Here is a 54485-nt window from a genome sequence, read left to right as displayed (position 1 = left end):
TCCACGCCCACGGCGACCGGGGACAGCTGCGGCGCGCCGTCCTCGCGGTAGGTGTGCAGCACGGCACGGTGGTGGTCGCGCAGGAAGTCGCGCGCCTCGTCGAGCTCCATCAGCGGCCCTCGCGGTCGGGCGGCCAACGCTAGTCACGGTGGCGTGCGCGGGTGGACGTGCCGAGGGACGGACGTCCCACCTCGGAGCCCGTGACGGTTCCTCGGTGCCGTCCGGTCCCCGCCACCCGGTCGTGGCGGCCGGCGGCGCGACGGCGGTCGCGGCGTAGCGTCGAGGGGTCGTCGGCACGCGGAGGACCGACATGCGGCATGCGTACGACATCGCGCTGGATCTCGAGGAGAACGCCAAGCTCGACCGGGCCGTGGACACGCTGGACAAGGCCCTGCCCCAGGCGCTGCAGAAGCAGCCGACCCGTGGCCTGCTGGAAGGGACGTGGCTCGGCCACGCCCTGCACCCGCTGCTGACCGACGTGCCGCTGGGCTGCTGGATGAGCGCCACGCTGCTGCGGCTGTTCGGGCCGGCGCGCTGGTCCGGGGCGGCCACCACGCTGACCGGGATCGGGGTCGTGGCCGCGGTGCCAACGGTGGCGACCGGGGTGGCGGAGTGGCAGCGTGCCACGCCGGCGGCCAAGCGCGTCGGTGTGGTCCACGCGGTCGCCAACAGCATCGGGCTCGGCTTCTACACGGCGTCGTTCGTGGCCGGGCTGCGCGGCAAGCGCGGCAAGGCGACGGTCACGGCGCTGCTGGGCGGTGTGGTGGCGTCGGTCGGTGGCTACCTCGGCGGTCACCTGTCGTTCGCGCAGGCGACCGGGGTCGACCATGCCCGCATCGAGCCGCACCTCAGCGAGCGGCTGTCCACGCCCCTGCAAGCCGTCGACCAGCCGCTGGACACGCCGTCGGTGCTGCCCTAGCGCCCGGTCCGTCGTCTGCGGACGGCTCGGGCCCGGAACGCGCTGTCGACGCGTCCCGGGCCGGGGCCGGTGCGGGCGACCCGTCAGGTCACTCGACCGTGAACTCGGCGGCCATGCCGGCCATGGCGTGCGGCTCGCCGTCGCCGAGGTCCGGCGGGGCGTCCTCGCCCTCGGCCCCGTGCATCGCCTCGTGGACCACGTCCGGGTCGGCGCCGATCGGGATGAAGCAGGTCGCGACGTAGCGGCCCGGTTGGTCGAGGGTCAGGTCACCGGCGACGACCTCGCCCTCCTCGCCCGGGGGCGCGACCGCCACTCCGACGAACTCGAGGGCCTGGCCGGCCTCCTCGGGCGGCAGCGCGAGCAGTTCGTCGAGGCTGCGGGTCTCCTCGTCGGGGACCCGCATCACCACGACCTCGTGGTACTCGACCTCGGAGGCGTTGCGGAACGTCAGGGTGCTGCCGGCATCGATCGGCCCGTCGAGCCCTTCGAAGCCGTAGTCGACGCCGACCACCTCGACCGCACCGCCGGCCGCGTCGGTGTCGGTCGCGGACTCGGTGGCGGTCTCGGTGGCGGTCTCGTCGGCCTGGGCCGTCGAACAGGCGGTCAGCAGGACGCCGGCGACGACGGCGCCGGCCAGGCTGCGGGTGCGGTTGCGGACGTGCATGGCTGGACCTCGCTTCCAGTGGTCTGGAGGTGGTGGGCGGGACCGGCGCCGTCGGCGCCGGGCGACGGTCACGCCGGCGGGTAGCCGGCCGTGACCAGCGCGTCGACGACGGCGGCCGCCGTCACGCGTCCTTCGTCGAACACGACCGTGGCGATGCGACGTCGTAGGTCGACGTCCGCCGACACGACCCCCGGGTGACGCTGCAGGGCCGCGACGATCGCCGCGCGACAGGCACCGCAGTGGGCGTCCGGGACGTCCAGCAGCAGGGTTCGCACGGGCAGGCCTTCGATCGGTCCGACGAAACGCAGCCTGCGACGGGGGCCTTGGGGCTACGTTGCCGCGGCCTTGGTCGCGCGCTGACCGGGGTGCGCCGCTGGCCGGCGGGGAGCCGGTGGCAGGGGACTGAGGTATGGACTTCCGCCTGCTCGGACCGCTGGAGGTCCGTCGTTCCGGGACGCGCGTGGCGTTGGGCGCGCCCAAGCTGCGCTCGCTGCTGATCCTGCTGCTGCTGGACGTCGGACGCGCGGTGCCGTCCGAGCGGCTGGTCGCCGACCTGTGGGGCGAGGAGCCGCCGCCCCAGCCGATGGTGTCGCTGCGCTCGTACGTGTCGAACCTGCGCCGCCTGCTCCAGCAGCCCGGTCGACCGCAGCTGATCGTGACCAGCGGCCGCGGGTACGCCCTCGACGTCGAACCGGAACGGATCGACGTCCACCGCTTCGAGCGGCTCGCGAAGCAGGGCCGCGAGGCCGTCGCGGCCGCCGAGCCCGCCACGGGCGTCGAGGTACTGGACGCCGCACTGGCGCTGTGGCGCGGCGACGCGCTGGTCGACGTGGCCGCCGAGGCCTACGCCCAGCCGGTGGTCGCCAAGCTCGACGAGCTGCGCCTGACCGTCGAGGAGGACCGTTTCGACGCGTTGCTGGCGCTCGGGCGCCACCTCGAGGTGGTCCCGGAGCTGGAGGCGCACGTCGGCCGGCACCGGTTGCGCGAGCGCCCGCGCCGGCAGCTGATGCTGGCGCTGCACCGCGCAGGGCGCACACCGGACGCCCTCCGCACGCACACGGCTTTTCGGGCCGAGCTCGTCGAGGAGCTGGGCCTCGACCCGAGTCCGGAGATCGCCGGGCTGGCCGACCGGATCCTGCGGCAGGACCCGTCGTTGGACGCACCCGCACAGGCCGGCTGGGCGGGCGGGACCGCCGTGACCGCGGCGGCCGGCGGGGCCGGCGGGGGCGGCGGGGGCGGCGAGATCGGGACCGCGGTGCCGGTCGAGCCCGCGGGCACCTCGGATGGACGCCGGCCGTCGGCGCTGTTGCCGGGCGTCGTCGGTCGCGACGCCGAGCGCCGGCAGCTGGTCGCCGCGGTCGAGCGACTGGCGACCGGGGAGGGCGGGCTCGTGCTCCTGGCGGGCGAACCCGGCATCGGCAAGACCGCGCTGCTGCGCGAGGTCACCGCCGCCGCGTCCGCGACCGGCGTGCCCCACGCCTGGGGCCGCTGCCTCGACGCGGACGGCGTGCCGGCGTTCTGGCCGTGGATCGAGGTGCTGCGCCACCTGGCCGCCGACCTCGACACGCGGGCGTTGCGGTCGGCGCTGGCGGGCGCGGCCGCGCCGGTGACCCAGCTGGTCCCGGAGCTGGCGGCCCGGATCGGCACGGAGCCGGTCGCGCTGGGCGGTGACCCGGGGGCCGCACGGTTCGCGCTGTACGACGCGGTCGCGACCTTCCTCGGCCGGCTCGCGGCAACGGCCGGCGGAGCCTCGGACGACGCCTCGGCGGAGGTGGCCGCCGGCGGGCCGGACGGTGCCGCGTCCGACGGCGTCTCGGACGGCGGCGCCTCGGGCAGCGGCGTCTCGGGCGGCGGGGTGCTGGTGGTCCTCGACGACCTGCACTGGGCCGACCCGCCGACGCTGCAGTTGGTCGAGTTCCTCGCCGCGCGGGCCCCGGCGGCGGGGGTGCTGGTGGCCGGCTCGTACCGCAGTGCCGCGGCCGAGCGCACGCCGGCGCTGGACGCCGCGCTGGCCGGCGTGGCGCGCGAGCCGGCCACGCTGACGTTGGAGCTGGGCGCCCTGGGCGCCGACGACGTGGCCGCCATCGCGACCGAGGTGGCCGGCACCCCGCCGTCGGACGCGGTACTGGCCGACCTCGTGCACCGTTCGGGCGGCAACCCGTTCTTCACACGTCAACTGGCGGCGCTGGCGGTCGAGCGCGGCGGGGTGACCGACGGGCGCGGCGGCGTGCCGGTCGGCGTCCGTCACGTGCTGCTGCGCCGCATCCAGCTGCTGCCCGAGGAGGTTCGCCGCACCCTGGAGCTGGCGGCCGTGCTGGGGCAGGAGTTCGACGCGCGCACCGTCGCGGCGGCGGGTGGCGTCGACGTGCTGACGGTGCTCGACCACCTCGACGTCGCCATCCAGCACGCACTGGTGGAGGTCGGCCAGCAGCACGCCTCGGCCTACCGGTTCGTGCACGCGCTGGTGCGCGAGACCCTCGACGGTGAGCTCACCCCCGGCCGTGCCGCCCGCCTGCACGCGGCCGCGGCCGACGCGCTCGAGCAACTGGAGCCGGTGCCCGTGACCGCGGTGGCGCAGCACCTGTGGCAGGCCGCCGACGTGGTCGAGCCGCTGCGGGTCGTGCACCACCTGCGGGCCGCCGCCGACGAGGCGTTGGCGCTGTTCGCCTACGAGCAGGGCGAGCAGCACCTGCGCCGCGCCCTGCACGTGCTCTCACACGCCGCCAGCGACGACCCGGCCACCGAGCTGGCGGTGCGGCTGCGGCTGGTGCAGGTGCTGACCAGCGGTCGCGGCTGGGTCGCGACCGAGATCGACGAGGTCGCCGGCCGGCGGGTGCGCGAGCTGGTCGGGCGGGTCGGCCTCGACGGCGAGCTGGTGTCGCTGTGGTGGTCGCTGTGGACCGGGGCGATGACCCGCGGGCAGCTCGACACGGCCGCCGGCCTGGCCGCCGACATGGCGAAGCAGGCCGCCGGTGACGACGTGCCGCCGGTCGTGCACGTCGCGTCGCACCTCGCCAACGCCTACACGTGCCTGTTCCGCGGCGCCGACCTCGAGGTGGTGCGGGGCCAGCTGGCGGCGGCGCGCGAGGCGGAGTCGCGCACCGACGCGGCCGCGCTGGCGGTCACGCCCGAGCACCTGTCGGTGTCGATCGGCGTGGCGGCCACCATCTTCCACGCCCTTGCGGGTGAGGAGACGGCGACGCTCGGCGCGGTCGAGGAGCTGGTGGCCCGGGCGCGCGCGACCGGGTCGACCTTCTCCCTCGGTTACGCGCTGCTGTTCGCCGGCTGGGGGATGGCGGCGCTGGACCGGCCGGCCGACGCGCGCCGCCACACCGACGAGTGTCTGGCCCTGTGCGAGCAGGCGGGCCTGCAGTATCTCGCGATGCTGACGACCCCACTGCACGGCTGGGCGCGGGCACGCACCGGCGGCGACCCGGCCGTCGAGGCGGCGCGGGTCGCCGAGGCGTGCCGGTACCTCGACGAGGCCGGCCAGCAGCACGCGCTGTCGAACTGGCGGCTGCTGCTGGCCGAGATCCTGCTGCTGGCGGGCGACCGCGAAAGCGCCCGGGACGAACTGGCCCGCGCCGTCGCGGTCGGCGAGGCGATCGGCGAGCAGGTCTACGGCCGCCAGCTCGTCCGCGTCCAGGCGTTGGTCGAGGCAGCCGCATAGGGATGCCGCGCGGCCGGGGAGGACGGACACGCGCGACCCCGTGGCTGCCTGCGCGGTGACCCAGCCCGCGTTGGCGGGCCGCGTCGCCCGTGCCGGGATCACCCGGGGAGGGTCGGCTCCGCGTTGCGGACGACGGTGCCGTCGGCCAGCGTCAGGTCGTAGGTCAGGACGAACCGGGGCTTGCCGTCGGGCTCGTCGGCCGCGTCGCTGAAGGCCGCGCCGGGCCACCAGGCGGTGTAGCGGCCGTCGGCGACGCTGGCCTCCACCGTCATGTCACCGGCGTGGATGGTGACGCCGACGACCTGCGCGCCGACCGCGCCGTCGGTGATCGACGCGCCCTCGAACTGCGACACCGCGCCCTGCGTGTAGCCGCGCGGCGGCGGCCGCAGCGCCGGACCGGAGCTGCCGCCCACGCCGCTGTTGACCTCCAGCACCTCGTCGGTCCCCGGCGGTTGTCGGGCCAGGCACGCACCCGACAGGTCCGGGTCGTCGGTGCGGTACAGCAGCGCGACGTGCTCGCCGCGCCGTTCGGCCAGCACCAGCCGTGCGCGCGACAGGTCGAGCGAGGAGCCCTCCAGCTGTGGCCGGCAGGCGGCGGCGACCCGGGCGACGTCGTCGTCGGCGGCCACCGCGGGCACGGCCGTCCAGGACGCGTACGACGGCGACTCACGCTGCACGAGCTCGACCGCCACCGCTCCCGCCACGAACGTCGCGACCGCGGTCAGCGCGATGCCGGCGCGCCGGCCGTGCCCCGGGCCACGGTTCGGCGCGAACCACCGCTTCCGTGGAAGCGCCTCCGACGACCGCTTCCGGTGCGGCGCTGCGGACGACCGCTTCCGCGGAAGCGTCGCCGGGGCGGCGCCACCGCGGTCCGGGTCTGTCGCGACGATCCGCTCGAGCGTGGCCATCGCGCGCTGCTGCTCGTCGGCCGTCATCGGCCGGTCGGCGGGATCCAGCGTTCGCAGTGCTGCCTCGATGTCCTGCGTCATGGCCGCGTCTCCAGCGTCGGATCCCACGTCGTGGGAGGGAGGTGTCCAGTCGTGGACGCGGGATCCGTGGCCGCGGGGTTGGCGGCCGCGGACTCCGCGGTGGCGTCCAGCTGTCGGCGCAGCGCCCGACGGGCGCGCAGCAGCCGCAGCCGGAAGGCGACCGGCGAGATGCCGAGCACCTCGGCCGCTCGCGGGGAGGTCAGCTCCTCGAACACCGTGAGCGCCAGCGCCTCCTGGTCGGCTGGCCGCAGCCGCCGCCAGGCCGCGGCCAGCTGCAGCCGGTCGGCCACGCCGTCGTCCGCGCCGCTGGTCGTTCCGGTGGGCGCTGCGACGGTGGCGATGCGGACGGCGAGCGCCTGGTGTCGGGCGTGTCCCCGGCGGCTGTTCAGCAGGCAGTGGCGGGCGACCCCGAACAACCAGGCGCGCTGGTCGTCGTGGTGCTGCGGTGCCTCGTCGAGCCGCCGCCACGCCACCAGGTACGCGTCGGCGACGACGTCCTCGGCCTGCGCCGGCTCGACGCGCCGCAGCGCGAAGCGCAGCACCTCGGCGTGGGTGTCGAGGTAGAGGGCGCGGAACCGGGCCGCGCGATCGGGTTCGTCGTCTGCCATGTCGTGGTCCGTCCGGGGACTGTGTCACCCCTACCTGTCCGGCGCGGCAGGGAGTGTTTCATCCGGCACAGATGCGAGCACCTCGGCGCGGGCGCGTCGGGTCGGCGCGGCCGGGACGCGTGCGACCGCGGCTGACGGAGCGGTGCTCAGCCCTGCGGAAGGGCGGCGAGGCGACGGCGGAAGCTGGGCTCACCCGTGCGGGAGGGCGGCGAGCCGGCGGCGGGAGCGGTGCAGCCGGGCGCGCACGCTGGCGGGTGCGAGCGCCAGCTCGTCGGCGATGTCCTCGCACGAACGGTCGTCGAGGTAGTGCGCCACGACCGTGTCCCGGTCGGCGGGCGTGAGGTGTCGCAGCAGGCGGTCGACGTGGTCGCGTTCGGCGGTGTGGTCCTCGGGTCCGGCGACGTCCGTGGGCACGCGGCTGAGGGCCAGCGAGCGGCGTTCGCGGTCGCGCCGGCGGAAGCGGTTGACCACCTCGTTGCGCAGCGCGCGGGCGACGTAGGCGTCGGGGTTGTCGGGCAGGCCGTGGCGTTCCCAGCGTGCCCAGACCCGCAGCAGCACCTCGGAGGCGACGTCCTCGGCGTCGGCCCAGTCGCCGAGCAGGTGGCCGGCCAGGCGGCGGGCGCGTTCCCACCGCTGCGCGTACCAGGCGGCCGAACCCACCTCGACGTCGTCGGGGGTGGCGAGGCTGGCGAGGGCGGACATTGGGGTGACCTCGAGGTGGCTGCGCCGTGACCCGCTGCCCGGCGTCGACGCTTCGCAGCGTCCGCCGGGCCGCTTGCCGGCTGCTTGGCGTGGTCTTGACGGCGGCGCCCGGCGGCGTCCGGCGCGCCGCCCAACGTCGGCTCAACGTCGCCCCAATCGGCCTCACGGAACCTGCCGGCCGTCGGAGTGGCCGCACGGGGCGGTCACCCGTGCGCAAAGGAACGCACGTGATCGAGCACCAACGCCGCCGCCTCCGCCGCGGCACGGCGGCCGGACTGGGCGCCGTCCTGGCATTGTCGATGGCGCTGCCTGCAGGGGCGGACACGGTCGTGACGCCGGTCGTCGAGGACGTCGCCATGCCGCTGGGCCTCGCCATCGGTGAGGACGGCACCATCTACGTCGCCGAGGCCTTCTTCGCGTTGACGACCGTGGATCGCGACAGCAACCGCACGACCCGCTACGAGGGCGCGGTCGGTGGCGTCGACGCCACCGGGAAGGGCAACGTGGCCGTCGTCGGCGGCGGGCCGACGCAGCTGACGGCCCTGCAGCCGAGCGGGCGGACGTCGTTCGTGGCCTCGCTGGAGGACCACGAGACGGCCGTGAACCCGGACGGTGGCGTGCGCTACGGGTTCGTGGATGCCGACGAGGCGTGCCAGGCCGAGTTGGGGGCCATCGCCGACTTCCTGGTGCCCTACGACGGGATCGTGGAGTCCAACCCGTACGCGGTCGCGGTCGCGGGCGGGGAGTGGTTCGTCGCCGACGCGGCTGGCAACACGATCGTGCGGGTCGGCCGCAACGGGCGCGTGTCGACGCACGCGGTGCTGCCGCCGGTGCCGGTGACCTTCACGCAGGAGCTCGTCGACGGGATCGCCGAGCAGTACGGGATCGCGCTGCCGTCGTGTGTGGTGGGGCAGAGGTTCCTGGCCGAGCCGGTGCCGACCGACGTCGAGGTCGGTCCCGACGGCGACCTGTACGTGTCCTCGCTGCCCGGCTTCCCCGAGCTGCCCGGCATGGGTGGCGTGTTCCGGGTGGACCGGCGCTCCGGTGCGGCGTCGTCGGTCGCGACCGGTCTGACCGGTGCCGTCGACCTGGCGGTGGCGGGGGACGGCACGATCTATGTCGCGGAGCTGTTCGCCGGCCGCATCAGCGCCGTGTCCGGCGGTGCGGTGTCCACGTTGGTCGAGGTGGACTCGCCTGCGGCGATCGAGGTCGCGCGCGACGGGACCGTGTACGCCACCACGGGGGCGTTCGGTCCCAGCGGCGCGGTGGTGACCATCACCCCGTGACGTGAGACGCGGGGCCCGCGCACGGGCGGGCTCCGCGTACGTGGTCCCCGTGTCAGGGGCGGGGCCGGCCGGGGGGCCGGCCCCGCCCCTTCGCGTTCGCCGCTCGGGTCGTCGCCGGCCGCTGGCGTTCGCCGCCGTTCGGCCAGCCCCGGCTTGGACGGCGCACGGCACGGTGAGATGGTGCGGCAACGGCGGAGGTTCGAACGATGCCGATCGAGAAGAAGGACGACCTGCCCGGCACGATCCAGCGATCGCCGAAGAAGGCGCAGCGGACGTTCGCGAAGGCCCACGACTCCGCCTTGGAGACCTACGACGGCGACGAGGAGCGCGCACACCGGGTGGGGTACTCGGCGCTGAAGCACAGCTACGAGAAGGTCGACGACCACTGGGAGCCGAAGGACGAGAAGGGCCCGTCGGACGAACGCGCCAAGCGCGGCGGTCCGGGCAAGGAGGGCCGCACCGCCGGAGGCGTGGACGTCGAGGGCCACAGCAAGAAGGAGCTGTACGAGCGGGCGAAGAAGCTCGATGTTCCCGGCCGCTCGTCGATGAGCAAGCAGGAACTCGGCGAGGCGATCGCCCGCAAGCAGGACTGACGATGAGCTTGGTGTCGATGCGGTGAACGGCGTATCAGGTACCGCCATCGTGCGATCCCGCGGCGCGTTCAGCCGGCGAGGAACTGGCCGACCGCGAGCGCAGCGCCCAGGAGCAGGAACGTGACGAACACCGGCACGCTCCAGTAGGTCACCAGCCGCCATCGCCGTGCCGAGCGGTGCCGACGTCGCGCGGTCGCGAGCTGGCCGGCGCGCCAGGCCCGGTCGGCCCGCTTGGCTTCGACGGCCGAGACGGCGGCCAGGACCGGCATCCAGACCATCGGCAGCAGAAACAGGAAGAGGAAGGAGCCGCCGAGGAGCCATGCGGCGTGCCTGGTGCTCCGCTGGAGTTCGGTGGCCTCTTCCTCGAGGTCGTCGATCGCCGCCGGCAGCCCGTCGCGCGCCAACTCCTCCGGCGACCACGTGCGCGACTCGTCCGTCCACACGTCACCGTCGTGGTAGCGCAACTGCACGAGCGCCTCCGGATCGAGGTACCAACCGGGCGCGGTCGACTGTTCGGACACGCGGTTTCTCCTTCGTCGGCCATGCGACGGCGGGTGGGCGTCAGGAGCGACGGTGCCGGCCCTCGGGTGCGGGTGCGGCGCACACGTCGCAGATCTCGTCGTGGAAAGGTGGCGCGTCGAACGGGGGATAGGCGCCCACCAGTTGCAGCGGCGGCGGAGGCTCCTCGCGGTAGGACAGTGGGAGGTCGTCGTCGGGATAGGGCGGTTCCTCACGCTGCAGCGACTCCTGTGCCCACGCCCGCTCTTCGCGCCACTCCTGGGCGCGACGGCAGCCGTCGCACTGGACGTAGGCCGGTTCGCTGCGCTTGGCGGTCTCCACCTCGGTGGGTTTGCGGCAGGTGCGGCACGTGACCGACGTGACGCGTGGGGTGACCAGCCGCTTGAGCTCCGCCGGCGCGATGCCGAACGCGCGGGCGATGTCGTTGACGCGCAGGTCGCGGACCTCCCAGTACAGCCGGTCGACCAGCTCACGCGGCGGGAGGACGTCGGTGTCGCGGTAGGCGGCCGCCGCGTCGATCAGGGCGAGCGCGAGCTGCTCCTTGGCGACCGTGGCGTGGCTGCGCGCCGCGGTGGCCTGCTGTTCGGCTTGCCGGAGTCGGCGGATGGCGGCCGTCAGCAGCTGTTCGTCGAAGTGCGGCTCCGCGGTGACGGTGTCGGTCATGTCGGCCTCTTCGTCGTCGTGGCGAGGAGCAGCATGCGCCGCGTCGGCAGCGCCGGCCGGTTGGGATCGCCGCTGCCTGTGGACGAGCGTTGCCTGGCGTCGCACACCTCGCCGGCTGGGATGGCACCATGTGTGCTACGTCGGTAGAAGGGCTGCCCGTGTCGGAGTTCGTGGCAACCATGGACGACGCAGTGCTCGCCGGGCTGCGCGAGATCGCTGCCCGGGAGGGACGGGCGCTCGAGGACGTCGTCGCGGAGGCCCTGCAGTCCTACGTCGCGGCGCATCGGACGCGGCCACGGTCCGAGGTGCTCGCACACCTCGAGGCCTCGATCGACGAGCACGGCGAGCTCTACCGCCGCCTTGCCGAGTGACGGTCTATCTCACCACCCTCGAGGTCCTGGCGGTGCACGACCGGCTGCTGGACGCCTTCGGCGGTGCGGCCGGGCTCCGCGACGCCGAGGGGCTCGACGCCGCGCTCAACCGTCCGCGGAGCGGCTACTACGAGGACGAGATCGCGGAAGCGGCGGCGCTCCTCGAGAGCCTCCTGGTCAACCATCCCTTCGTCGACGGGAACAAGCGCACGGCGTTCGCCGTCGCGGACATCTTTCTGCGCTTGAACGGCCGCAGCTTGAAGGTCGAGACCGACGAGGCGTACGGCGTCATCGTCGGCGTCCTGGAGGACTCCAAAGATCGCTTCGCTCGTCTCGAAGCGTGGCTGCGTCGCCGCACGGCTACGAAGCCTTGACCTGACGGAACGCGTGAACCAGGGTGGCTGAACCGAGCTGCTCGAGGGGAAGCGCGTGAAGATCCGGTTCCAAGTCGTCGCCATCGATGCGGCGGAGCTGGAGCCCGTGAGCACGTTCTGGGCCGGCGTCCTCGACGGCACGGTCGACGTCGATGACGACTGGCACATGGTCATGGACCGTGACGGGGTGCCGCGCATCGGTGTCCAGCTCGCACCGAACCACGTGCCGCCCGACTGGCCCGACGGCGAGGTGCAGCAGCAGCTGCACCTCGACCTGTGGGTCGACGACCTCGCGGCCGCGCACGAGGAGGTGATGGCGCTCGGGGCGAGGCTGCTCCGCGCGGCGCCGGACCTGGATGCTGAGGAGGGCTGGCAGGTCTACGCCGACCCCGCGGGCCACCCCTTCTGCCTCTGCTGGCACCGCTCGCTCGCCTGACGGGTTGGTCCGTCGGAGTGCGGGTGGTCCGCCGTGGTCCTGGATGTCCGCGATGCTGTGGACGAGCTGCCTCGACGTCGCCGGCGTGGGGGCCCACGACGAACGAAGGACCACCAGGGATGTACGGACTTCACGGACGGATCGACGCAAGCGACGGGCACGGTGAGGAGATGGTCGGCCACCTGCTGGCGGGCGTCGACGAACTGGCCGAGCACGGCTGCCTGCTCTACGTCGTCAGTCGCCCCGACGACGCACCGGACGCCGTCTACGTCTACGAGGTCTGGACCGACGCCGAGGCACACCAGGCGTCGCTGCAGCTGCCGAGCGTGCAGGAGGCGATCGCCAAAGCGCGGCCGATCATCGCCGGGATGTCCGAGCGGGTGGCCTTCACCCCCGTCGGCGGCCTGGGCCTGCCGTCGGTGGGGTAGTGGGTGCGCCCTCCCGGAGTGGTCGACGCGGCTACCTCGAGGTGGTGGTGACGGTGCGGGCAGCGTGTGGCCGGCGCTCGACGACGCCGCGCTGCTCGAGCACGCGCACGTGGTGGAGCACGGTGCTGGCCGAGGCGACCCCGACCTCGGCCGCCAGTTCGCGCAGCGACGGTGCGAACCCGTCGCGCTCGTGCAGGCGCTGGAGCGCGGCCAGCACCTGCCGCTGGCGCCGCGTGAGCTGGAGGTCGGGATCGTTCATCGGCGTGCCTCTCGCTGGAGAGCGCGAACCGTCGCAGGCCGGACGCAGGCTGGCGGATCGGGCACGTCGCCGCTTGTGGAAACGTCCCCGGCGCGGCCCGCGGTGGCGGGACGCGGGTCTGCCGACGGTCAGCTCCAATGGGCCGGACTGGAGGCGGCCCGCGAGGCTGTCCGTGTCGCCCGGTGGTGGTAGAAGCCCCCAGCACCACCGAGTTCGGTGCTGCCCAGAGTCCGTGTCGAAAGGAGACGCGTCCGATGGTCGTCGAGACCGCAGGTCAGCCGCCAGCCGCCTTGCTGGCGTGGCTGGTCGACGTGCTGGGCTCCGGCACCGAGATCGTGGCGACCGTCGACCTCTCGCAAGCCGATTCGCGGGGTCCCTGGCGCGTGCAGGTGCGGCGCGACGGCGATACCCGGGATCTGGTGCTGAAGGCGGCCCGGCCGGACGACGAGGAGCGTCCGAGGTACGCGACGGCCACAGCGGCACTGCAGGTGGCCGAGCAGCACGACGTCCCGGCGCCGCGGCCGGTCGCACACGACATCGCGGGGGAGTGCGGTTGGCTCACGCTGGTGACGACCGCGCTCCCCGGGACCAGCCGGATCCCGAGCCGTGCGACGTCGGAGCGTCTGCGCGGCCTGGGTCGTGCCGCGGCAGGCATTCACGGCGCTGCCGTGTCGGTGAGCGACGTGCTGCCGGTGCGGGCGCGGACGCTCGATGGCTACGACCTCGACGCTGCCGGGACCAGGACGCCGTCGACGCCGCTGCTGTCCCGGGCGCGCGAGTTCCTGGCGTCGACGCCGGCGCCGGCGGACCCGCTGGGGTTCGTCCACGGCGATCTGTGGCAGGGCAACATGCTGTGGGACGGGGACCACTACTGGGGCGCGATCGACTGGGACTTCGCCGGCGTCGGGCCGGCCGGCATCGACCTGGGCTCGCTTCGCGCGGACGTCGCCGTGCTGCACGGCGTGGAGGCGGCCGACGAGGTGTTGCGTGGCTGGGAGGAGGCAGCCGGTCGCCCGGCGAACAACGTCGCGTACTGGGACGTCGTCGCGGGCGTTGCCACGCCGGACGACCTCGGCGGCTGGCTACCCAACTTCCACGCCCAGGGGCGCACCGACCTCGACCTGGCGACCGTCACCACCCGCCGCGACCGCTTCCTCACCGACGCGCTGGCCCGACTGCGCTGACCGAGGATCTGCGTCTCGGAAACACCGGCTGGCATCCCGATTCCCGTTGCTCAGCCCTACTGGGCGGTGATGGGCAGGCTGCGCAACCTGATTCGCTCGGGCGTCAGGCTGGCGACCGCCCCGTCCTCGAGTTCCTGTCCGATCTGCGTCAAGGCGGCGACGACGAGGCGGGCTTGCTCGTCCGGCGTGAGGTGATCCGACGATCGAAGCGTCACGACGGAAGGAGTCGGCGTACCGCGCGCTGCCAGCAACGCACCGAAGTCCGTATCGGCGGTCACGATCACACGGTGTTGTTCGGCAGCGGCAACGAGGATGTCGGCGTCATCGGTGTTGCCGAGGCCGGCGTCGAGGACGTGTACGGCGTCATGGCCAGCCCGCTGCAACGTGGTGATCAGCCGCGGTGACAGATTCTCGTCGACAAGCAGCCTCATCCGGCGGCGGTGAGGCGAATCTCACGCTCGCGAGTGACGGCAGCGGCGTACTCCAAGGCGGCGAGGACGTCGTCACGTTCGAGTTGCGGGTAGTCCTCGAGGAGTTGCTCGATCGTGCGGCCCGCTGCGAGTTGACCGAGGACGGCACTGACGGTGACCCGTGTCCCTCGGATACAAGGCAGGCCCTGCATCCGAGCAGGGTCGATGGAGATCCGCTGAAGGCTCATGCGGTCATCGTAACCGTCGGCGGATCGGTGGGAAGGCCGCTCGCACGCTGGCGATCGGGCTTGCTGGCACCCCCCAAGCCATGAACGAGCATCGGGGGCCTTCGAGAACAGGTCGTCGACGTCATGTTCTGCCACACCTAGGGCGTTGACGGGGTGGCGGTTCGCACGAGCGCGCCGATTGCGTCGGCGGCGGCTTGGTCCATCGCGGGAAGCACGTGGGCGTAGACGTCCAGGGTCAGCGCGACCTTGCTGTGACCGAGCCGTTCGCTGACGACCTTGATCGGCACGCCGGCCTGCAGGAGCAGCGTCGCGTGGGTGTGGCGCAGGTCGTGGAGACGGATGACGGGCAGCTCCAGACCCGGCCACTGGCGGCGCCAGCGATCGCTGACTTCCTCCGGCCGCCACGGGCTGCCGTCGGGACGGGTGAACACCAGTGGGTACGGCGCCGAGGCTCGGCGTGGTTGTCGTGCCAGGAGCTCGGCGGTGTCGGTGTCGAGGTGGAGCGTGCGGACCTTGCGGGTCTTGGTGCGCTTCAGCCGGAGCTGGCCGCCCGCCGACGTGAGCGCCGCGGCCACTCGGAGCTGCGGCACGTCGAGGTCGAGGTCCTCCCAGCGCAGGCCGAGCAGTTCGCCGCGGCGCATGCCGGTCCCGAGTGCGACCCGCCACAGGTCGTGGAGCTCGCGGTCGCGCGGGTATTGCGGAAGTGGGTGACCTGCTGGGCGTCCCACGTGCGAAGACGTCGAGGTGCGTCGTCGAAACGGGGATCGATACGGGGAACGGTCGCCCGGGCCGCAGGGTTGGCGGGCAGCAGCCCGTCCCTAACGGCGTCGCCGAGGGCCTTGTGGAGGACCGCGTGTGCGTACGCGACGGTGCGTCGTGCGAGCGGTCCGCCCTGACGGTTGCCGCGCTCGAGGAGCCGCACGTAGTGCAGGTCGAGGTCGCGGGTCGTCAGCTCGGCGAGGGGGATCGCGCCCAGGCTCGGCCGCAGGTAGATGCGCGCCATCGCGGCGTAGTTGTGCCAGCTGGTCGGCTCGATCCGGGTCCGCTGCAGCTCGAACCAGTCGTCGAGGTAGCCGTCGAGCGTCTGACCGTCGGCCCCGCCGCCGGACGGTGCACTCACCGGCTCACCTGGCAGTGGATCGGTCCGATGTCCATCCCGCGCTCCTCGGTGCTCCTTCGAAGGCACGAGATTGCCGTCGCTGTTCGCGAGGGCCGCCGACGGAATCGCCATGGGCTGTGGATGGGCGAGGCGAACCATCCGGCCTGCCCGGTAACCCCGGTGTTGCATGCACTGCTCATGCTCGTATGCTGAGCGCATGAAGAACCTGCAGATTCGCAACGTCCCTGATGATGTGCACCGACGACTGAAAAGCCGCGCGGCGCTCGAGGGTCGCTCGCTGTCGGAGTACGCACTGCACGAACTGGTTCGCGGACTCGAGCGGCCCACCCGGCGAGAGTTGCTGGATCGTGTCCGCGAGCGTGCGGCGGTCGAGGACGTCGACATCGTCGAGATACTCCGCGACGAGCGCGACCGCCGATGATCGTGGTCGACTCCTCGGCCATCGTGGAGTGGCTGCTGCGACTTCCACGGGCGGAGGCGGTCGAGGCTCGGCTGTCGCGCCAGGACGAGACGCTGCATGCGCCGCATTTCGTCGATGTTGAGGTGGCGCAGGTGCTTCGGCGGCTGACGCCAGCTGGCGCGGTAAGGGAGGAACGCAGCCGTCAGGCGCTCGACGACCTCGCCGACCTGGACCTGGTTCGCCATCCACATGACGTGTTGCTTCCGGTGGTCTGGCGGCTGCGTGACAACCTGACCGCGTACGACGGCGTCTATGTCGCTCTGGCCGAGGTGCTCGACGCGCCGCTGCTGACCCTCGACGCACGCCTCGCAGCAGCACCTGGCCACCGCGCCCGCATCGAGGTCGTGGGTTGACGCTCGTGGTCGGAACAGTTCGATCACGAGCCGGAGCGGACGATCAGCGGGGTCGCCGCCCCCGACCTGAGGCTTCGGGTCGTGCCACCCGAATCACGCTACGTCGCAGCACTCGATGCCATTCGATCGTGTATCGAGTGGGGCCGGTGGCGGCAGCGCCAAGGGTGGCGACTGCGTCACTGATCACGTCTTCTGCGCAGGCGCTGGGGGTACCCCGGCGTCGGACCGCGCGGCGTCGTCGCGAACGAATCCGGTGACTGGGTTGCAGCGATCGCCTAGGTTCGTGGCGCGCGGTGGAGGAGCGTGGACGTGGCGAAGAATCCGCTGTTCTCGACGTACCGGCAGGGCGAGAACCGAGTCACCTCATCGATGCTGGCCGTGTTCGAGCGCATCGACTTGTCGCTGCTCGAAGAGCTGCTCACAGCCGCCACTGGGGAGTCGTCGCTGCAACTCGTCAGCTTCGTCAACCAGCCGCCGGGTCGCGGTGCGTCCGTTCCAGATGGCCGGATCTCCGCTCGGTTCTCGTACTGGTTCGAGGTCAAGACCGTCCCTGACGCCGTCAGCCGGCGGCAGTTGGACCAGCACCTGCACAGCCTGACCGATGACGATCAGGACGAGCGACTCTTCGTGGTCACGCCGGATGCGGTCGAGCCTGCGGTCGTGGCTGAGCTGAATGACACGCGCGTCGTGTGGTTCTCGTTCGCATCGCTTCACGATGCGATTGGGCTGGTCCTCGAGGGATCGGATCAGGTTATCTCCGAGCGCACCGAGTTCTTGCTCCGCGAACTGCAGGCGCTCATCGTCGACGACGGGCTCCTAGACCACGATGACGTCGTCGTGGTTGCCGCTCGTGTCGCCTACGGCGAGTACCTCAACCATGCGGCCTACATATGTCAGCCTGGCCGCAGCTTCCGGGAGGGACTGACATACCTCGGCTTCTACGCGAGCGGCGCGATACAGCGTGAGGTTGCGCGCATCCTGTACCGCGAGGATGGCGTGCCCTTCGGCCCTGATGAGGTTGAGCGTCGGCGCACGTCGGACGACCCGTTCGACCAGCGCATGGCGAGTGTCATCGAGGCCTTCGTCGGTGAGGGCGCACGCCAGGCCAGTGAGTCGTACCAGGTGTTCCTGCTCACGCCGGCGGAGTCTCAGACCACCTTGATACTCGAGCGCCCAATCCTCAACACGAAGCGGGCAGCAAGCGGCCGTCCCTGGGCTTGGACATTGCACCAGAGGTATGTGAACAGCCGGCAGCTAGTCGATCCCGCAGTAGGTACGACGGAGGACCTTGAAGCCGGCTAGGGTCACGGAGCTAGCACGAGGCTGGGCTCCGGCACCGGTGTAGCGACGGTACCTGACCTCGGTTGCTCCGGTGCTGCCGATCCGGCGGCGCTCGTCAGATCACGCCGACCCAGAGGCCGTCGCGTGCGCGGGTCATCGCGACGTACAGCTCTCTGCGTAGACGCTCCCACCGTTCGCGCTCTGCGCCGTCGGCGGGCGGCTGCGCTTCGCCGAGCTGATGGGCCTGCACGTCGGGGAGGAGTACCTGCTTGAACTCGAGCCCCTTCGCGCGCTTGATGGTGCCTACCTTGATGGCATCCACGGGCGCGCCGGTGTATTCCTCGAGCATGACCACCGTCGCGCCGGCGCGACGAAGTTCTTTCGCGGCCCTGAACGCGCCTCTGCGTGTGACGCAGAGCACGCCGAGGTCACCCTGCTTCGTCCCGACCTCGCGCAGCACCGCTCGCGCCCGTTCCACCATCCGTTGGTCGCGGTCCTCGCGGCTGCGGAACGTCTCCACGACGGGTTCGGGCCCTTCCCGTGCGATGACGTGTGGCGCATCACCGCGCGCGACGGCGCCCTCGATGTCGGCGAACTCGTCGCCCGCAACCATCCTGGAGGCGAAGTCAAGGATCTGCGCGGTGTTCCGGTAGTTGACGTCCATGACCACCCCGCGGCCGGCCAGGCTGATGCCGGCCTCGCCGAGCGTGTAGCCGCCCGGGTAGATCGACTGCTGCCCGTCACCGATCAGGGTCAGGCCGTCCGGCGCGTCACCCACGAGCGCGTGCAGCATCCGGATCATCGCGCAGCTGAGATCCTGTGCCTCGTCGACGATCACCGCCGAGTACGGCTGCTCCAGCGGCTGCCGCTGCAGTTCCGCCTCCGCGAGCAGGATCACGTCGGCGAAGTCGTGGATGCGCCGACGACGCAGCTCGGCGTTGTAGGCCGAATACAGCTCCCAGACCGCGCGCCGCTGGTCGACACTCATCCGGCGACGTCGTCCGGTTCGGTCGAGCTCCGCGTAGGTCTCCCAGCGAGAGATGCCGCGTCCCTTGAGGACGTAGTCGATCTCCTCCCGCCAGTACGCGGCCTCTGCGGTAGAGGTCTTGAGTGGACTCGCGTCCGGCACCCGCGTCCAGACCTCATCGAACGCCTCGTCGGCCTGCTTCGGGTTGATGCGGTGGTGGACACCGCGGCTCACGAGAAGGTTCTTCGCGAACCCGTGCACACCGCAGAACTCGACACGGTCGGCGACATCCGGCGCCAGCCGCAGCAGGAGCTGTTGCATCACCGCGGGCAGCGTCTTGACGAACGTCGTGACCAGCACCTTGCCGGGCCGGCTTCGAGCCAGGTACGCGGCGCGGTGCAGACCTACGACCGTCTTCCCGGTTCCCGCGGCCCCACGCACCCGGCAGGGCCCGTTGAAGCTCCGCCGGACCAGCTTGGCCTGGTTGGGGTGCAGGAAGGACATCCAGTCCTCGATCGGGCTGGCGAGGATCCCTTCGAGCAGTGCGGACTGCACCTCGTCGTCGCTCAGCAGCGCGTCCTGCGTGGCCTGCGGCGTCGTCAGCGTCGCCACCGTCGGGGGTGCCGGCGGGCTCAGGATCGGTTCCTCCACTACGGCCGTCACCGGCGCAGGCGCGTTCAGCTGCGGGAAGAACGTCAGCGCCCGCCCGAGGACGACGTCGACCTGCGCAGGCGTGAGCCGGTTGCCGTGAGCGGCGATGTGTCGCAGGACGTCTTTCTCACCGACGACACGGACACGTCCGACCCGCTCGTCGATGCCCTGTCGGCCTGCAAGCACGACGACGGGCCGCACCTCACCTGGCGCGAGGCCGACCTCGACCAGTTCCTCCTCGGTGAGCGCACCCAGGCCTTCCAGTGCCGCGAGGCTGTCGGTCGCGTCTTCCTGGCCACGGAAGATGCGGTCGCCGGTGATCGCCACATCCGCCCAGGCCTTGGTGTCCACGATGAAGACGCCACCTGGTCCCACTACTACGAGGTCGACCTGGGCGCGCTGGCTACCCGGCCAGCGCCGGTCTGCGAGCAGGTGATAGCCGACCCCGGACAGCGGGGCGAGCACGGCTGCGGTCCGGCGCTCGGTCTCCTCGGCGATCCCGAACCGCTTCGCCGCGGCACGAGCCTCGGCAGCGGCGCGGTGGTGCGCATCCGCGAGTGCCAACTGGCGACGAGACTCGGCCCCGGCGGAATGTCCTGCGGTCATCCCCGTACCCCTTTCGGGACAACATCGGCACCAAGGCAGCAGGCCTAAACGGTGACCACGCGAGTACGCGGCGTCGGCCGGACCTTGCCGGGCTCTCCTGATCTACCGACCTAGGGTTGCGGAGGACGCGAGACGGAGGGCTTGGTGGCAAGGATTCAGAGCGAGGCAGCTGACCGCGTGTACGACATGGTCCAGCGCTGGGTCGAGGTCGCCCTGCGCCAGGACAGCTCCTTGTTCACGCCGGAGCGGTCGATCTGGGCTCCGGACGTGATCGACGAGTTCCATCAGCTGCACGTCCAGGCACCGAGCCCGGACGGTGGGTCGTTCGAGTCGAACCTCCTGGACCAGCTCGCTGGCGGTACGGCCGCCTGCTGGCAGTTCGCGGCCGAGCTCGTGTTCGTCCACTTCCTGATCGTGTCCGAACGCGCCGTCGGGAGATCGAAGAAGCTCGAGCTGATCGAGCGCCTGCTTGAGAAGGACGCCGACGGGGCCGAGGTCCCCGACGAACTCCGGGAGGTCATGGCCGACGGGTTCGTGCATCCCGGCCAGGGCTTCAACCAGATGCGACACGCCCAGATCGGGTTCCTCACCGAGTTCGTGCGCGCCTGGAAGGCACTCGCCGCAGAGGCGAGGCAGCGGACCCTCGCGGATCCCTGGGAGTTCAAGCGCTTCGCGCTCTCCGTGGAACCGCACGGCGGCTTGTTGATGCGCAATGCACTGCTCCACCTGGTGCATCCCGACACGTTCGAGCGTGTCATCGTCGGGAAGGCGAAGCGGCAGATCGTCAAGCGGTTCGCTGAGCTGGTCACCACGGAGCAGGACGACGAGGACCGGCAGCTGCTCGACATTCGCGCTGGCCTGGAGCCCGAGTTCGGGCCGGAGCTGGACTTCTACCAGCCGGCGCTCGTCAGCCAGTGGCAGCCGGACACCACGCCATGGGGTCGCACCATCACCTGGGCGGCACGGTTTTACAAGCTGCCGAACTACGACGGGTGGGAGCGCGACTACAAGTTCGAGATCGCCGAGCGGATGAGGCTGGCGGTCGAGTCCGGCCGGGTCGAGGAGTTGAAGGCGGCGCTGCGCTCGAGCAAGAACAACCTGCTGCCGCCCATGAACAAGGTGCACCTGCGCAACTGGATGGAGCGAGCACCGGAAGCAGCGCTGGAAGCTCTCCGGGCCGCGACGGACCCGGACGAACCGCCGCTAGCGCGGGCGCGCGGCTTCCTGGAACTCCTCCCGGACGACATCGTCCCAGGGCTGCACTCGCGGGCACGGGTGCTCGCGTTTGCCGTGTTCACCGGGGATCCAGAGCAATTGCCGCCGTATCAGATGACCCCGTACCACAAGGCGTACGAGCTCACCGACGACGGGCCATCCCCGATCGCGGACGACCCGGTGGGCGTCTACGAGCAGGCGCTCGCCTTCCTCGACCGCTTCGTAGAGGAGGCGGCAGCCCGAGGCCTGGAGCTACGAGACCGCCTCGATGCGCAATCGCTGCTCTACACGCTGGTGAACGACGACCCGCCGCAGGAGTGGGACGACGTCGACCGACGCGCGTTCGCTCGCTGGCGCGGGGAAGCCATCGACGAGGAGGGGGACGAAGAGACGACGACGCCCGTCGACGACCCGCGGCCGCGGGGCGACCTCGCCGCGCTCTCCGAGCGGCTCTACCTCGGTGACCGGTTCCTCCCGCACGTGAGGCAGCTGCTCGGGATGAAGCCGCAGGTCATCTTCTACGGGCCTCCCGGGACGGGAAAGACGTACGTGGCCCAGCGCCTCGCGGAGGCAATGGCCGGCACCGACGGGCACGTCGAGATCGTGCAGTTCCACCCGTCCTACTCGTACGAGGACTTCGTGGAGGGCTATCGGCCTGACCCCGAGCGAGGCGGGTTCCGGCTCGTGGACGGACCGCTAAAGCGGCTGGCGAAACGGGCTATCGAACACGCCGACGTGCCGCACGTGCTCATCATCGACGAACTCAACCGCGGCAACGTGGCCAAGGTGTTCGGAGAGCTGTACTTCCTGCTCGAGTACCGCGGCAGCAAGCTCTCGCTCCAGTACTCCAGCGAACCGTTCCGCCTTCCCGACAACCTCTACGTCATCGGCACCATGAACACCGCCGACCGCTCCATCGCGCTGGTCGACGCGGCGCTGCGGCGGCGGTTCTACTTCGTGCCGTTCATGACCGACGAGGAGCCGGTCAGTGGTCTGCTGCGGCGGTGGATCGCCGACAACGCGTCGCATATGAGTTGGGTGGCCGACCTCGTCGACGAGGCGAACCGGCGACTCGGTGACCGGCATGCCGCCATCGGTCCCAGCCACTTCCTCCGCAAGGAGGGTCTGACCGACGAGTCGGTCCGGATCGCCTGGCGCTACAGCATCCTGCCGTACCTCGAGGAGCAGCTCTTCGGGGAGCCCGAGCGGCTTGACGAATTCGGGCTCGATGAGCTGACGCGGGCGCTCCGGGCGACGGTCGAAGGCGAGGTCGATGCGGCGTCTGACGCTTCGTGAGTACCGGCGCGAGCCGGGCGTCGAGCTGTCCACGACACAGCGTGACGCTCTGTCGACGCTCGGCGGGGTCGACGTCCGGCCCACACCCGGGCAGAGCGGCGCGTACGACCTGACCCCCGGGTCCACCGTGGGCACGCTGGTCGTCGACGGCTTGCAGGTGGATCTGCGTCCGAAGATCCCGCTCGATCGGGTGCTTTTCCTGGTGTCGTATGCGCTCGATCCGGTGCGCTGGCACGAGCAGCGCGTTGGACTCGACGAACGAGCGACCCTGGTCGAGGCCATGGCGCTTCTGTGGCTTTCCGGCGCCCAGCAGGCCCTCCGCCGCGGCCCCCTGCAGGGCTATCAGCGGCGTGAGGAGGCGCTCCCGACTGTCCGTGGCCGGATCCGCATCGGTGACCAAGTTCGGACGCGACACGGCCTCGTGCCTCCCGTCGAGGTGACGTACGACGAGTTCACCACCGACATCGAGGAGAATCGCCTGCTCGATGCCGCCGCTGTCCGCGTTGCTCGACTACCGCTGCGAGGCCGAACGATCCGTGACCGGCTGGCTGGCGTTCTCGCGCACCTCGATGACGTGCCGTTCGCGTCGTACGACGTGCGGCGGCTCCCAGCGATCCGCTTCACACGGCTCAACCGCCACTACCGGACGGCCGTCGAGCTCTCGAAGCTGGTGCTGTCGACGACCAGCGTCGAGTTGGGTGGCGCGCGCCGGGAAGCAGGGTCGTTCCTCGTCGACATGAACGCCGTCTTCGAGCATTTCCTCTTCACCGCGTTGGTCGAGGCCATGCCGCGGACGTCGATCGTCCACGAGCGCCGGATCCACCTCGACCGCGATCGGCGGGTCGCCATGAAGCCAGACCTGACCTGGCTCGAGGGACAGCGTCCCGTCTTCGTCGCCGACGCGAAGTACAAGGCACTGCGCGACCGTGATGGCCGTCATGCCGACCTGTATCAGCTGCTCGCCTACGTCGTCACGCTCGGGCTCGAGAGGGGGCTCCTCGTGTACGCCGCGGGTGAGGGCGAACCCGGACACCATGAGGTCGTGGAGTTGGGGCGCTCGCTCCACGTGGCATGGCTGGACCTGTCGGGGCAGCCTGCGGACATCCTGGCCTCGGTCGCCGACCTGGCGAGTCGCATCCAACAGCTGACCACGGCGGTGCGCTGATGGCCCGCCAACCCAGTTCGCGGCCGCAGGCAACCGACGGGTCACTGGCCTTCGCGGAGAAGCTTCTCTCGCTGCTCGACACGGGCAGCTTCACGACGTCGTACAAGTACGCGCTGTTGATCGCCCTGTTCGATGCGACGGTGGAAGGCACCGCCGCCGATGGCGCCGCACCTCGATCTCTCCATGGCCGTGACCTGGGGCGTCGGGTCTTCGAGCTGTACTGGCGCCAGGCGCGTCCCTACTCCGAGGCGGGACCGTTGCGCCAGTCGCGACAGCGCGACCTGGTGGTCAAGATCGGGGACCTGCGACGTGGGCTGGGGCTGGCGGAGCACGTCTCGCTCGACGCCGCGCGAGCAACTCATCCCCTCGCCGTCGGTCGACTCGAGCGGGAGTTGGTCGCGACCGTCGTCCGCTACCCAATCCCGCTGCTGCAGCGGTTCGGAGCTTCGGGCACGTCGGTGGAGGACCGCTTCATCTACGACGTCCGCTGGGACGACGGCATCTCCGCTGGACGGATCCACCGCGACGACTTCGACGACCGGCTGCACCTCGTCGACGGGGCAGGGCAGCACCTCATCGCCATCGCGGGGCTGGCGCGACCCGTGGTCGAGCGGGAATGGCTGCGCCACGTCGCGCGACGCAATCCCGATCACGTCGACGAGCTGCGACTTGAAGCGTTCCTGTTCGGAAGCGAGCGGGTGTCACTCCACGCGGTCCGTGAGCCGCTGCTCGCCCTCCAGAACGGCACGTGCTTCTACTGCGGCGGTGAGCGAGGGACCTGGGAGGTGGACCACTTCCTGCCCTGGGCTCGGTGGCCCGACGATCGGCTCGACAACCTCGTGGTTGCGCATGCCCGCTGCAACAACGACAAGCGGGCTGCGCTGGCCGCGATCGGTCACGTGGAACGGTGGTGGCAGCGGTTGCTGCCGGGTACGCGGGACGATCAGCAGCTGCAGGAGGCGTCGACCCGGTTGGCATGGCCGCGCCGTCCCGATCGAACTGCGGGCGGCGCGCGTGGCCTTTACCTCCACCAGCCAGCAGGCACGATGTTGTGGGCCGCGCCGGGGCAGGTCGAGCCGCTCGACCCGGACCGGCTGCGTGATCTTCTGCAGCCGGCATCCCTCGCGGCCGAGCAGCGAGGTTCATACGGGGAGGAGTGACCGTGAGGGTCGGACTCGTGGGGTGCGTCAAGTCGAAGCTGAACCGCGCGCCAAGTGCCGCTGATCTCTACACCTCGCCCTTGTTCTCGGGACGCCGTGCCGCGGCCGAACGCCATTGCGACCGCTGGTTCGTCCTCTCGGCGCTGCACGGGCTCGTGCACCCCGACCAAGTGCTGGAGCCGTACGACCACACCTTGAACGACGTGTCGGTCGTGGAGCGCCGCCGGTGGTCCCTGGGGGTCGTCGAGGCGCTTGGCACAGAGGTTGGCGATCTGAGCCGGACCACCTTCGAGGTGCACGCTGGTGCGACGTACACCGACCATGGTCTCGTCGAGGGACTGGAGGCTGCAGGGGCAGAGGTAGAGCTACCGGTGCGCGGCCTGGGCCTCATCGAGCAGCTGGCCTGGTATCGCTTGCCGGTCGTTGGGGAAGAGCGGCGCGCGAGCGCAACGCGCCAGGCTGGACGGACGGGTCCTGGCCGACGAGGTAGGCGCTACGCGGGCCTGCGCACCCATCTCGAGTCGACCGGCGACGGGAGCAGCACCTTGCGCTTCGCAGACATCGAAGAGCTCCTCGGGGCACCCCTCCCGGCGTCCGCCCATCAACACCGGGCGTGGTGGGGGAACAACGGTCGCAGTCCGCAGGCGGCCGCGTGGCTCTCGGCCGGCTACGAGGTCGAGGCGGTCGACCAGCGGGCCAGCTGGGTGCGCTTCCGGAGGGTGCGATGAGCCTTGATCGCCGGGCAGCGCTGGACGAGCTGTACGCCGCGATCGGCGAGCTTCGTACGCGCCTGGACGGCGCCCGCCAGCTGGCAGACGCAACCGGAAGGTCCGGATGGCCCGACCAGGGCGTGTATCTATTCTTCGAGGCGGGGGAGTACCGGGAGGACGGCGTGACGCCGCGTGTGACGCGCGTGGGGACCCACGCACTGACCGCGACGTCGAAGACCCGGCTCTGGACGCGACTGGCACAGCACCGCGGCTCCGTCGGTGGCACGAATCCCGGCGGTGGCAATCATCGCGGTTCCGTCTTCCGGCTCCACGTCGGAACTGCGCTGATCGCCCGTGACGGCTGGCCGGGTGCCGCGCCGACGTGGGGGCGTGGCTCGAATGCCAGCCGCGAAGTCCGCAACCAGGAGGCCGAGCTCGAACGCGCCGTCAGCCGGTTCATCGGAGCAATGCCCGTGCTGTGGCTCGACGTGCCGGAGCGAGCCGATCGTCGGGTGATCGAGGCGGGTCTCATCGCGCTGCTGTCGGATGCCGGGCGAGAATCCCTCGATCCTCCGTCCCAGACGTGGCTCGGCCACCACGCGAACCGCGACGCGATCCGCCGCTCCGGCCTGTGGAACGTGAACCACATATACGAGGCGCCCAACCGCGCGGCCGTCGACGAGTTCTGCCGTCACGTGCTTCGCTGACCCGAAGTGTGGACGACAACGGTGACGTGCCCCGCTGTCGACGAGCTTCGGCTCCCTGGCGACCCTCTCGCGGGGCCATGCATGCGAAGGGTCGCGTCGGAGTGCGCGGTGCGATCATGGGACGGAAGGTGGAGACGTGCTCATCAGAACCCGGGCGAGTCTGGGAGCCCCCCGGCGTGACGACGTACGAGAACGAAGGCGAGCTCCAGGCCCTGGTGGTGGAGTCGCCCGAGCTCGTCGGTGCTCCCGCTTCCGTGGTGGCGTTGCGCGAGTTCGCCCTTCCCAATGCGGGGTACCTCGACGTCTTGTTGATCGACCTCGATGGTGCGATCACGCTCGTGGAGGCCAAGCTCAACCGCAATCCGGAGATCCGTCGCGCCGTCGTGGGCCAGCTGCTCGGCTATGCGGGCGGCCTCTGGGGGATGTCCTACGACATGCTGGACTCGGTCGTGCGAAGCCGGACGGGATCGGCACTGGCCGAGCTCGCGCGTGCCGTAGCCGGCGAAGAGAACTTCGAACCTGACGACTTCCGCGCGCGTCTGGCGACCAACCTGACCGACGGTGTCTTCCGACTGGTCTTCGCCGTGGACGAGATCACCGAGGATCTCAAGCGAGCGGTCGAGTACCTCAATGCCCATACGACGAGCGCGCTCGAAGTCATCGTCCTCGAGTTCCGCTATGCCAAGGTGGAGGGAGTTGAGATCCTCCCACCCAACACCTTCGGCGAGGAGTCGGCGCGCCGCAAGCAATCCGCACGCAGTTCCGTCAATCGGTGGAGCGAGAGCACTTTCTTCGATGCGGTGGAAGAGCGGGCGGCGGCCGAGGAGCGGCGACTCCTCCAGACGCTCTACGACTGGGCGGCGCCCCGGGTGAGCTACTTCTACTGGGGCGAGGGGAACAAGCCGGCCTGCACCTTCGTCTTCGAGGCACCCGAGGGAGCGGTCCAACCATGTCGGATCGTGGTCACAGAGGGCGGCATCGTGGTGCGTGTCGCCTTCGGCTGGGCTCGGAAGCGACCGCGAGTAGCGCTGGAGGCGATGCTCGATCGCCTGACCGAACTGCCTGGCTTCGCCGCAGTTCGGGAGGAGGTTCTGGCCGCGGACTTCCGCAAGCATCCAGGGCTCCCCATTACGGAATACGGCGACGAGGGCATCCAGCGATTGACCCGGGCCCTGGAGGCCTTGCTCGAGCATCCGCCGGAAGCCTGAGATCGCGGTCGGCAGCCGGAGAGATGACCCCTGCTCTGTTCCATTCGGGCCGGATGGCGGATCGGCACGGTTCGCCCATCGCTCGCGCTGCTGCATGGAGCCACCCCGTGACACCAACCTGACTCGGGGCTTCGAGATGGCAGTGCGATGTCGCGTGCTGGTCGAGCAGAGGTCGTTGCTCGCCGTCGTCCGCGCGACGTCTTCCCAGCTGACGCGCTTCGGCGAAGGGGCGGGGATGGCGGGGAGTCAGCACATGCCGAGCACGTGCGCTAACCCAGCGGACTGAAGGCTCGGTGAAGTTGTCGACGCAGCGGCCTCCAATGCTTTGCCGGGCGGGGCCAAGGCCGACGTGGGCGGTAATGCGGATCTGCGTTCGCGGCGCATCAGCCGACCGCGCTCACCGAAACACGGGAGAAACCACATGGGGCGTTCGACAACCTTCCGCTTCGACGGCGGGGCCGGCACCTACCTCGGGACGGGCATCCTCGCCTTCCTCGTAATCGTCTGCACGCTCGGGATCGCGACGCCGTTCGCGATCGTGCTGCAGCAGCGCTGGCGCGCGAAGCACACCTACGTCAACGGCCATCGTCTGATCTTCCTCGGGACCGGGACGGGGCTCTTCGGTCACTGGCTCAAGTGGTTCGCGCTGACCGTGATCACCCTGGGGGTCTACAGCTTCTGGGTGATTCCCCGCGTTCACCGCTGGATCGTCGAGAACACGGACTTCGACCCCGCTTTCACGTCTGGTCCTGCCTTTCAGGGCGGAACCAGCGTGGTCGGACATCTAGGCGGAGCAACACCGGCTCCGCTGCAGGCGAGCGACCGCCCCGCAATTCCGTCGACCGACGTCTGAGCGCGGCGGCGTTCACCGGCTCCAACGGCGATGAGATGCGCCTCCAAAGAGCGACGGGGAGTTCATGCGCAGGGCAGATCCGCGGTCGCCCAAGCGTGCCGGTCGACACGTCCGCCGCATGCTTCGCGAGGAAGCATGGAAAGCGGCCAAGACGAACCGGGGCCGGATAGCTGGGTTCCTCGGCTTCCACGGGTGCCTGACGGCGCTGGCGGGCGTCGGAACCAGTGCGCTCGGTGCCAACGCCAGCGTCGTCGGCTTCAACGTCGGAGTGATGGTCGGCCTGCTTCCCTTCTTCGCCCTGCTGTTCTTCGTTGCTACCGGCGTCGCTCACCGCTCCATGGGTGCCGATGCCGAGGAATGGACCGCGCTTGAGCTGAGGCGTCTGCAACCACGGCGTTGGGCCGTCTACCACCACGTGCCCCTTACCGGGGTCGGTGACGTCGACCACGTCGCGGTGGGCCCCGGTCGCGTGTACGCGATCGAGAGCAAGTGGACCGCGCGCTCCGATGTCGAGCGATTTCTACGTGGCGCGGCTGGGCAGACCGACCGTCAGGCGAAGCGTCTCCGCGACGAACTGGCGTCTCGTGGGGTGGCCCGGGAGGTCATCCCCTTGCTCGTGGTGTGGGGGCCAGGCATCGTGAAGCGCCTCGGTGATCGACCTCAGAAGCGCGGGCGCACACGGATCGTCGCAGGAGCTAACGCAAGGGACTGGTTAGCACGGATGGAGGACGCTGCGAGCCGATTGGAGCTCGACTGGCCGGCGCAGCAGGCGATCGACGCCATTGTCGCGGAGGGCGACAGCGACGCGGCTGCAGAACTGCCGAACGAGCACGCCGAGCTTCCGCCCGCCTCGGAGTCACCTTCTACCCGTGAGCTCCTTGGCCTAGATTCGAAGCGCACGTACCGGAGAAAGAACCGAAGATGCTCGAACTAGGTCGTCTGCAGCAAATCGATCCCCGCGACGTCTGGCAACACGAGGCTCACGATTTCACGCCGTGGCTGCTCGAGAACGCGGATGTGCTAGCCGACGCACTCGGGATCGACATCGAGCTGAGCGCAGCGGAGCATCCGGTCGGCGGCTTCAACCTCGACCTCGTCGGCCGCGACCTGACGAACAACTGCGTGCTCATCGTGGAGAACCAACTGACGGCCACCGATCACGGGCACCTAGGTCAGCTGGTCACGTACGCGGCCGGTACGGACGCACGCACCGTCGTCTGGGTGGCGCCGACGTTCAGAGAGGAGCATCGCCAGGCACTGGATTTCCTCAACAACCTCGGCGGGGAGGACACACGGTTCTTCGGCGTCGAGATCTCGGTGGTCAGGATCGGGTCGTCCGCGCCGGCTCCGCTGATCAAGCTGCGAGCACAACCGAACGATTGGCACGCACAGGTCACGGCAGCAACGAAGTCGACGGCCCAACAGGCTGGGAAGGCGCCCCTGTATCGAGAGTTCTGGACCCGCTTCCTCGATCGTGTCAAGGTCGAGTTCCCAGGTTGGACGAATGCAACCAAGCCTCAGATCGCCAACTGGTTCTCGATGGCGTGTCCCTTCAAGGGTGGCTCCTACTACTCCGCGAGCTTCGCAGCTGGCGGCAAGCTCCGGACGGAGCTCTACATCGATTTCGGCGATGAGGAGCTGAACCGGTCGTTGTTCGAGCAGCTCGCAACGCACCGGACAATGCTCGAGGAGGTCTACGGTGGGTCGCTCTCCTGGGAGGACCTGCCCGGGAAGCGTGCGTGCCGGGTCGCCGATTACGGAGACGGCGATGTGACCAACGGCGACCTGCATGATGAGTACATCGACTGGTTCTTCGACACCGGGAGGCGGCTGCGTGCCGCCGTCGATTCTGTCGCTCCATCGATCAGGCTCGGGTAGGGCTGGCCGAGTGGCGCCGGGACTGCAGTCTTCCTGGATGTCGGGGCCGTCGGGGGCACAACCTCAAGACCCGCTCACCGTCAGCGGCGTGCACGCGGAGAAGGATCCGTCGTGTGGCTGCGGTGCCGACATGGTCGTGCGCACCCGCAGACGCGACGGCGAGCCTTCCTCGGCTGTGTGACCTTCCCGACGTGCCGTCGCACCCGGCCGCTGGCCGAATCGTGACCGGCACTCCTACGGCGGTGGTCGACGAGCATGGCCCGCTACGGCGTCCCGGCACGGTGGCGGTCCTTCAGCGCGTGGATGCCCACACCGGCAAGGCCGAGTGCCAGCACGATCATCGGCGCCGGGTGCCGGCCTGACGTAGCGCCGGCGGGGGCCGAGGCGAGCTCGGTAGCGACGTGGACGTGGTCGTGCTCATCGAACGCGACGTCGGCCACTGGCTCCGTGCCGCCCGCGGACTCGACCGCCGAACCGGCCGCTGAGCCGCCGTCACCCGCGCCGGCACCTCCGTCGCCGCCCGCGCCGGGCCCCGCACCTTCGCCACCGACGGCCGGCGGAGCATCGGCACCCTCGCCCGGCAGCGCGGCGCCGTCCGACGCGACCACCTCGACGTCCGTCACGCGACCGTCGGACCCGAATCCGACCGTCGCGCGGCGGCCGCCATCGATGCAGTAGGTCCAGGCGTCGTGGCCGCGGACCGCCGGCTGCCCCAGTGTCAGCAGCACCTGCTCGGCCGGCTGCCCGCCACGGACGCCTGCCCTGGCACGGTCGTCGAGGCCGGCCACGTCCGCACGGCAGGCGTTCGGTGTGCCCCCCAGCGCCCGCTCCCACGTCTGCAGGTAGGTCTCCGGGCCGCGTTCGAGGTCGGCGACGATGTCCTCGCCGGCTTGGCGGCGTAGGTCCTCGATCCAGTCCGGGTACAGCCCGTAGTGGGCGACGCCGTCCACGTTGACGTCGAACATCCGCTGGCCGCTGATCTGCCGGTCGATGCTGACCCCGCCGAACCCCTCGAACGGGTAGATGACCGGATCCTCGCCGCCGCGCGGGCCGCCCTGGGTGGCGAAGCCGTTGATGTCGCTGCCGTACCCGAGGCCGAACCCGAACCGCGGGTCGGCCCAGCCGCGCAGGTCACGCCACGCGTCCACGAACCCGCTCGAGCCGCCCGCCATCGGCGTTACCACGCCACCCAACGCGAGGATGCGGCGGTAGAAGTCGTCATCGGCCCAGCTGTGGCTCGAAACGACCCCGGAGTAGTCGGCCTCCTCCATGACCAGCATCGCCTCGTGACGAGCGCGAACACTCATGTGATCGGGGTCGAACAGCATCCCGCGTTCCATCATGCGGTGCAGCAGGTGCTCGCCGAGGTCGGTCAGGCCGAGCTCGTTGCAGTGCGGGCCGGGCCCGTAGACCGGTGCGACTCCGCTCGTGCCGGCCGCCTGGAGCAGCGCACCCGCCAGCGCGTCGCGGCCGACCAACTCGTCGGGCACGCCGGCGCCGTCACCGAGGTTGGGCTGGGTGCGGTCGTGGCCGCGGTAGTCGTCGTCGCCGCCGCGCGGGCCCTCGTGTACGTGCTCGTGGTCCGGGCAGGCGCCCATTCGCCAGAAGCTGCCGGTCTCGAGCACGTTGGCGGCGTTGACCAGCAGTCCGGTCTGGCCGCTGTCGCCGGCGACGCCCGAGAAGGCGTTGTCGAACTTGTTGACCAGCTCCATCTGCCGGACGCCCAGGTCGTGGACCTCGGCCAGCCGTGCGTCGATCTCGTCGGTGGTGCACCGCGCCACGCCGCGCACGGTCCCACAGTCGAACAGCCGTGACACCTCGATGCCCATGACGACCGCGAGACGGCCCTCGTTGATCACGCGCCTGGCCTCGAACGGGTCCCTGACGATCCGCAGCCAGCCGCGGCCGGGACCGCCGTGCTGCGCGTCGACGTAGCGCTCGAACTCGCGCAGCCGTTGGGCCTGCAGCCGCACGCCGTCCATCTCGTTGCAGCTGTTGTGCTTGTAGGGGTGCACATTGCACAGCTGGTTGTTGTCGACCAGCAGGTTGACGTACAGCCGCAGCCCGCCGCGCCAGGCCCGCTCCAGCCACCGGTGGTAGGTCTGCTCGTAGGTCAGCGAGTCGTGGGCCGGCCAGTCCACGAACGTCGGCCACCCCGTCGTGTCGTGGCCGGCGACGGGGTCGCGCCCGGACAGGAACGTCTCCAGCACGTGGGTGCGCCCGCCCAGCAGGTCGTGCTCAGGGCAGCCGCGCAGCGCCGCCTCGACGCCGTACGGATGCCACGGACGGCCGCAGCGGGCCCGGCCGCCCAGGAACTCAAACGCCATGCCGTGCAGGTGCGCGTCGAGATGGCCGCGTGTGGCGCCGGTCGGGGTCGGCGCGTGCACGTACGGACCCTCGACGCCGAGCTCCACCTCCGGCCAGCCCGCGCAGCCGTCCACCCGCCGGAACGCGACCGTGTCCGCGCCGTCCGCCGCGGCGGCCTCGGCCAGCCCGACACGACCATCGTTGGCGACCACGAGGTGCAGGTCCGGCAGCGGCACCGACGCGAGGTGGAAGCGGCCCGGGCGGCCGGACGCCTGCAGCTCCCAGTCGGCGAGCACGTCGGCCGAGGCCGCGGCGACGACCGCCCGTCCGCGGCCCGTCAGCGTGCTGAGCGGCCCGGACGCGAGCTCGCGCGCCACCTCGTCGGTGATGCCCAGCGACAGGCCACCGAGCTGGCCGCCGACGGGCGTGTCCGGCAGGTCCGAGGCCAGCTCGCCGACCAGCCCGTCGGCGATGGCCACGAGGTGGGTGTCGCTGCCGTACAGCAGGTAGCGGCCGAGGTCGGTCGCCTGCAGGTGGAACCGCTCGGCGTCGCGGTGCCGACGGGCCGTGGCCGCGTAACCGTCGTCGTCGCGCACGACCCAGCCGCCGGTCGCGACTGACTGCAGCGCGTAGCAGCCGCCCGCCAGCGCGTAGCGGTCGGTGGGCACGCCAGGCGGTTGGTGCGCCGCGGGCGGCGACCACGCCCGGCCGGCGGCGGCCTCGGCGGCGGCACGGGTGCCCGGGGCGAACGGGTCCTCGACAGCCTGCGCCGTCGTGTCCCCGAGCGGCACCAACGCCGTCAGCCCCGCGGTCAGCGCGGCGAGGGCGAGCGTGGGCCGACGGTGGCGCACGGCGGATCTCCCGGTCCGGCAGCAGTTTCCGGCAGGTGATTCCCCGCCGTCGGCCGGTTCTCCTGCCGGCTGCTCACACACGCGTGCGCCGCGGCCGTCGCCCCGAGGCGTGGTCGCGCGAGCCGGTGTGGTCCGTCGACGGACGACACGACCACCCTCGACGCAGCCGCGTGATCTGCGGCCGCGAGTCCGGCCCCGGCCCGGACACGAGGAGTCGGAGCGGCTCGGCGGAACCGACGCCGCCCGGCAGTACCCTGGCGGCGATGGAGCTTCCGGTCGAGCCCGACCGACTGCAGGCAGTCCTGCGGCGCCACGGCATGCGCTTCGCCTTCGTGTTCGGGAGCCGCGCCGAGGGCACGGCGGGGGAGGATTCGGACCTCGACCTGGTCGTGTGGGCCGACGAAGCCATCGATGACTGGGCGCTGCGCGGCGAGCTTCCGGACGACGTCGATCTGGTCGATCTGCGACGCACACCCGAGGGCTTGGCAGGCCGGATCGCGCTGACCGGTCTGGTTATCCTCGACGACGATCCGGCCGCGCGCGTCCGGTGGCAGGCAGACACGCGCAAGCGGCACCTCGACGAGGCCTTTAGGCGCCAGCGTTACCGTGACGACTTCGTGCGTGCCCATGTTGACGCCGACCGACAGCTCGCCGTCCTCGGACGGGTGACGGCGCGGCTGCGTGTGCTCGAGGAGTACGCGCAGCAGGACGCGGACGACCTGCTGACCGACGACGTGCGGCTCGGCCACCTCGAGTACACGTTCCAGACCGCGATCGAGGCCGGTATCGACGCGGCGCAGCATGTGGCGGCCGCCGATGGGCTTGGCGTGCCGGCGTCCAACGCCGACGTGTTCCGTCTCCTGGCCGGCGCCGGCGTCATCGATGACGTCCTCGCCACCTCGATGGCCCGCGCGGTCGGGTTCCGCAACGTGTTGGTGCACGACTACGCCGACGTCGACGACCGCCTCGTCGTCGAGAACCTGGCACGCCTGCCCGACCTTCACCAGTACGTGCGAAGCATGACGCGTTTGCTGGCCGAGACGGACGACGGCTGAGCAAGCGGTGGCGCGGCCCGGCGGGCCGGGGTGCCGATCAGGCCGCCAGCAGGGCCGGCGTGATCACGCGTCCTCGAGGGCCGGTTCGGCCCGCAGCGCCGCGATGAAGGCGAACAGGTTCATCGCCGACCGCGGGTCGACGCCCGTGAGGTCGCGGATACGGCCCAGCCGGTACAAGACCGTGTTGGGATGCACGATCAGCGCCTCGGCCGTGCGGCTGATGGAGAGGTCGCACCGGGCGAACTGCTCGAGGGTCTCGCGAAGTTGTGGGCGGCCCTTCAGCGGGCGCAGGTAGCGCTCCACAAGGGCGGCGGCCGCTTCCCGGTCGGCACCGGCCAACACGTCGATCAGCATGGCCTCGTACGTCACGACGCGTGCCGGCAATCTGGACCGCCGCACGGCTCGCATCGCCGACAGCGCCTGACGGCAGGACGTTCCCGCCTCGCTCAGACTCGCGACGGCCCCGCCCACCGTGAGGTGGGGTGCTAGTGCGCCGTAGTGCTCGAGCGTCCGGGCGAGCTCCTGCATCACGCGGCCGCCCAGCTCACCGGGCACGAGTAGGACGTCGCAGCCGTCCACCGAGCCGGCGACGATCCGGCCCTCCCGGCCGCGGCCGAGCACGGCCAGCACCTCGCGCTGCAGCGCCACGACGTCGGTGACCTCACCCTCCCCGGTGGCGAGCGCCAGGCCGCGGACATCCGTGTGCGACTCCTCCCAGTCGAGACTCGCGGCCAGCTCCTGGACCTGCTGCGTACGGAGCGTCCCGGCCGTCAGCCCGGTCACCAGGTCGCCGGCGAGCCGGTCGTAGTGCGCGGTCACCTCCTCGGTGGTGACCCGGTAGGCCTCGATCGAGGTGGTCGCCAGGTCGTCGAACGCGTCGGCGATGCGGCGCAGCCCGTCGCGGAGCTCGTCGCCGGTCAGGTCCTTGCCCGCGTCTACGAACGCGTCGGTGATCACGCGCTCCGCACATCGGTAGGACAGCACGACCGCGTCCAGCGGCACGCCCTGCAAGGCGCGGCTGACGCCGATGCGGCGGGCCCGCTCACGATCGGCGGGATCGGGCGCCTCGTCGGCCAGCCGTGCGATCACGGACTCGAGGTTGGGTGTCACGGCCTCGGCCAGCTCTTCGGTGCGCATGCGTGGCGGCTGGTAGCCCGGGATGCGCTCCCAGACCAGCTCGACGACGCGTCGGGAGAGCTCGCCGACCGCACCCGACAGCGATGCAGCCACTTGTGGGAGAGTCACAATGTCGACGCCTCCAAGTTCGGGCGATCCAACGCTAGCCGCGCGCCAGCCTCGTCGGCATGATCGTTCCGTCGGGAGACGGGCGACCGTGCTGGGAGCAACGGCGCGGAGAGAGGGCAAGAAAGGTGAGCGAGGACACGGAGATTGTGAGAGGAACACAAGGCGACGGTGATGCGACCGAAGCCTTCCTGCACGACCACGCGCTGGAGGCGGTCCCCATCAGCCAGCGTCGGTCGACCTTCCAACTGGTCGCCGTCGCCTTCGGGTGGGCGATCAGCGTTTCCGGGTTCCTCGTCGGGGGCACCCTCGGCGGTGGCCTGCGGTTCGGCGAAGGCGTCGCCGCCATCCTGCTGGGCAACGGCCTGCTGGTCGTCGTCGCCAGCCTCATCGGCCTCATCGGCTACCGCACCGGCATGACCTCCTACCTGATCGCCCGCAGCGTCTTCGGACGTGTGGGCTCGATCGTCGTGTCGCTCGTGCTGGGCATCCTGGCGATGGGCTTCATCGGCGTACTGCTGGATGCCTTCGGCAACGCCTTCACCGCTCTCGTGCCGGGGATCCCGTGGACGGCGGTCGTGCTGCTGTTCGCCGTGGCCGTCCTGTCGACGGCAATGTTCGGGTTCACGGGGCTGTCCTGGATCAGCCGCTTCGCCGCGCCGGCACTGGTGCTGCTCTCGATCATGGGTCTGGTCACGCTCGCGCGCTCCGAAGGTGGGTTCGGTACGGCGATCAACGCCGTCCCGGAGACCCCGATCAGCTTCGGTGTCGGCATGACCGCCGTCTTCGCAACCTGGATCACGGGTGCCGCACTGACCAGCGACATCGCGCGCTACGCCAAGCGTGGGCGAGACGTCGTCCTGGCCACCTTCTGCGGGTACGTGCTGGGGGCGGGCTTCTTCGAGTTCGTCGCCATGATCAGCTCGAACGAGGCCGGGACGCCGGACTTCGTCGCGGCCATGAGCGCGCTCGGCCTGCTGCTGCCGGCCGTCGTGGTCCTGGTCCTGGCGCTGTGGACCACGACCGACAACAACCTGTACTCGGCCTCCCTGGCCTTCACCCACGCGAGCGAGCTGCTGGGCAAGACCGTCGCCAAGCCGGTGTGGGTGGTGCTGTCGACCGCGATCGCCGTGGGCGTCGCATTCCTCGGCTTCGCGTCCAATTTCCTGTCGTTCCTGCAGATCATCGGCATCGTCACGCCGCCGTTCGCCGGTGTGGTGATCACGCACTTCTGGGTGCTCGGACACATCCGCCGTCCGGCGGCCACCCTCGACGTGCCGCCGCTGCGCTGGGAGGCGATCGTGGCCTGGATCGGGACGTCCGTGTTCGCCTACTTCGTCGACCTGCCCGTCGAGCCGGTCGCCGCTCTGGTGATCGCCGGCGTGGTCTACGCGGTCCTGTCCCTCGTCACGCGCCCGGCGACGCAGCGCAAGCCCGACGCGGCGGTGGAGGCGTGACCCCCCGCTTCGGGCTGGGCGTCCCCACCGGCACCGAGGGGATGATGTATCCCGTCCCCTACGCCGACGTGCAGGAGGCGGTCGAGCTCTCGGTCGCGGCCGAGGAGCTGGGCTTCGACTCCGTGTGGGGCAACGACCACCTCTCGACCCAGGCCTACGTGCGCGAGGAGTTCGCCGACCCGCCACGGTTCTTCGACCCGCTCGGCTACCTCGCCTATGTCGCCGCGAAGACGCAGCGGATTCGGCTGGCCACCTGCATCCTGGTCCTGCCGTTCCGTCACCCGGTCGTGGCCGCCAAGCAACTCGCGACCATCGACCAGCTCAGCGGCGGCCGCCTGGTCGTGGGCGTCGGGATCGGTGCCTACCGCGAGGAGTACGAGGCGCTGCACCCGGACGTGCAGCTGCACCGCGGGCGCTACGCCGAGGAGGCCCTGCGTTCGCTGCAGCTGCTGTTCGACGAGCGCCGGGCCAGCTTCGAGGGCGAGTTCATCCGGTTCGCCGATGTAGAGAGCTACCCGAAGCCACTGCAGCAGCCGTTGCCGCTGCTGTCCGGCGGCAACAGCGCCGGCTCGAAGGACCGGGCCGGACGGCTGGTCGACGGGTGGCTGCCCGCCTGCCTCACACCCGCAGAGATGGCGGCCGGGCTCGCGTCGATCCGGGAATCGGCGGCGAGCGTCGGGCGGGAGCTGCCCGAGCACTTCGAGGTCGCCCTCCAACTCGGCGTGTCGGTCGCGGCCACGCAGGAGGAGGCCGAGTCACGGTTCCGGTCGTCGCAGGTCTACAAGCACATGGAGTCGTTGTCGGCCTCGACCCTCAAGGACCAGCAGGACGGCGACCTGCTGGCGCGCAACCTCGTCGGCACGCCCGACCAGGTCGCCGACCGGATCCAGGAGTACCTCGACGCGGGCGTGCAGACCTTCGCCGGACTGCTGTTCGCCTGCGACACGGTCGGCGAGACGCTCAAGGCCATGGAGACGTTCCGAAGCGACGTGATGGAGCGCTTCCTGTAACCGCGGTGTCGCTGTGACCTGCCACGAGTTCTGGAGGTTCCCGTGTCCGTTTCCCCTGGTGGCGCGCCGGCCGACAACCGCACGGCGCTCGTCGCGCAGCAACTCGACCGCTTGCGCGCGGCGCTGGCCGAAGCGCCCTTCGACGCCTACCTCGCCGGCTCACCGGCCAACGTCGCGTACGCGACGGGGTACCGCAGTGTGGCCGGAGAGTTGTTCCGGCAGCACCAGATGGCCGTGCTGGTGACCCCGGACGCCGTCACCCTGATCTGTCCCGTCGCCGATGCCGCGCCCGCGGTTGACGCCGGGGTCGACCTCGACGCGATCGTGCCGTTCGGCAGGTTCTACTTCGAGACGGCGGACGCCGACACCGTGCCGGCTCCGACCGCCGACCTGCACGCCAGTCTGGCCGAGGCGACACAGGTGGCCGTCACGACGCGAGCGCGAGGCTGCCGCACCCTCGGCGTGGACGTCGAGGGACTCGGGGCCGCCTGGCCGGCGATGTCGGCCGCGCTCCCGGAGGGGATCGGCGTCCAGGACGCCGCCGGCTGGGCCAAGCAGCTGCGGGCGACGAAGCTGCCGGGTGAGGTCGAGCTGCTGCGGCGCGCGGCGCGACTGGCCGAGGAGGGCATCGACCGTGCCATCCTCAAGGCCGGCCGCGGCATCACCGAACGCGAGCTCGCCGCCGAGGTCGCCCAGGCGATGGTCGCCGGCGGTGGCGCGCCGAGGTTCGTCGTGGTCACCAGCGGCCCGCGCAGCGCGCTCGCCGACGCGGCGCCCAGCGACCGGCCGCTCGAGCCAGGAGACCTGCTGCGCTTCGACGTCGGCTGCGTGCTGGAGGGCTACTGGTCCGACATCGGACGCACGGCCGTCGTGGGGGAGCCGACGGCGCTGCAGCAGCAGCGCTACGACGCCATCTGCGCCGGCGAGCAAGCTCAGCTCGAACGCGTCCGGCCTGGCGTGACGGCCCGGGAGCTGTTCGACCTGGCGGTGGAGACGGTCGAGGCACACGGCCTGCGCCCCTACCGCCGGCAGCACTGCGGCCATGGCATCGGCAGCGAGGTCTACGAGCCGCCGATCATCGCACCGTCGTTCGACACTCCCCTCGAGCCGGGCATGACCTTCTGCTTCGAGACGCCCTACTACGAACTGGGCTGGGGCGGGATGATGGTCGAGGACGCGTTGGTCGTCACCGACGGAGGTTGCCGGATGCTCACCAGTTCCGACCGCTCCCTGCGGGTGGTGTCGGCGTGAGCGACTACACCGGCCGGCTCGCCTGCGTGCGCTGCGGCACGCAGGTCGACGCCGTCGCACCCTGGACGGGCTGCCCGGCGTGTGCTCGCGACGGCGTGCACGCCAACGTCCTGCCGACCTACGGCGCCGGGACGACTGACGCGGCCGCGCCCGACCCCACCCAGCCCGGCATCTTCCGGTACCGCCAGCGGCTGCCGCTGGCCGCGGACGTCACCCCGGTCAGCCTGGCCGAGGGCAACACGCCGCTGGTGCCGACACCGGATCTGGGTGCGAGCCTCGGCGTCGGAGCGTTGTGGTTCAAGGACGAGACCCGCAACCCGACCTGGTCGTACAAGGACCGCCTCGCGGCCATGGCCATCACCGACGCCCGGGCCCGCGGCGCGAAGACCGTCGCGTTGGCCACCACCGGCAACCACGGCGCCGCCACGGCCGCGTACGCCGCGGCCGCCGGGCTGCGGTGTGTCGTGCTCACGCTCGAATCGGTTCCGCTGACGATGAAGGTGCTGATGCAGTCCTACGGCGCCGAGGTCGTGGCGCTGCGGACCGGCCCGGAGCGCTGGCAGTTGCTGCGCCAGGCGGTCGACGCGTGGGGCTGGGTGCCGGTGTCCGGGTTCCTCGATCCGCCGCTGGGCTCCAACCCCTTCGGCATCGACGGCTACAAGACCATCGCCTTCGAGCTCCACGAGCAGCTGGGGGACGTTCCCGACGCGGTCGTGGTGCCCAGCGCCTATGCCGACGGGCTGGCCGGCGTCCAGCGCGGTTTCGCCGATCTGGCGGAGTTGGGCGTCACGAGCCGCCAGCCGCGGCTGATCGCCGTTGATCCCTTCGGTGCGTACGCCGCTGCCATGGACGCAGAGACGCGGGTGCTGCCCCGGGTGGCCGCCGGTGCCAGCGTGTCGTTCTCGATCGCCACGCCGACGGCCACACACCAGGGGGTCGCGGCACTGCGCGCCAGCGACGGCGCGGCCGCCGGACCGTTCGACGACCAGGCGACGATCGACGCCCAGCTACGCATCGCCCGCCGGACCGGCCTGTACCTCGAGGCTTCGTCGGCCACGACGCTGCTGGCCGTGGAGCAGCTGGTCGCGCGGGGGGAGCTGGACGGTGACAGCCGGGTCGTGTGCCTCGCCACCTCGACCGGCCTCAAGGACATCGCCACGACCGCGCAGCGGCTGCCGGACGTGCCGGTGATCGATCCCGACCTGGATCAGCTCGCGCGGTACCTCGAGGTCAGCGAGGACAGGACGCCGGTCAGCCGGTTCTCGGCGGAAGTCGCGCCCTGATGCGGCTGGGGTTTGCCATCTCCGGGAAGCGCACGGCGGCCGATGCGCTGGAGGTCGCACGGCGGATGGAGGCCGCCGGCATCGACGAGGTGTGGATCACCGAGGACTACTTCGAGCGCGGGGCCTTCGCGCTCGCCGGCGCGATCCTGGCCGCCACGTCACGCGTCCGGCTGGGCATCGGCGTGGTGAATCCGTGGACGCGTCATCCGGTGCTGACGGCCATGGAGACGGCCGCGCTGCAGGAGCTCGCACCGGGGCGCGTGGTCCTGGGTCTGGGTGCCTCGAACGCCCGCTGGATGCAGGAGCAGCTCGGGATTCCCTTCGAGCAGCCGCTCCGGCGCCTGGGAGAAGCCGTCGAGCTGGTCCGGGCGGGCCTGCGTGGCGACCCCATCCGGCAGCGGGGGCTGGCGGGGACGGTCGACGCTCGCCTGTCGTTCACGGCCGGTGACGTGCCCATCGTCCTCGGCGTGAAGGGTCCCCGCGCTCTCGATCTCGCGCGTCACGTCTCGGACGGCGTGCTACTGTCGGTGTTGTCCGCGCCGGCCTACGTGGCGTGGGCGCGCCAGCGGCTGGGGAGCGAGCTGGATCAGGGCATCAGCAGCTACGTCGCGGTGCGCTGCGACGACGACCGCCGGGTGGCTCGCGAGGCGATCCGGTCGTTCGTCGCGTCGTTCCTGGGCGTCCACGGCGACCACGCCATCACGCGGGTCGCCGGTCTCGACCCGCAGCTGGCCCGGGCGTTCACGGACGGGCTGCGGGCCGGTGCGCCACGCGCCGACCTCGTCACCGAGGACCACCTCGACGTCTTCGTCGCAGCCGGCGACCGCGACGACGTGGCAGGCGCGTTGCACCGCCATGCCGAGGCCGGCCTCGACCGGGCCGTCATCTTCGACCAGCCGGGCGGCCCGATCGCGCCGTTCCTCGACGACGTCCTCGCGGCGGCGAAGGTCGCGGGCCTCGAACTGGGTGAGTGACTGGAGCGGCGACCCGCCGGTGACTCAGGTCGGCCAGTGGTAACCGACGTATGGGCGCGGGTGGTCGGCGGCCCAGCGGCGCAGCAGCGACGCGATCGCGGCGGCTTGCGCGTTCCCGGCGGGCAGCCGTCGCTTCAGGACGAAGACGACGACGAGGTCGTCCATGCGCGCGAAGTCGGCCACGTTGTCGGTGACGACCGCGGCGCCGTGAGCCCGACTGAACGACGCGACGTCAGCGTCGTCGGCGCCGGCCAACCCGACCTCGGTGACGTGCTCTGCCTCCTGGTCGCTGTCTCGCCGCAGAACCTGCGCGGTCGCGGGCGGGAACATCTCGTCGACGAGGAACCTCACGCCAGGTAGGTCCGGCGCTGCTCGGCAGCCTGCTGGCTCTCGCGAATGGCCTCTTCGCGGCGGGCGATCCGTCGATCGACGTCTTCGGGATGGCGGACCGCGAACTCGAGTGCGAGGCGGATCTGTCGCGGCTGGACGCCGCTCTCCTCGGCGAGCGTCTCGATGCGCTCCTCCTCGGCGCCCGGCAGCTCACGCCGGCGAGCCACGATCTCCCAGACGTCGGGGCCGCCGGCGACGGCAGGCCGGCGATCGGACGTCGGGCCGCGGTAGACGATCCCGGGGTGGTCGAGGGTTTCGATCCCTTCGAGGATCAGCCGCTCGAGCAGGGCGGTGGCGCTGATGCCATCCTCGTCGGCGAGACGCTGCAGGCGCGCCTTCGCCTGCTCACTGAGACGGAACGACGTGCTGGACGGCATGCGCGGCCCTCCCCGCGTAGCGCAGTCGTAGTAGAACGTAGCGCTCCAGGGTCCGCTTCCGGCGGGATCGGGTTGCTGTGAATCCCTGCCTCGATCCGGGGCGACGGCGTACGGTCCTCGCGTTCTTGCCCCGCCATCATCGCGAGGGCCCGAAGCGCCGACCGGAGGATCGTCATGCTCGACCACGTCTCGATCCAGTGCGAGGACGCTGCCGTGAGCGCGGCGTTCTACGACGCCGTCCTGGCCCCGCTGGGTGGCCGCCGTCTCCTCGAGTTCGGCCCGGTCATCGGCTACGGAGTGCCGCCCCAGCCGACGTTCTGGATCGGCCCGCACCAGACCGGTTCCGGGTTCCGGGAGTCCCACCTCGCGTTCGTGGCGGCGGACCGGGCGGCGGTCGACGCCTTCTTCGCCGCGGCCACGGCGTTCGGTGCCGAGGTGCTGCACGAACCGCGTGTCTGGCCCGAGTACCACCCTGGCTACTACGGCGCGTTCGTCCGCGACCCGGACGGCAACAACGTCGAGGCGGTCTGCCACACGCCCGAGCACGCGGGCTGACCTCTCGGCGAAACCCGGCCGCGGCGTCGCTCAGTTGCCGTGCAGCGCGCGTTCGAGGTCCCGGACGCCCCACGCCAGCTCCCACAGCGTGTGCTCGGGGTAGCGGCCGCCGCCGGAGTTCTCCCGGCGCCAGTCGCGGTCCCAGAACCGGTCGATGACCTCGTCCAACGCCTTCCTGGTCAGGTCGAGGTGGCGTTCGAGCGCCGCCTGCACCTCGGCGTCCGGTGGTGCGGGCGTCCGGACGTCCTCGGGACGGCGTCCGCGGAGGGCTTCGAACGCTTGCTCGTCGATGCCGTGCTCGGCGTCCCACAGGCGGACGGGGCGCACGATGCGGTGGTCGCCGACGGGCAGGTCGCGAGGTCGCGCGAACCACCGGATCGGGTGGCGGTCGATCCGGGCACGCTCGACGAACCACCGCAGTGCCGGCGGCTCCACACCCCACGGCAGCTCGTCGACGCTCGCGTCGACGACGAAGGCGACATCCGTGCCCTCCGACTCGTCCGGGACGTCGAGGATGTCACCGAACGCGTAGGCGCCCAGCACGTACGGCTGCGGCAAGTCGCCCAACGGCGGAAGGGTGGCCGCCTCCGCACACGCCTCGGCGACCATCCGGAGGTGCCCCACCGCGGTCGCGTACCTCATGTCGTCTCCCATCCACAGGCTCGCAGCATCCCAGATCCGCAGTCTCACCGAACTGCGGCAGGCTGCCTCGGTGACCAAGCACGAGAGGGTGACATGAGCAGCCCGCCACGGTGGGAAGATCCGATCGGCAGCGCCGGCGAGGAAGCAGCCATCGCGGTGCGCCGCGGCCTGCAGGTGCGGCCGACCCTGTACGGCTTCGAGGACGGCCAGCCGACGATCCGCGTCCAGGTCGGCTTCGGCGTGCTGCACGCCCGCCAGCACGAGATGAACTCGCTGCTGATCGGGCCGGTGGCGCTGCTCGGGATCCGCCAGGTCCTGCTGTTCAGCAGCGCGCGATGTACCGACCCCCAGGTGCAGGACTCGGACCTCCAAGCCGCGCTTGCCACCTATGGCATCACCGTCGAGGTGGCGCAACGCAAGGGCGTCCAGCCGGTGGTCGAGGCATACCTGCTCGACCAGCAGGTCGTCGACGGCGAGGTCCGCTGGAGCGACCCCGAGCGTCTCGACGACGGCGTCTGGAGCCCGAGCCTGCGCCACGCCCTTGCCCAGGACGCGGCGATGCGCGAGGACGACCCGGCGCGGCTGGGCACCGTCTACGCGCTCTCGCGCTGGGGCGTGGTCGTCGAGGTGGCACCCGGCTGGCAGGACCGCTATGGCTTCACCCGAGTCCCCAGGAACCTCGAGCGACAGGTCAGACCCGCGGACCGCCGGCGTGCCCGTGATCTCGCCCGCCGCCGAACCGTTACCACGGGCCCGGTCGCGCGGTCGGCAGCCTCGCGGTCGGACGCCCCGCGGTCAGCCGCCTCGCGCTCGAACGCGTCGCGGTCGGACGCGTCGCCGTCGACCATCGCACGGGAGGGCCGACGTTGACGACGCCTCTCGACTGGCACGACCACGAGACGTGGCTCGCCGACCTCCTGGGACCGCTCGACGGGGACGAGCGGCCGGCAGCGCTGCTCGCCTGCTTCACCAACGGCGCGGCCGACCTGATCGTCCGAAGCCGGCACGAGCGGCCCGGCGACGACATCGATCCTCTGACCGAGCTGGCCGTGATCGCGGGCGAGCGCGCCCCCGACGGCCTCGTCGTCGCGCTCCCCGGCCGAGTCTCCGACTTGCACGAGCCCGGCCGGCCGACGGTCGCCGTGACCTGGATCTTGACGTCGGCCCTGCGGCGTGGAGCGGGCTCGGAGCTGCGGGTCCGGCAGTTGCCGGTCGGCGGTCTTGGTGTCGCCTCGGACCTCGACGTGGAGATGTCACCGGTGGCGAGCGTGCTGGACGACGCCGCACGGCATCGCCTCGACGAGGACGCGCTCCACGTCGTCTACACGGCCTGGCGATGGGGCCACACCGTGCACGCCCACGACGTCGATGCGTTGACCCGCGACCAGCCGTTGTCGGCGGCGCTGGAAGCCGCCTCCGGCCGTGCCGCCGAGGCCGCGCGTCACCGCCTGCAGCGCCACGCACGGGACCTCGCGGCGCGACACCGACCGCTGGGCGGCTGGGACCGGGTATTCGAGCGGCCTGCCGTACATGCCGACACGCCTGACGGCTGGGTGCCCGCATGCCCCTTGTGAGCCGACAGCTCACCGGTGCGTTCGCGCTCGCCGCGCTGCTGGTCGGCTGCAGCAACAGCGGCGGCGCCGTCGGCAGCAGTGACAGCGGCGACCGTGACGAGGTCGCCGCGGCGGGACCGGTTGCCGAGCCGGCGCCACCGACCGCACAGCCAGGAGAGCAAGGCGCGCAACCCGAGCTCGACGCACCGCCGACAGCGGCGGACGAACCGGGCTCTTCGGAAGTTCACGGGGCGGCCGGGGTGATGGTCGCGAGCTTCGTCCAGTCTGGACGGCCGGCGTAGAGCAGCACTCGGACGCGCCAGTGGGTCCAGTTCGTGATGCCGAATGCGACCCGCTTGATGCGCTTGGCGAGGTTGTTGACGGCCTCCACGGGGCCGTTCGAGGCGCGTGAGGCGTGCCAGGCTGCAATCTGTGGACCCCAACGGCGAAGGGTGCGTCCGAGCCGGCGGATCTCGGGGCTGTAGAAGCGGTCGTCGAGCGTGTCGGCCAGCTCCGTGACCCACTGGAGAGCCAGGTCGGGATCGCCGATGCGGTAGATCTCGCGGACGGCCTCCTTGGCGGTCCAGGCGTCGGCGACCTGCCCCTTGGGATCGCCCGCGGCAAGCAGCCCACGACGCCGCTCACGCGCGTTGTCGTCGAGCCGCTCGTCGGCCATGACCAGCAGCCGGCGGGTGCGGTACAGCGGATCGGTCTTGCGGCCGCGGTGGCCGAGCGTCTCGTTCTGCACGCGGCGGCGGACCTCGTCGAGCCGCTCGTTCGCAACCCGCACGACGTGGAACGGATCGGCGACCTGGGCCGCGTCGGGCAGCATCGTGTCCGCGACCGCCCGGTAGGAACCGGACAGGTCGAGCGTGACCCACTCGATCCCGGCCTTCCACGTCTCGGGCCGGGCAGCGAGCCAAGCGCACGCCGGGGCGGCGTCACGCCCCTGCACGACGTCGAGGAGCTGGCCGTCACCGACGAGCTGGGTGGACCACAGCCGGTGACGGAACTTGCCGAGCCGGACGAACGCGGTCTCATCCAGCCCGAGCGTGGTGACCGGTCCGATGCGGTCGGGATCGTCGACCAAGGCGAGCCCGTAGGCGATCGCGGCCCGGTTGACGGTGTGCCAGTCGCAGCCGAGATCGGCGGCGACCTCGGTGACCGAGCGGCCGTGACGGCCGACCTGCTCGCACGCCCAACGGGCGGCGCGGTCGGTGATGCCACGGTTGCCGATCACGATCCGATCATCGGTCTGCATCCACGACCCCGCTGAACACACCGGAGCCGGGCAGTGCCAGCGGACCTGGCGCCACACCGTCACGACCGGGCGGCCAAACGAGGGCAGATCGACCAGCCGACGCCGCATCGTCTGCTTGATCCTCGCCGCCGATCCGCAACTCGAGCAGTCCGGGCGCTCGAGTGTGGAGGCGATGTGGACCTGCATCGGAACAGTCCAGCCGATCACGCCGACGACATCGATGTCGGCGAGTCCGACCAGAGCACGGCACAGCAACGTAGGCTCGACGAGCACAGGGATCCCCAGGCTGGGTGGCTTCAGACACCCCCATCCTCGCGGGGTCCCTGTGCTCGTCCCAGCACCCTCAGCGGCCGCTCACCCAGCTACCGCGCCCCACCAACTTCCGAAGCGCCACGAACCGTCGTTCGACCACGTGCCCCCGATCCGCGACGACGACCCGTTGTTCGAGCCGCTGCCACCGCTCGAGCCGGCCGACGACGGCGGACTCCCGGCGCACGAACAGCTCGAGTACCTCGAACTGGTCGCCGCGGCACTTGCCACGGAGGCACAGCTGCTGGCCACCGGCGAAGTCGACCACGAACTGTTGCGGCAGACCCACGACGGGATCGCCTTCGACAAGGTCGCGGCGCGTGTCGAGGAGCTCGCGGCGCACGGGGTGATCGAGCGCCTGCCCGATTTGCGCTACACGAGCATCCACGTCCGCCACGCCGGCGGCAGCCATTACGCCATCGTGCGCTCCTGCTTCGAGCCGGGACCGCGCACCGGCCTGTACGACGCCGACACGCGGGAGATGGTCGCGCCGATGGGGGAGTCGTCATTCGGCGACGAACGGATGGTGTGGCGGGTCCCCGAGCAAGGCTCCGAGGAGGCATCGCTGCGCGTCATGGACGTGCAGGGCGTGCCACCCGACGACTGCGACTGAGCGGGCGCGAGGCCGCCGTGGCAGGCCCTACACGACCTCCTCGAGGAAGGCGAGGTGGTGCTCCCACGCGCGGCGGGCCGCGGTCGCGTGGTACGCGACGCCGTCCAGACCGGCGGTGTCGGCCTCCGGGTTGGTGAAGCTGTGCACCGCGCCGCTGTAGGACACCAGCTGCCAGTCCGCCCCGGCGGCACGCATCTCGTCCTCGAAGGCGGCCACGCGCTCCGGCGGCGTCAGCGGGTCGTCGGCGCCGTGCAGGACCAGCACGCTCGGCTCGAACCGCCCTGCACCCGCCGGCTCGATCGAGGTGAGGCTGGCGTGGAAGGCCACCACGGCGCTCAGGTCGGCGCCGTCACGCGCCAGCTCCAGGGCGACGTCACCGCCGAAGCAGAAGCCGATCGCGGCCACCCGTGACACGTCCACCTGAGGCTGGGACGTCAGCACCTCCAACGCCGCGCGTCCCCGCTCCCGGCTCACCGGCCCCAGCCGCGTGTCACCCGACAGCCGCGCCGCTTCCTCGACCTCGTCGGTCGTGACCCCGTCGCCGAACATGTCGGCCGCGAAGGCGACGTAGCCGAGCTCGGCCAGCTGCCGGGCACGTTGGCGCGGGTACTCGGTCACGCCCCACCACTCCGGGAACACCAGCACGCCCGGCGCGGGCTCCGCGGTCGTGGCCGGCGTCGCGAGGTAGCCGACCAGCTTCGTGTCACCTGCCTGGTAGGTGACACGTTCCTCGCGTACCTGTGTCGCCGAGTCGTCGCTCATCGCGCGCCTCCCTGGGTTCGTCGTCGCTCCGCCCGAGCCGGCGGCTGACCGTGGTTCGGTGCCGACGAACGCTAGGCGCGTACGGTGTGGTCGATGCGAATCCTGTACATCGACGCCATGAACGTCATCGGCAGCCGCCCCGACGGCTGGTGGCGCGACCGCGACGGGGCGGTGCGTCGTCTTGCCGCCCGTCTCCAGCCGTTCGCGGCCGCCACGGACGCCGAGGTGGTGCTTGTCGTCGACGGCGGGCCGGTGACCGGCCTCCCCGAAGGCCGAAACGACCAGCTCGAGGTCCGCTACGCGCGACGCCGAGGTCGCGACGCCGCGGACGACCGGATCGTCGAACTCGTCACCGCGGACGACGGCAACGACATCGAGGTGGTGACGGCCGACCGGGCGCTGCGCGAGCGGGTCGAGGCGCTCGGCGCCGCCGTCTCCGGCCCGCGCCAGTTGCTCGACCGGCTCCCCAGCGCGACTGGCGGTGCCGTCACCGACTGATCGTCTGCCAGCCTCAGCTTGGACAGATGTGCGCTGCCGGAGACACCGGTGAAGAAGCCGTGAAGCTGGCCCGCCGAGCGCCGATGGGGGAGCTGAACCGATTGCGAGGCCCCAGGTGCAGGGCCTCGCGCTGCTGCACGCGAGGCGACGGGGGCCGACATGGCGGTTGCGGAGACACCAAGGGAGACGGTCGACCGGATTCTCATCGCGCTGGCTGCGGAGCTGGCCCCGCTGGCCGAGCGTCGCCTGCGCCCGCACTACGAGGGGCGGGACGACTGGCTGCAACGTGCCAACGCTCGGCACGGAAAGCCGGATCGCACCGCCGCGATCAACGACCCGGCGGCCGTCATCAGTGCCATCCTCGGAACCTGGGATCAGGTCTGGAAGCCGCTGGCGAAGCACCGGTCGACGCGAAGCTATCTCCATGAGGTTCGAGACGTTCGTAACCGGTGGGCTCACAACCAGCCGTTGGACTGGGGCGACGTCCGACGGTTGAACGACACCGCCTTCCGGATCTTGGAGTCGTTCGGGCTCGCCTCCGGCCCACCACCGTCCCCACCGCCATCGGAACTGCCGCCGGGTGGCCGCCCCAGGACAATACCCGCGATGGAGGGGACGGCAGCCGGGAAGCTCGATACCAGGCCGATCGTCGAAACGACACTGCAGCCCGTTCATACACGAGCGATGGCCCTCCGGTCCGAGCTCGCGATGCTTCGCCAGCGGGTCTTCACCGCGGGTGGCGCGGAACTGCCTCAGCCGCTGGCCGAGAGACTCGACTCCTGGTCGGACCGCCTTCATCATGTCGCGGCTGCGGCGGAGTGCGTGCCCTCGGTCCGAGTCACCCTGCTCGGCGGCACAGGAGCCGGCAAGTCGACGCTCATCAATGCGGTGTTGGGCGAGCGCGTCTTGGCGAGCAACAACTCCCGCGCATGCACTTCCGCGGCGATCGAGGTTCGTCACGGGCCCCGATACACGGCGACGGTCGAGTTCGTGACGCGCCGATCCTGGGAGGCCGAACTCGAGCGCTATCGGGATGAGCTGCACACCGGGCGTGAAGAAGGCGCGGACGGCGCCCTACCGCCGGGCGGTGAGGTGGAGCGCAAGCTGCGGAGCCTTTTCGGGCAAGACGCGGTCGCCAGCTTCTCGACCTCGCTCTCCCTCACCGATCTGCTCGAACCGCCAGCGGTGACCGAGGCCTTGAGCGATGGGCGGCGAACGGTCTCTGCGAGTAGCGGAGACGCCCTACGACGCGAACTGCGCCGCTACGTCACGTCCGATGGTGACCTGTGGCCGCTGGTCAAGTTAGTGCGGATTGCCGGTCCATTCGAAGCACTGGCCGGCGGAGGGCGCCTCGTGGACCTTCCAGGCCTCAACGACCCGAACGCGGCTCGCGAGGCCATTACGCGCGATTACCTCGAGCACAGCGAGTACGTCTGGGTCGTCTTCGACATGCGGCGCGCACTCACGGGGGACCTGACCGACGCGCTCAAGGAGGGCGACCTCTTTCGCCGACTGGTGATGCAGGGCCGGGAGGGCGGATTGGTGTTCGTCGGCACGCATGCCGACAACATCGATCTCTCCGTGGACGCTGACGATTTGGAGCTGGCCGAGAACATTTCGCCGGTGGACATCGCCCGCGCCCGCAACGCCCGCTGCGTCGACACCGTCCGCGCCCAAGTCCGCGAGCTCGTCGCGGACCTCGAGCGCGCCTCGGAGCGGGAGTCCGTGCCGCTGCAGGCGGCCGTGGGTCAGCTGCCCATCTTCACGGTGTCGGCGCACAACCGCCTGGTCCAGTTGAAGGCCATGCGGTCCGTTCACCCGCCGGTTCTCGCCACCCCGGAGGACACGGCGATCCCAGCACTGGTGCGCTACCTGCAACACACCGCCGGTGAGGGACACGTGCATCGGCACGCTCAGCATCTGGCCGCACAGCTAGGCGCCGTCGAGGCCGAGGTACTCGAGGCGCGTGCGGCCGCTGACTCGGGAAAAGCCCTGGGCGAGTTCGACGCCTTCGGTGGCCAACTCGCAATCGCAACCGATGACGCGGGGCGGGCACTGAATGCGGCGCTCAGGCAGTTGCAAGGAACTCTTCGCCTGCAGCTGAGTCGTGCGCGAGATCGCTTCCTCGATGAGCTCGTCGACGGCAGCCGGCGCGCGGCGAAACAGGCGCGCACACACATCGCCGTCGACCTTCACCGCTTCCACTGGAGCACCCTGCGCTGCGCCTGCCGTGACGGCGGGACCTTCCTCAGCAGCACTGCAGGTCGAGTACAGCTCTCGGGTGAGGTGGCTCGGCCGTTGCTCGACAGCATCGCCCTCATCTGGCCAGAGTTCTTCGGAGACCAGCTCGAGCGGATCGTCTCCGCCTATGACACCGGCGTGCAGGCCGCGGTCGCCGATTATGGACGCACGCTGGTGTCGGTGTTGCCCGCCGAGATTCGGGCCCAGCGGGGGCTCATCGAAGCGCTCGCAGACACACAGCGCAGCGAACTCTTGGGTGTCCTCCACGATGCGGAACGCGTCGCGGGCGAGATCCGGAGCCGGATCACTCGGACACGAAGTGACGTGCTCGAGGGTCTCGAGCTGGTCATCGACGAGGCAATGCAGGACGGCTACGCGACGGCGGCCCGTGAGTACGGTGTGGGAACGAAGGCGCGCATCATCGACACGGTGTCACGGGCCGGCGAGCGCGTCCTCAGCGATGTCGGGCCGCAGCTCGAGAAGCTGGTCGTTGCCGACGTCGACGAGCTGGTGGAGTGGGCTGCCGCGCGCGTCGCCGATCTGGCCGACGAGGCGGCACGACGGATCGGCGGCACGGCCGAGCGGCTACGAGTCACGGCGGACGAGCGCACCCGAGCCGTGGAAGCGGCGTGGCAGCAGCTGCTTCAGGCCGTTGAGATCGAAGCCGCAGCATGACCTGTCGCACCTCCGTCGTTCACTGACGTCGGACACGGGCGGCCGAGGCGGCAGTGTCGATGCGCTCCGGCAGGCACGGCAGGAAGCGAGGGCGAGCGTTGGAACTGGTAATTGCGTTCGTGGCTGGTGTCGTGGTGACTGCCGCCTTGCTGTACCGCCGTTCCAGTCGGGCGGACGTTGGCCCGCGAGTCGATGGTGGCGCTCCATCGACGTCGCCGGCCCCACAACCACCGCGCCCGCGGCCGTCACCTCCGCCTGCCCCGCCGTCAGCGGCTGCACCGCCAGTGATCCCGGTCGCCGACGCCAGGCCGAGCGCGCTCGCGAGCGAGGCGGCGGAGTCGTTGCCGATCCGGCGGCTGCGCGAAGAGGAGGCGTTCGTCGACGGCGCCGTCATCGGCTTCTACATCGGCAAGGACCGCGCTCGACGCAACTTGGAGGCCGACGCGAAGCACCACGCCGCCACGGGCGCGGATGATGACGCCGCATGGCACTGCGCCGATGCCGAGGACGACACCTGCGATGGTGGCGACGCGTCGCACGACGACTCCCGGCCGGTGATGTGGGCCGCGAACGTCGAACTGCAGACCCACGCGTCCGACCTCGACGGCTGGGCGAGTGGGGACGTCGGCTTCGGGGACGTCGACGACTTCACCGACGACGGTGGAGCCAACGACGACTGGTGAGGCCTGCTCTCGACGCGGGGCTCAGTCGCCGCGGCATCAACACACGTCGAGGTAGGTCGTGAACGAGGCGTTCAACGTGGGTGCAGCTCGCCGTGTCCCGTCCTCGTATGTGCACAAGGTCAGGTTCCAGCTCCAGCCCGTCGGACGTTCGAGCGTGTAGATGACCGAGCTGCCCTCGGCACACGAGGGCTCGCAGATCCGCTCGTGAAGATGCAGGCGGTCCGCCTGTCCCGGCAACTCGTCGCGCTCCCAGTGCTGCACCAACCACCCGAGCCGCTCACCGTCGTTGCCATGCACGCGGAGGTCGAGACCGTCCACCTCGATCGCGTAGAGATAACGGGCAGAGGCGCCGCCTTGGCAGTACACGTAGAGGATGTCGACGTCGTCATGTGCGATCTCATCAAGGTGGCCGCAGGCATCTACTTCGACGCGATCCGCGACGACGAACTCGTTTCGGTCTTCGACGGCGAGCGTCACCGTGAACTCGTCGCCGCCCACACGGGCGTGGAGAGCTTGGACACAAGTACGGCCGTCTCCCGCTCCCGCCCTTCGATGACCCGGCGGTCCACCTCGTCGTGCAGCATGGGCAGCAGCGCGGCGAGATTGGCGGACGCCGCATGCAGTCGGCCCTCCGCTACGCCTTCGCCTGGGGAGGTCGACGGCTGCTCGTTCGACCCCGGCGGCTCGGCTGCCTGCTCGGCATCCGCCTGCGACGGCGTCCCTGCCTGCTCCGGCCGCAACGGAGCAGACCCGGACGAGGGCGACGGCGCCGTGCCCTCGAGGTCGACACCCGCCACGCGATCGACGCGCACGTCGGCCGCCGACGTCTCCCCATCGACCGGCTCGACGGCTTGACCGACGGCACGTACCGCCTCCAGCGACACGAGATCGAAGGAGTAGGCCGTAACGGCACCGAGTGCCAGGAGGGCGGCCACGGTCGCCACGGCCGGCCCCGTCCGGCCGCGTCGCGGAAGTGCGCCGATGGCGACCGTGGTCAGCTCGGGCGTAATGGTCCATCGGTGCGTGACGAGGTCGGTGACCGGCGTCGCCGAAACCGCCTCGCTCGCACCGCTGAGCTCGGTGACGATTCCGCCGGCCGTTGGCCGACGGGCCGGGTCGTCACTCAGAGCGGCGCGAACCAGTGCACGCAGTGGCTCGTCCAACTCTGGAACGTCGGGTGATCCCTCGAGGAGCCGGTAGAGCAACTGCTCGGGCGTACCAGCTCCGTATGGGTTCGCGCCCGTGGCGGCGAAACAGACCAGCGCGCCCCACGCGAACACGTCCGCCGCTGCGGTCGCGCGATTCCCCCGAACGACCTCCGGAGCGACGGCGCCCGGCGTTCCCATCGCTTGCCCGGTCGTGGTGATGGCCGTGCCGTCGCGACAGGCGGCGATACCGAAATCCACGACTCGGGGGCCGGCCCCCGTCAGCAGCACGTTCCCGGGTGTGAGGTCGCGGTGGATGACCTCGGCGGCATGGATGCCGCACAGCGCCTCTGCGACCGCCAGGGCGAACGCGGCCAGCTCCTCACCATCCAGGCAACCATGCTCGGCGACGTGGCGGGCGAGCGTGATCCCCGGGACGTACTCGGAGGCGATCCACGGCGGGTTGTCGGTCAGGTCGAGCGCCACCACGTCGGCCGTGAACTGGCCCTCGACCGTCTGGGCGAGGCGCGCTTCCCGCGCGAATCTGGCGAGGAAGCCGTCGTCATGGGCCAGGTGCGGATGCATGCGCTTCACCGCAACAGGGCGGTCGTTCGCTACACCGAGGTAGACGACGCCCATGCCGCCCTGCCCGAGCCGTCCCAGCAGTCGGTACGGGCCGATCGTTTCGGGGTCGAGATCGCGCAACGTCGCCTGCAGGTGTTCTCGGAGCACCCGTGGGCCGGCGCTGCGCCTCTCGCTGTCCAAGACGTCAGACATCGCAGGTCGAGATCTCACCCGTGACGACGTTCTCCCACAACGCATCCTCGAACTCGACCCAGTTGGGGTCGCCGACCTTCTCCTGCTCGCACTGCTCCATGTCTCGCAGCAGCTGGGCGCACCAGTCCGAGCCGTTCTCGTGCCAGCCTCCGAGCTGGTCGCAAGCGTTGGGCGGCGTCTGGCTGTCCGAAGCGCTGGTCGCGGGCTCGGCAGTCGCGGGCTCGGCAGCAGCGGGGGAGGCGTCGGCTTGCGCGGCCCGCGCGCTGTCGACCTCGGCCTCTGCCGCGACGAGCAGGCCGCGCAGTTCCTCGGCTTCGGCCTCCAGGCGCTCGACGTCGTCGCGAAGCTGCGCGACCTCCGTCGACGACGCAGCCTTGAGTTGGGACGCCTCTTCCGTCAGCGCTTCCACCCGGGTCGCCAAGGCCTCTGCCTCGCCTTGTCGGTCGTGAAGCTCCTGGCTGACGTTGGAAAGCTCTACACGAGCCTGGGAGCGGCTGACGCTCAGCCCCGCAACAGAGACGGCGAGGGTCGCGGTGGCGACACCCAGGAGTACGAACGCCAGCAAGCGCGGCTTCATCAGAACACCTCGTGAGAATCAGCGGACAGTGAGCTTGCGGGTCG

The 54485-nt window shown here is 71.0% G+C and carries 59 protein-coding genes (2 of these 59 only partly in view); 34 read left to right on the top strand and 25 right to left on the bottom strand.

Annotation, left to right across the window (positions count from 1 at the left end; translation table 11 throughout):
• Positions 1 to 110: the 5' portion of a PPOX class F420-dependent oxidoreductase gene (locus ACERM0_RS11225; RefSeq protein WP_373678685.1), read on the bottom strand. It extends 301 nt beyond the left edge of the window; only the first 110 of its 411 coding nucleotides appear in the window; its start codon is at positions 108 to 110; its stop codon lies beyond the left edge, outside the window.
• Between the two features lie 200 nt (positions 111 to 310).
• Here ACERM0_RS11225 and ACERM0_RS11220 point away from each other — a divergent pair, with 200 nt between their 5' ends.
• Positions 311 to 919 (top strand): DUF2231 domain-containing protein, encoded by a 609-nt coding sequence (locus tag ACERM0_RS11220; protein ID WP_373678684.1) that lies wholly within the window; start codon positions 311 to 313, stop codon positions 917 to 919.
• Positions 920 to 1007: 88 nt separating this feature from the next.
• Here the strand turns inward: ACERM0_RS11220 and ACERM0_RS11215 are convergent, their stop codons facing one another.
• Together ACERM0_RS11215 and ACERM0_RS11210 are read right to left on the bottom strand one after the other, a co-directional pair.
• Positions 1008 to 1583, bottom strand: a complete 576-nt coding sequence (locus ACERM0_RS11215) for a hypothetical protein (RefSeq protein WP_373678683.1) — start codon at positions 1581 to 1583, stop codon at positions 1008 to 1010.
• A 68-nt stretch (positions 1584 to 1651) separates the two neighbouring features.
• The gene (locus ACERM0_RS11210) at positions 1652 to 1858 is read right to left on the bottom strand and encodes a heavy-metal-associated domain-containing protein (RefSeq protein WP_373678682.1); all 207 of its coding nucleotides are present in this window, start codon (positions 1856 to 1858) and stop codon (positions 1652 to 1654) included.
• A gap of 134 nt (positions 1859 to 1992) precedes the next feature.
• Here ACERM0_RS11210 and ACERM0_RS11205 point away from each other — a divergent pair, with 134 nt between their 5' ends.
• Positions 1993 to 5253: a BTAD domain-containing putative transcriptional regulator gene (locus ACERM0_RS11205; RefSeq protein WP_373678681.1), complete on the top strand. Its 3261-nt coding sequence runs from the start codon at positions 1993 to 1995 to the stop codon at positions 5251 to 5253.
• A gap of 98 nt (positions 5254 to 5351) precedes the next feature.
• Here ACERM0_RS11205 and ACERM0_RS11200 read toward each other — a convergent pair whose 3' ends face one another.
• The 3 genes from ACERM0_RS11200 to ACERM0_RS11190 form a co-directional block, all read right to left on the bottom strand.
• Positions 5352 to 6242, bottom strand: a complete 891-nt coding sequence (locus ACERM0_RS11200; RefSeq protein WP_373678680.1) for a hypothetical protein — start codon at positions 6240 to 6242, stop codon at positions 5352 to 5354.
• Complete coding sequence (locus ACERM0_RS11195) at positions 6239 to 6850, bottom strand: RNA polymerase sigma factor (RefSeq protein ID WP_373678679.1); 612 nt, start codon at positions 6848 to 6850, stop codon at positions 6239 to 6241. The genes ACERM0_RS11200 and ACERM0_RS11195 overlap by 4 nt, the downstream gene beginning before the upstream one ends.
• A gap of 189 nt (positions 6851 to 7039) precedes the next feature.
• A complete protein-coding gene (locus ACERM0_RS11190; protein WP_373678678.1) occupies positions 7040 to 7552 on the bottom strand; it encodes an RNA polymerase sigma factor in 513 nt (170 codons plus the stop codon).
• A 227-nt stretch (positions 7553 to 7779) separates the two neighbouring features.
• Between ACERM0_RS11190 and ACERM0_RS11185 the strand changes: the two genes are divergently transcribed.
• Both ACERM0_RS11185 and ACERM0_RS11180 read left to right on the top strand, forming a co-directional pair.
• Positions 7780 to 8838, top strand: coding sequence for a ScyD/ScyE family protein (locus tag ACERM0_RS11185; RefSeq protein ID WP_373678677.1), 1059 nt, complete (start codon positions 7780 to 7782; stop codon positions 8836 to 8838).
• 206 nt (positions 8839 to 9044) lie between these two features.
• Entirely contained in the window at positions 9045 to 9431 is a 387-nt protein-coding gene (locus ACERM0_RS11180) for a ChaB family protein (protein ID WP_373678676.1), read from the top strand.
• A gap of 68 nt (positions 9432 to 9499) precedes the next feature.
• On the opposite strand, the gene ACERM0_RS11175 is transcribed toward ACERM0_RS11180, so the two are convergent.
• Positions 9500 to 9952, bottom strand: coding sequence for a DUF2510 domain-containing protein (locus ACERM0_RS11175; protein WP_373678675.1), 453 nt, complete (start codon positions 9950 to 9952; stop codon positions 9500 to 9502).
• A 40-nt stretch (positions 9953 to 9992) separates the two neighbouring features.
• The gene (locus ACERM0_RS11170) at positions 9993 to 10613 is read right to left on the bottom strand and encodes a hypothetical protein (protein WP_373678674.1); all 621 of its coding nucleotides are present in this window, start codon (positions 10611 to 10613) and stop codon (positions 9993 to 9995) included.
• 179 nt (positions 10614 to 10792) lie between these two features.
• Between ACERM0_RS11170 and ACERM0_RS11165 the strand changes: the two genes are divergently transcribed.
• From ACERM0_RS11165 to ACERM0_RS11150, 4 genes are all read left to right on the top strand, one after another.
• Positions 10793 to 10984, top strand: coding sequence for a hypothetical protein (locus ACERM0_RS11165; RefSeq protein ID WP_373678673.1), 192 nt, complete (start codon positions 10793 to 10795; stop codon positions 10982 to 10984).
• Positions 10985 to 11016: 32 nt separating this feature from the next.
• The gene (locus tag ACERM0_RS11160; RefSeq protein ID WP_373678672.1) at positions 11017 to 11358 is read left to right on the top strand and encodes a type II toxin-antitoxin system death-on-curing family toxin; all 342 of its coding nucleotides are present in this window, start codon (positions 11017 to 11019) and stop codon (positions 11356 to 11358) included.
• A gap of 55 nt (positions 11359 to 11413) precedes the next feature.
• Positions 11414 to 11794, top strand: a complete 381-nt coding sequence (locus tag ACERM0_RS11155; protein WP_373678671.1) for a VOC family protein — start codon at positions 11414 to 11416, stop codon at positions 11792 to 11794.
• Between the two features lie 119 nt (positions 11795 to 11913).
• Positions 11914 to 12222: a putative quinol monooxygenase gene (locus tag ACERM0_RS11150; RefSeq protein ID WP_373678670.1), complete on the top strand. Its 309-nt coding sequence runs from the start codon at positions 11914 to 11916 to the stop codon at positions 12220 to 12222.
• A gap of 31 nt (positions 12223 to 12253) precedes the next feature.
• Here the strand turns inward: ACERM0_RS11150 and ACERM0_RS11145 are convergent, their stop codons facing one another.
• Positions 12254 to 12481 carry a winged helix-turn-helix transcriptional regulator gene (locus ACERM0_RS11145; protein WP_373678669.1) on the bottom strand — a complete coding sequence of 76 codons (228 nt, stop codon included), beginning with the start codon at positions 12479 to 12481 and terminating at the stop codon, positions 12254 to 12256.
• A 254-nt stretch (positions 12482 to 12735) separates the two neighbouring features.
• Between ACERM0_RS11145 and ACERM0_RS11140 the strand changes: the two genes are divergently transcribed.
• Entirely contained in the window at positions 12736 to 13665 is a 930-nt protein-coding gene (locus tag ACERM0_RS11140) for a phosphotransferase enzyme family protein (protein ID WP_373678668.1), read from the top strand.
• Between the two features lie 56 nt (positions 13666 to 13721).
• Here ACERM0_RS11140 and ACERM0_RS11135 read toward each other — a convergent pair whose 3' ends face one another.
• The 4 genes from ACERM0_RS11135 to ACERM0_RS11120 all read right to left on the bottom strand — a co-directional run bounded on the left by ACERM0_RS11135 (position 13722) and on the right by ACERM0_RS11120 (position 15443).
• Positions 13722 to 14096, bottom strand: coding sequence for a DUF5615 family PIN-like protein (locus ACERM0_RS11135; protein WP_373678667.1), 375 nt, complete (start codon positions 14094 to 14096; stop codon positions 13722 to 13724).
• Positions 14093 to 14323 (bottom strand): DUF433 domain-containing protein, encoded by a 231-nt coding sequence (locus ACERM0_RS11130; RefSeq protein WP_373678666.1) that lies wholly within the window; start codon positions 14321 to 14323, stop codon positions 14093 to 14095. Before ACERM0_RS11130 ends, ACERM0_RS11135 begins: the two co-directional genes overlap by 4 nt.
• Positions 14324 to 14460: 137 nt before the next feature.
• On the bottom strand, positions 14461 to 14964 hold the full coding sequence (locus ACERM0_RS11125; protein WP_373678665.1) for a site-specific integrase: 504 nt from the start codon (positions 14962 to 14964) through the stop codon (positions 14461 to 14463).
• The gene (locus ACERM0_RS11120; RefSeq protein WP_373678664.1) at positions 14856 to 15443 is read right to left on the bottom strand and encodes a hypothetical protein; all 588 of its coding nucleotides are present in this window, start codon (positions 15441 to 15443) and stop codon (positions 14856 to 14858) included. Before ACERM0_RS11120 ends, ACERM0_RS11125 begins: the two co-directional genes overlap by 109 nt.
• Positions 15444 to 15639: 196 nt before the next feature.
• Here ACERM0_RS11120 and ACERM0_RS11115 point away from each other — a divergent pair, with 196 nt between their 5' ends.
• The 3 genes from ACERM0_RS11115 to ACERM0_RS11105 all read left to right on the top strand — a co-directional run bounded on the left by ACERM0_RS11115 (position 15640) and on the right by ACERM0_RS11105 (position 17558).
• On the top strand, positions 15640 to 15864 hold the full coding sequence (locus ACERM0_RS11115) for a hypothetical protein (protein ID WP_373678663.1): 225 nt from the start codon (positions 15640 to 15642) through the stop codon (positions 15862 to 15864).
• Complete coding sequence (locus ACERM0_RS11110; protein WP_373678662.1) at positions 15861 to 16256, top strand: type II toxin-antitoxin system VapC family toxin; 396 nt, start codon at positions 15861 to 15863, stop codon at positions 16254 to 16256. The genes ACERM0_RS11115 and ACERM0_RS11110 overlap by 4 nt, the downstream gene beginning before the upstream one ends.
• Positions 16257 to 16565: 309 nt before the next feature.
• A complete protein-coding gene (locus tag ACERM0_RS11105; protein WP_373678661.1) occupies positions 16566 to 17558 on the top strand; it encodes a hypothetical protein in 993 nt (330 codons plus the stop codon).
• Positions 17559 to 17652: 94 nt separating this feature from the next.
• Here ACERM0_RS11105 and ACERM0_RS11100 read toward each other — a convergent pair whose 3' ends face one another.
• The gene (locus tag ACERM0_RS11100; RefSeq protein WP_373678660.1) at positions 17653 to 19761 is read right to left on the bottom strand and encodes a UvrD-helicase domain-containing protein; all 2109 of its coding nucleotides are present in this window, start codon (positions 19759 to 19761) and stop codon (positions 17653 to 17655) included.
• A gap of 144 nt (positions 19762 to 19905) precedes the next feature.
• Between ACERM0_RS11100 and ACERM0_RS11095 the strand changes: the two genes are divergently transcribed.
• The 9 genes from ACERM0_RS11095 to ACERM0_RS11055 all read left to right on the top strand — a co-directional run bounded on the left by ACERM0_RS11095 (position 19906) and on the right by ACERM0_RS11055 (position 29953).
• Positions 19906 to 22272, top strand: a complete 2367-nt coding sequence (locus tag ACERM0_RS11095) for an McrB family protein (RefSeq protein ID WP_373678659.1) — start codon at positions 19906 to 19908, stop codon at positions 22270 to 22272.
• A complete protein-coding gene (locus ACERM0_RS11090; RefSeq protein WP_373678658.1) occupies positions 22250 to 23437 on the top strand; it encodes an McrC family protein in 1188 nt (395 codons plus the stop codon). The genes ACERM0_RS11095 and ACERM0_RS11090 overlap by 23 nt, the downstream gene beginning before the upstream one ends.
• Complete coding sequence (locus ACERM0_RS11085) at positions 23437 to 24597, top strand: HNH endonuclease (protein ID WP_373678657.1); 1161 nt, start codon at positions 23437 to 23439, stop codon at positions 24595 to 24597. Before ACERM0_RS11090 ends, ACERM0_RS11085 begins: the two co-directional genes overlap by 1 nt.
• A gap of 2 nt (positions 24598 to 24599) precedes the next feature.
• Positions 24600 to 25325 carry a DUF6884 domain-containing protein gene (locus ACERM0_RS11080; protein WP_373678656.1) on the top strand — a complete coding sequence of 242 codons (726 nt, stop codon included), beginning with the start codon at positions 24600 to 24602 and terminating at the stop codon, positions 25323 to 25325.
• A complete protein-coding gene (locus ACERM0_RS11075) occupies positions 25322 to 26014 on the top strand; it encodes a hypothetical protein (RefSeq protein ID WP_373678655.1) in 693 nt (230 codons plus the stop codon). The genes ACERM0_RS11080 and ACERM0_RS11075 overlap by 4 nt, the downstream gene beginning before the upstream one ends.
• A 176-nt stretch (positions 26015 to 26190) precedes the next feature.
• Entirely contained in the window at positions 26191 to 27222 is a 1032-nt protein-coding gene (locus ACERM0_RS11070; RefSeq protein ID WP_373678654.1) for a hypothetical protein, read from the top strand.
• A gap of 421 nt (positions 27223 to 27643) precedes the next feature.
• On the top strand, positions 27644 to 28075 hold the full coding sequence (locus ACERM0_RS11065; protein ID WP_373678653.1) for a DUF898 family protein: 432 nt from the start codon (positions 27644 to 27646) through the stop codon (positions 28073 to 28075).
• A gap of 118 nt (positions 28076 to 28193) precedes the next feature.
• Entirely contained in the window at positions 28194 to 29009 is an 816-nt protein-coding gene (locus ACERM0_RS11060; protein WP_373678652.1) for a nuclease-related domain-containing protein, read from the top strand.
• Positions 28997 to 29953, top strand: a complete 957-nt coding sequence (locus tag ACERM0_RS11055; protein WP_373678651.1) for a DUF4268 domain-containing protein — start codon at positions 28997 to 28999, stop codon at positions 29951 to 29953. Before ACERM0_RS11060 ends, ACERM0_RS11055 begins: the two co-directional genes overlap by 13 nt.
• 263 nt (positions 29954 to 30216) lie before the next feature.
• Here the strand turns inward: ACERM0_RS11055 and ACERM0_RS11050 are convergent, their stop codons facing one another.
• The gene (locus ACERM0_RS11050) at positions 30217 to 33111 is read right to left on the bottom strand and encodes a hypothetical protein (protein WP_373678650.1); all 2895 of its coding nucleotides are present in this window, start codon (positions 33109 to 33111) and stop codon (positions 30217 to 30219) included.
• A 263-nt stretch (positions 33112 to 33374) separates the two neighbouring features.
• Here ACERM0_RS11050 and ACERM0_RS11045 point away from each other — a divergent pair, with 263 nt between their 5' ends.
• Positions 33375 to 34166 carry a HepT-like ribonuclease domain-containing protein gene (locus ACERM0_RS11045; RefSeq protein WP_373678649.1) on the top strand — a complete coding sequence of 264 codons (792 nt, stop codon included), beginning with the start codon at positions 33375 to 33377 and terminating at the stop codon, positions 34164 to 34166.
• 63 nt (positions 34167 to 34229) lie between these two features.
• On the opposite strand, the gene ACERM0_RS11040 is transcribed toward ACERM0_RS11045, so the two are convergent.
• Entirely contained in the window at positions 34230 to 35396 is a 1167-nt protein-coding gene (locus ACERM0_RS11040; protein ID WP_373678648.1) for a PucR family transcriptional regulator, read from the bottom strand.
• Between the two features lie 161 nt (positions 35397 to 35557).
• Here ACERM0_RS11040 and ACERM0_RS11035 point away from each other — a divergent pair, with 161 nt between their 5' ends.
• Genes ACERM0_RS11035 through ACERM0_RS11015 form a run of 5 tightly spaced genes read left to right on the top strand, consistent with a single transcriptional unit; the run spans position 35558 to position 41383 of the window.
• Positions 35558 to 36865, top strand: a complete 1308-nt coding sequence (locus ACERM0_RS11035; RefSeq protein ID WP_373678647.1) for a cytosine permease — start codon at positions 35558 to 35560, stop codon at positions 36863 to 36865.
• A complete protein-coding gene (locus ACERM0_RS11030; protein WP_373678646.1) occupies positions 36862 to 37875 on the top strand; it encodes an LLM class flavin-dependent oxidoreductase in 1014 nt (337 codons plus the stop codon). The genes ACERM0_RS11035 and ACERM0_RS11030 overlap by 4 nt, the downstream gene beginning before the upstream one ends.
• A gap of 42 nt (positions 37876 to 37917) precedes the next feature.
• On the top strand, positions 37918 to 39126 hold the full coding sequence (locus ACERM0_RS11025) for a M24 family metallopeptidase (protein WP_373678645.1): 1209 nt from the start codon (positions 37918 to 37920) through the stop codon (positions 39124 to 39126).
• Complete coding sequence (locus ACERM0_RS11020; protein ID WP_373678644.1) at positions 39123 to 40409, top strand: pyridoxal-phosphate dependent enzyme; 1287 nt, start codon at positions 39123 to 39125, stop codon at positions 40407 to 40409. The genes ACERM0_RS11025 and ACERM0_RS11020 overlap by 4 nt, the downstream gene beginning before the upstream one ends.
• Positions 40409 to 41383, top strand: a complete 975-nt coding sequence (locus ACERM0_RS11015; RefSeq protein WP_373678643.1) for an LLM class flavin-dependent oxidoreductase — start codon at positions 40409 to 40411, stop codon at positions 41381 to 41383. Before ACERM0_RS11020 ends, ACERM0_RS11015 begins: the two co-directional genes overlap by 1 nt.
• A 24-nt stretch (positions 41384 to 41407) precedes the next feature.
• On the opposite strand, the gene ACERM0_RS11010 is transcribed toward ACERM0_RS11015, so the two are convergent.
• Positions 41408 to 41734: a DUF5615 family PIN-like protein gene (locus ACERM0_RS11010; RefSeq protein ID WP_373678642.1), complete on the bottom strand. Its 327-nt coding sequence runs from the start codon at positions 41732 to 41734 to the stop codon at positions 41408 to 41410.
• The gene (locus tag ACERM0_RS11005) at positions 41731 to 42150 is read right to left on the bottom strand and encodes a ribbon-helix-helix protein, CopG family (protein ID WP_373678641.1); all 420 of its coding nucleotides are present in this window, start codon (positions 42148 to 42150) and stop codon (positions 41731 to 41733) included. Before ACERM0_RS11005 ends, ACERM0_RS11010 begins: the two co-directional genes overlap by 4 nt.
• 174 nt (positions 42151 to 42324) lie before the next feature.
• Between ACERM0_RS11005 and ACERM0_RS11000 the strand changes: the two genes are divergently transcribed.
• Positions 42325 to 42705, top strand: a complete 381-nt coding sequence (locus ACERM0_RS11000) for a VOC family protein (RefSeq protein ID WP_373678640.1) — start codon at positions 42325 to 42327, stop codon at positions 42703 to 42705.
• A gap of 30 nt (positions 42706 to 42735) precedes the next feature.
• Here ACERM0_RS11000 and ACERM0_RS10995 read toward each other — a convergent pair whose 3' ends face one another.
• Entirely contained in the window at positions 42736 to 43347 is a 612-nt protein-coding gene (locus tag ACERM0_RS10995) for a hypothetical protein (RefSeq protein ID WP_373678639.1), read from the bottom strand.
• Positions 43348 to 43440: 93 nt separating this feature from the next.
• Here ACERM0_RS10995 and ACERM0_RS10990 point away from each other — a divergent pair, with 93 nt between their 5' ends.
• Positions 43441 to 44217, top strand: coding sequence for a hypothetical protein (locus ACERM0_RS10990; protein ID WP_373678638.1), 777 nt, complete (start codon positions 43441 to 43443; stop codon positions 44215 to 44217).
• On the top strand, positions 44214 to 44921 hold the full coding sequence (locus tag ACERM0_RS10985) for a hypothetical protein (RefSeq protein WP_373678637.1): 708 nt from the start codon (positions 44214 to 44216) through the stop codon (positions 44919 to 44921). Before ACERM0_RS10990 ends, ACERM0_RS10985 begins: the two co-directional genes overlap by 4 nt.
• A gap of 223 nt (positions 44922 to 45144) precedes the next feature.
• Here ACERM0_RS10985 and ACERM0_RS10980 read toward each other — a convergent pair whose 3' ends face one another.
• The gene (locus ACERM0_RS10980) at positions 45145 to 46347 is read right to left on the bottom strand and encodes an ISL3 family transposase (RefSeq protein WP_373678636.1); all 1203 of its coding nucleotides are present in this window, start codon (positions 46345 to 46347) and stop codon (positions 45145 to 45147) included.
• A gap of 226 nt (positions 46348 to 46573) precedes the next feature.
• On the opposite strand from ACERM0_RS10980, the gene ACERM0_RS10975 reads away from it, so the two are divergent.
• A complete protein-coding gene (locus ACERM0_RS10975) occupies positions 46574 to 47083 on the top strand; it encodes a hypothetical protein (RefSeq protein ID WP_373678635.1) in 510 nt (169 codons plus the stop codon).
• A gap of 27 nt (positions 47084 to 47110) precedes the next feature.
• On the opposite strand, the gene ACERM0_RS10970 is transcribed toward ACERM0_RS10975, so the two are convergent.
• Positions 47111 to 47845, bottom strand: a complete 735-nt coding sequence (locus ACERM0_RS10970; protein ID WP_373678634.1) for a dienelactone hydrolase family protein — start codon at positions 47843 to 47845, stop codon at positions 47111 to 47113.
• Between the two features lie 93 nt (positions 47846 to 47938).
• On the opposite strand from ACERM0_RS10970, the gene ACERM0_RS10965 reads away from it, so the two are divergent.
• The 3 genes from ACERM0_RS10965 (at position 47939) to ACERM0_RS10955 (ending at position 51942) form a co-directional block, all read left to right on the top strand.
• Positions 47939 to 48343 carry an NYN domain-containing protein gene (locus ACERM0_RS10965; protein ID WP_373678633.1) on the top strand — a complete coding sequence of 135 codons (405 nt, stop codon included), beginning with the start codon at positions 47939 to 47941 and terminating at the stop codon, positions 48341 to 48343.
• 159 nt (positions 48344 to 48502) lie between these two features.
• Positions 48503 to 51259 (top strand): dynamin family protein, encoded by a 2757-nt coding sequence (locus tag ACERM0_RS10960; RefSeq protein WP_373678632.1) that lies wholly within the window; start codon positions 48503 to 48505, stop codon positions 51257 to 51259.
• A gap of 284 nt (positions 51260 to 51543) precedes the next feature.
• Positions 51544 to 51942, top strand: a complete 399-nt coding sequence (locus tag ACERM0_RS10955) for a hypothetical protein (protein WP_373678631.1) — start codon at positions 51544 to 51546, stop codon at positions 51940 to 51942.
• Positions 51943 to 51978: 36 nt separating this feature from the next.
• On the opposite strand, the gene ACERM0_RS10950 is transcribed toward ACERM0_RS10955, so the two are convergent.
• The 4 genes in view from ACERM0_RS10950 to ACERM0_RS10935 are tightly spaced (at most 18 nt apart) and all read right to left on the bottom strand, a layout consistent with a single transcriptional unit that may run on beyond the window.
• Positions 51979 to 52440 (bottom strand): hypothetical protein, encoded by a 462-nt coding sequence (locus tag ACERM0_RS10950; protein ID WP_373678630.1) that lies wholly within the window; start codon positions 52438 to 52440, stop codon positions 51979 to 51981.
• A complete protein-coding gene (locus ACERM0_RS10945) occupies positions 52416 to 53864 on the bottom strand; it encodes a serine/threonine-protein kinase (RefSeq protein ID WP_373678629.1) in 1449 nt (482 codons plus the stop codon). The genes ACERM0_RS10950 and ACERM0_RS10945 overlap by 25 nt, the downstream gene beginning before the upstream one ends.
• On the bottom strand, positions 53857 to 54441 hold the full coding sequence (locus tag ACERM0_RS10940; protein WP_373678628.1) for a hypothetical protein: 585 nt from the start codon (positions 54439 to 54441) through the stop codon (positions 53857 to 53859). The genes ACERM0_RS10945 and ACERM0_RS10940 overlap by 8 nt, the downstream gene beginning before the upstream one ends.
• Before the next feature lie 18 nt (positions 54442 to 54459).
• A protein-coding gene (locus tag ACERM0_RS10935; RefSeq protein ID WP_373678627.1) for a hypothetical protein crosses the window boundary here: on the bottom strand, positions 54460 to 54485 show its end. It continues 1252 nt past the right edge of the window; only the last 26 of its 1278 coding nucleotides appear in the window; its start codon lies off the right edge, out of view — the gene reads right to left on this strand; its stop codon occupies positions 54460 to 54462.

This window comes from Egicoccus sp. AB-alg2, assembly GCF_041821065.1.
GTDB lineage: Bacteria > Actinomycetota > Nitriliruptoria > Nitriliruptorales > Nitriliruptoraceae > Egicoccus.
Note: the sequence above shows the minus strand (reverse complement) of the source record. Positions and strands in the feature narration are given on the sequence as shown.

What these genes read in the sequence shown, in the direction of transcription:
- ACERM0_RS11170 (WP_373678674.1), bottom strand. Translation starts at nt 10,613, where the DNA reads ATGACCGACACCGTCACCGCGGAGCCGCACTTCGACGAACAGCTGCTG.
- ACERM0_RS11215 (WP_373678683.1), bottom strand. Translation starts at nt 1,583, where the DNA reads ATGCACGTCCGCAACCGCACCCGCAGCCTGGCCGGCGCCGTCGTCGCC.
- ACERM0_RS11075 (WP_373678655.1), top strand. Translation starts at nt 25,322, where the DNA reads ATGAGCCTTGATCGCCGGGCAGCGCTGGACGAGCTGTACGCCGCGATC.
- ACERM0_RS11205 (WP_373678681.1), top strand. Translation starts at nt 1,993, where the DNA reads ATGGACTTCCGCCTGCTCGGACCGCTGGAGGTCCGTCGTTCCGGGACG.
- ACERM0_RS11000 (WP_373678640.1), top strand. Translation starts at nt 42,325, where the DNA reads ATGCTCGACCACGTCTCGATCCAGTGCGAGGACGCTGCCGTGAGCGCG.
- ACERM0_RS11125 (WP_373678665.1), bottom strand. Translation starts at nt 14,964, where the DNA reads ATGCGCCGCGGCGAACTGCTCGGCCTGCGCTGGGAGGACCTCGACCTC.
- ACERM0_RS11145 (WP_373678669.1), bottom strand. Translation starts at nt 12,481, where the DNA reads ATGAACGATCCCGACCTCCAGCTCACGCGGCGCCAGCGGCAGGTGCTG.
- ACERM0_RS11130 (WP_373678666.1), bottom strand. Translation starts at nt 14,323, where the DNA reads ATGAGCCTTCAGCGGATCTCCATCGACCCTGCTCGGATGCAGGGCCTG.
- ACERM0_RS10990 (WP_373678638.1), top strand. Translation starts at nt 43,441, where the DNA reads ATGAGCAGCCCGCCACGGTGGGAAGATCCGATCGGCAGCGCCGGCGAG.
- ACERM0_RS11140 (WP_373678668.1), top strand. Translation starts at nt 12,736, where the DNA reads ATGGTCGTCGAGACCGCAGGTCAGCCGCCAGCCGCCTTGCTGGCGTGG.
- ACERM0_RS11165 (WP_373678673.1), top strand. Translation starts at nt 10,793, where the DNA reads ATGGACGACGCAGTGCTCGCCGGGCTGCGCGAGATCGCTGCCCGGGAG.
- ACERM0_RS11195 (WP_373678679.1), bottom strand. Translation starts at nt 6,850, where the DNA reads ATGGCAGACGACGAACCCGATCGCGCGGCCCGGTTCCGCGCCCTCTAC.
- ACERM0_RS11085 (WP_373678657.1), top strand. Translation starts at nt 23,437, where the DNA reads ATGGCCCGCCAACCCAGTTCGCGGCCGCAGGCAACCGACGGGTCACTG.
- ACERM0_RS11090 (WP_373678658.1), top strand. Translation starts at nt 22,250, where the DNA reads ATGCGGCGTCTGACGCTTCGTGAGTACCGGCGCGAGCCGGGCGTCGAG.
- ACERM0_RS11045 (WP_373678649.1), top strand. Translation starts at nt 33,375, where the DNA reads ATGGAGCTTCCGGTCGAGCCCGACCGACTGCAGGCAGTCCTGCGGCGC.
- ACERM0_RS11150 (WP_373678670.1), top strand. Translation starts at nt 11,914, where the DNA reads ATGTACGGACTTCACGGACGGATCGACGCAAGCGACGGGCACGGTGAG.
- ACERM0_RS10960 (WP_373678632.1), top strand. Translation starts at nt 48,503, where the DNA reads ATGGCGGTTGCGGAGACACCAAGGGAGACGGTCGACCGGATTCTCATC.
- ACERM0_RS10970 (WP_373678634.1), bottom strand. Translation starts at nt 47,845, where the DNA reads ATGAGCGACGACTCGGCGACACAGGTACGCGAGGAACGTGTCACCTAC.
- ACERM0_RS11220 (WP_373678684.1), top strand. Translation starts at nt 311, where the DNA reads ATGCGGCATGCGTACGACATCGCGCTGGATCTCGAGGAGAACGCCAAG.
- ACERM0_RS11110 (WP_373678662.1), top strand. Translation starts at nt 15,861, where the DNA reads ATGATCGTGGTCGACTCCTCGGCCATCGTGGAGTGGCTGCTGCGACTT.
- ACERM0_RS11060 (WP_373678652.1), top strand. Translation starts at nt 28,194, where the DNA reads ATGCTTCGCGAGGAAGCATGGAAAGCGGCCAAGACGAACCGGGGCCGG.
- ACERM0_RS11115 (WP_373678663.1), top strand. Translation starts at nt 15,640, where the DNA reads ATGAAGAACCTGCAGATTCGCAACGTCCCTGATGATGTGCACCGACGA.
- ACERM0_RS11190 (WP_373678678.1), bottom strand. Translation starts at nt 7,552, where the DNA reads ATGTCCGCCCTCGCCAGCCTCGCCACCCCCGACGACGTCGAGGTGGGT.
- ACERM0_RS11135 (WP_373678667.1), bottom strand. Translation starts at nt 14,096, where the DNA reads ATGAGGCTGCTTGTCGACGAGAATCTGTCACCGCGGCTGATCACCACG.
- ACERM0_RS10980 (WP_373678636.1), bottom strand. Translation starts at nt 46,347, where the DNA reads ATGCAGGTCCACATCGCCTCCACACTCGAGCGCCCGGACTGCTCGAGT.
- ACERM0_RS10995 (WP_373678639.1), bottom strand. Translation starts at nt 43,347, where the DNA reads ATGAGGTACGCGACCGCGGTGGGGCACCTCCGGATGGTCGCCGAGGCG.
- ACERM0_RS11180 (WP_373678676.1), top strand. Translation starts at nt 9,045, where the DNA reads ATGCCGATCGAGAAGAAGGACGACCTGCCCGGCACGATCCAGCGATCG.
- ACERM0_RS10965 (WP_373678633.1), top strand. Translation starts at nt 47,939, where the DNA reads ATGCGAATCCTGTACATCGACGCCATGAACGTCATCGGCAGCCGCCCC.
- ACERM0_RS11055 (WP_373678651.1), top strand. Translation starts at nt 28,997, where the DNA reads ATGCTCGAACTAGGTCGTCTGCAGCAAATCGATCCCCGCGACGTCTGG.
- ACERM0_RS10945 (WP_373678629.1), bottom strand. Translation starts at nt 53,864, where the DNA reads ATGTCTGACGTCTTGGACAGCGAGAGGCGCAGCGCCGGCCCACGGGTG.
- ACERM0_RS11065 (WP_373678653.1), top strand. Translation starts at nt 27,644, where the DNA reads ATGGGGCGTTCGACAACCTTCCGCTTCGACGGCGGGGCCGGCACCTAC.
- ACERM0_RS11200 (WP_373678680.1), bottom strand. Translation starts at nt 6,242, where the DNA reads ATGACGCAGGACATCGAGGCAGCACTGCGAACGCTGGATCCCGCCGAC.
- ACERM0_RS11005 (WP_373678641.1), bottom strand. Translation starts at nt 42,150, where the DNA reads ATGCCGTCCAGCACGTCGTTCCGTCTCAGTGAGCAGGCGAAGGCGCGC.
- ACERM0_RS11100 (WP_373678660.1), bottom strand. Translation starts at nt 19,761, where the DNA reads ATGACCGCAGGACATTCCGCCGGGGCCGAGTCTCGTCGCCAGTTGGCA.
- ACERM0_RS11015 (WP_373678643.1), top strand. Translation starts at nt 40,409, where the DNA reads ATGCGGCTGGGGTTTGCCATCTCCGGGAAGCGCACGGCGGCCGATGCG.
- ACERM0_RS10940 (WP_373678628.1), bottom strand. Translation starts at nt 54,441, where the DNA reads ATGAAGCCGCGCTTGCTGGCGTTCGTACTCCTGGGTGTCGCCACCGCG.